The following is a 57671-nucleotide window of genomic DNA, read 5'->3' as shown; positions in this document are numbered from 1 at the left end:
CACTTTTTTACTTTTAAGGAAATTCTATTAATTTATTTCTATTATTTCTCCTTTTGAAATATATATTATCCTCTCACATATATTCGTTATATGGTCTGCTATTCTCTCTAAGTATCTTCCTACAAAGAGTAGTTTTGTGCCTTGATTTGTATAAGCTGTACTCTCATGTATCAGGCTCAATATGTCTCTATATACATCTTTATATAAATCATCTACAAGTTCATCCTCTCTACCCACTTCAAGAGCAATCTCAGCATCTTCTAATTTAAAACTTATTTTTAGGTTTTTCATCATATTAATAATTATTTCTTTAATTTTAGGTATATCTACAAGTTTTTTTATATGCTCTTCTTTTCCTATTTTTATAGCTTCTTTAGATATATTTACACAAAAATCTCCAATACGCTCAAGATCTGTTATTATCTTAGACACAGAAAATATAATTCTAAGATCTTTTGCCATTGGTTGTTGAAGGGCTATAAGTTCTATAGCTTTTTCCTCTATTTCATACATACAATTATCTATCTCATCATCTAATTTTACTATGCTTCTTGCAAGTTCTAAATCTTTGTTAACAAGTGCATCAACAGCTTTTTCTATCAAAATTTCTACTTTATCCATCATAAACAAAACATCTTCTTTTAATTCATTTATATCTGTTCTAAAGTTTTCTCTAACCATAATTTGCCTCCTATCCAAATCTTCCAGTTATATAATCTTCTGTTTTTTTGTATTGAGGATTTGTAAATATCTTATTCGTCTCTCCAAATTCAACAAGTTCACCCATCAAGAAAAATGCTGTATTATCAGATATTCTGGCTGCTTGCTGCATAGAATGAGTAACAATAACTATAGTATAGTCTTTTTTTAATTCTTGTATAAGGTCTTCTACCTTAGATGTTGCTATAGGATCTAGTGCAGATGTTGGCTCGTCCATCAAAATGACTTCAGGCTCCATAGCTATAGCTCTTGCTATACATAATCTTTGCTGTTGACCACCCGATAATCCATACGCAGATTTATCTAATCTATCTTTTACTTCATCCCACAAAGCAGCACCTCGAAGACTTTTTTCTACAACTTCATCTAATTTCTTTTTATCCCTAATACCTTGCTTTTTTAGTCCATATACTATATTTTCATATATAGATTTTGGAAATGGATTAGGTTTTTGAAATACCATTCCCACTCTTTTTCTTAAATCTTCTACTTCAATATTATTTGAATATATATCTTCTCCATCTAGTACAATCTCTCCATCTAATTTTGTTCCCTCTATTAAATCATTCATTCTATTTAATGTTCTTAAGAATGTAGATTTACCACATCCTGATGGTCCTATAAAAGCAGTTACTTTCTTCTCTTCTATATCTAGATTAATGTTTTTTAAAGCTTTGAAACTTCCATAATAAAAATCTAAATCACTTACTTTCATTTTAACTGCCATTTCAATTCCCTCCTAATTCTTTATCCTATCCTGGTACTTATTTCTTAAAAGTATTGCTACTAGATTTATCAATACTAAAACCATCAGTAAAACTAATATTCCTGCTGATGCAACATTTTGAAATTCTGCTTGAGGCTTTGATGCCCAGTTATATATTTGAAGAGGTAGAGTTGTAAATTCATCAAATATCCCCTTTGGAGAGAACCAAATACCAGCTGCTCCTCCAACAACTACAAGGGGAGCTGCCTCTCCTATAGCTCTTGATACAGCAAGTATCGTTCCTGTTAATATACCAGGCATAGCATAGGGAATAATAGCTCCTGTTATTGTATCCCATTTAGTAGCACCTAATGCATACGATGCTTCCTTTAACTCCTTAGGGACTGTTTTTAATGCTTCTTGGGATGAAACTATTATTATAGGAAGTATTAACAAAGCCATAGTTAAAGATGCAGATAAAATACTTCTTCCAAATCCAAAAGTTCTAACAAATAAAGAAAGTCCTAATATTCCATATACAACAGATGGAACTCCTGCTAAGTTACTTATGTTAACTCGTATTATATTTGTAAGTTTATTTTTAGGTGCGTATTCTTCTAAGTATATTGCTGATCCAAGTCCTAGAGGAAACGCAATTAGTAATGTTACTATATTTACCCATAAAGATCCAAGTATTGCGGCTCTTATTCCTGATTTACTTGCAATCCTAGATGTATAATTTAAGAAAAAATCAAGATTTATATGAGAAATTCCTGTTTTGAAAACATCTGAAAAAAGTGCAACTAATATTATTATGCTAAATGATATAGATCCTAATAATATAAGGTGAAATAATTTATTCATTAATTTTCTCTTTTTTAAGTTCATATTATAGTCAGAATTTTTATTTATAATTTCTTTATTTTCTAAATTAATTGCATCCATTAATATTCCTCCCTAAGTTTATTAGCAGCATATCTAGATAACATATTCATAACTAATGTCATAACAAATAAAAGCATAGCAACTGCATATAAAGTTTGAGCTTCTATAGTCCCTTTTGCTATATCTCCTTGACTTACCTGAACTATAAATCCTGTCATAGTCTGAATACTCTCAAGCGGATTTAAAGTAAGCTTTGGAGTTGACCCTGCCGCAAGTGCCACTATCATAGTTTCTCCTACAGCTCTTGATATAGCCAATATAAAAGATGATATTATTCCAGATATAGATGCAGGAATTACTACTCCAAATACAACTTCTAATTTTGTAAGCCCTAGAGCATACGCACCTTCTCTTAAGCTTTTAGGTACTGCCTGCATAGAATCTTCACTTAGTGATAATACCATTGGTATAGTCATTATACCTACAGCTATAGCAGCACTTAGTGCATTATAAATATTTGTTTGAGGTATAATATTCTTAAGTATAGGTGTAATAATATTAAGTGCAAAAAAACCATAAACTATAGAAGGTATTCCTGCTAATATTTCTATTATAGGCTTAATTACTTTTCTAACTTGTTTATTTGAATACTCACTTAAATATATAGCGCTTAAAAGTCCTATCGGTATTGATATTATAGACGAAAATAATACGATTAAAAATGTACCACTAACTAATGGTAGTACTCCAAAGTGCTGAGGCTTTAAAAGAGGAGTCCACTGTTTTCCTGTAAAGAACTCTATAGGTGATACCTCAGTAAAGAACAATGCACTTTCTTTAAACAAAATAAATAATATACTAATAGTTATAAATATTGATACCATTCCAAACCCAGATAAAATATACTTTATTATTTTTTCATTTAATTTTTTCATACTTCATCCTCCAATATTTTTAATGACATACTTAGAATACTATTTATTTGTTATATGAATGTTAAGTGCATATTATCTATTTGTTAACTTAGTTAATTTTATGTAAAATTCGTGTTACTCAAAATAGTCTCATTAGTAAAAAAAGCAAACACCCATATATTATTCTTGAGTGTTTGCTTTTTGTTTATTATTCCTCTATTTGAAAAAGTTGATTATCATACTCAGATTGAGGTAATTTTACGTATCCAACTTCAGTAACTAATTCTTTTCCTTCTCCTAGGTAGTACTTTATAAATTCTTTAACTTCTTCTCTTTTTAAAGCTTCTTTATTAACATATAAGAATAATGGTCTTGATAAAGGTTCATATGTTCCATTTTCTACAGTTTCAGCAGTAGGTGCTACTGGTCCATTTCCAGAATCTATTGGAACTACTTTTAACTTATCTTTATTTTCTATATAATATGCATACCCAAAGAATCCTACTGAATACTTATCTCCTGCTATACCATTTACAAGTACGTTATCATCTTCACTCGCAGTATAATCTACTCTTATAGCTCCACCTTCACCATTTACTTCTTCTGTAAAGTATTCAAATGTTCCTGAATCACTTCCAGGTCCATAAAGCTTTACACGCTCAGCTGGCCACTCAGGTCTTACATCTTTCCACGTCTTAACAGAACTATTAGGTTCCCATATTTTAGTTAACTCTTCTAAAGTTAAGTAATCTACAAAGTCGTTTTCCGGATTTATAACAACAGATAATCCATCATACGCAACTTTAAGTTCTAAGTACTCAATTCCACCCTCTTTAGCCTTATTTATTTCTTTATCTTTTATAGGTCTTGATGCATCGTTTATGTCTGTTTCTTTAACTAAGAACTTTTCGAATCCTCCACCTGTTCCAGAAAAATTAACAGTAACCTTAACTCCTTGATTCATCTTCTGAAATTCTTCTGCTACTGCCTCACTTATAGGATATACTGTACTTGATCCATCTATTGCTACAGATCCACCCAGTCCTTTGTCAGTTTCTTGAGTTTTTCCTCCACATCCGGTTAACATTCCTACCGATAAAACTCCTATTATCCCTAGTGATAATAGCTTTTTCATTTTAGTTTTAATGATTCCCATAAAATATTCTCCTTTCAAATTTCAGAAATTATTTTTTCCACATATTCAGAATACTATTCATTTGTTATATCAATGTTAAATGAGTGTTATAGCTTGGTTAAGTATGTTAATAATATGTAAATACTAGGATTTCAAAAACTTTATTTGCTTATTCATAGATTTAAGTGTACAATATAAGAATGCGATTTTTAAAGAAAGGGAGTTTAAAATGTCGAAAAAACAAGATATTGTAAATATAGCAGTTATTGCCCACGTTGATGCAGGAAAATCTACACTAGTAGATGCATTTTTAAGTCAAAGTGGTGTCTTTAGAGAGAATCAAGAAGTTGTTGATTGTGTAATGGATAGTAATGATTTAGAGCGTGAAAGAGGTATAACTATATACTCTAAAAACTGTTCTATTCAATACAATGGAGTAAAAATAAATATAGTAGATACACCTGGTCACTCAGATTTCTCATCTGAGGTTGAAAGAGTTATAAAAACTGTTGATACAGTTATACTACTTGTAGATTCAAGCGAGGGCCCTATGCCTCAAACTAGATTCGTTCTTCAAAAATCTTTAGAGCTTGGAATTAGACCTATCTTATTCATAAATAAAATAGATAAAAAAGATCAAAGGGCTGAAGACGTTGTAGACATGGTTTTTGATTTATTCGTTGATTTAAATGCTAATGATGAACAATTAGATTTCCCAATTATATACGGTATTGCAAAAGATGGTATTGCAAAGAGAGAATTAGATGATGATAGTACTGATTTATCTCCTTTATTTGAAACTATACTTAACCATGTAGACGTGTATCCTGATTACGATAACGAATCTCTTCAAATGCAAGTATCAGCTCTAGGTTATGATGATTATATCGGAAGACTTGGTATAGGAAGAATTTATAAAGGTACTTTAAAAGAAGGTCAAACAGTTGCTATCACAAGAAGAGATGGTTCTGTTGGTAAGGGTAAAGTAGCTAAAATGTTTGTATATGAAGGTTTAAACCAAATTGCTAAAAAAGAAGCAAAAAGTGGTGACATAGTAGTTATATCTGGTATATCTGATATCTCTATAGGAGAAACTCTTTGTAATGAAGATAATATATTACCTATGGAAATGATAAAAATAGAGGAACCTACACTTTCTATGAACTTCTACGTTAATGATTCTCCATTCGTTGGACAAAGTGGTAAATTCTTAACTACTAGACACTTAAAAGATAGATTAGAAAAAGAGCTTGAAGTAAACGTAGGATTAAGAGTAGATGCGTTAGATACTACTGATGGATACAAAGTATCTGGTAGAGGAGAACTTCACTTATCTATACTTATAGAAAGTATGAGGAGAGAAGGATACGAACTTGCAGTTTCAAAGCCTGAGGTTTTAATGCATAAAGAAGACGGAGTTTTACTTGAGCCAGTTGAAAGAGTTATCTTAAATGTTCCTGATGAATACTCTGGAACTGTAATTTCTAAGCTTAACTTAAGAAAAGGTCTTATGGAAGGTATGGAATCTGAAAACAACTACACAAAACTTGAGTATATAGTTCCTACAAGAGGTCTTATAGGTTATAGAAGTGAATTTATAAACGATACTAGAGGAGAAGGTACTATAGTTCGTTCATTTGCAAGATTTGAAGAGTACAAGGGTGAAATACCTCAAAGATTAAATGGAGTTTTAATATCTCAAGCTAAAGGTGTTGCTATGGCATATTCTTTATTCAACTTAAGTGATAGAGCCACAATGTTTATAAATCCTACCACAGAGGTTTATGAAGGTATGATTATAGGTATGAACTCTAGAAAAGAAGATATGACAGTTAACCCTTGTAAAAACAAGAAATTAACTAATACAAGATCTTCTGGTTCTGATGATGCTGTTAAATTATCTCCACCTAGAACATTCACTCTAGAAGAAGCGTTAGAATTCATAGCTGATGATGAGCTTGTAGAAATCACTCCAGATGCTATAAGACTTAGAAAGAAAGTATTAAATGAAAATGATAGAGTAAAATATAATAAAAATAGAAAATAGAGAATAAGAGGAATTTTCCTCTTATTTTTTTATTTCTGCTTAAACTCAAATTAAGGGTATTAAAATACCACTCATAGATTAAATATTTTTAATAAAACTAAGCATTACACCTTATTCAATATTCTAAAAATTCTAAACTCCCTGTCGGTCAAACAACGAATTTTCTTAACATTTATCTAGTGATTTTTGGATATTACTATATCTATAGATAGGTAATTATTGAACAATATTCCTATAAATTAGATATTTTTATATAGGATTCATTTATTTTTACATTATTATCTAAATTTAATTTCCATACTTCCTTTTTTCCTCCCTATATTAATTCCAAAATAAAAGGATGGGTATAGAAATATAACTTGTTCATTCTTTAACTTTATTTCAATAGCATCACAAATCAACTCTTCTTGTTCTTCTAAATTATAAAATTTAATTATATCTATGCACAACTTTATTCATCTTCAGTTCCTGCTTTCGCTTTAACAAAGTTATCAATTAAAAATGGAATTAGCCTTTCTCTCCATGTTACTATGTCAATATGTCCACTAGACATTCCACCATTAGCATATTCTTCAATATATACCATGTCATCGCTATTAAGTGTTCTACCTATTTTTTCTTCAAACAACGTAATTAGTCTTTCCCTAAATTGCTTGGCTGTAATATTTTTAATATCATAATCCAATTCTTTTTTAAGTTCATCCCATAAATACGGATCTCCACGAATCCCCCATTGTCTTGGTAGAATATCAAACACCTCTGAAACCATCATAAGACACACCTCATCCTTCGATAATATTCCAAATACTACCTATGATTTTACCATATATTTTAAATATATAGGTCAATTAAACATTATACTATCAATTTACTAGTGATTAAAAAAACAAACTCCAAAATAATACACATTACAAATTTTAGCTACTTTTAGTTAACGTTTTATTAAAACGTTGACAAAGTAGCGTTATTTTAATGTGTATTATTTTGTGCTTATGCACAAAAAAATAAAGGGCTTAAGCTCTTTATTTTTTCTATACTAAATGATTATAATTTTTTTGTTCTAGCGAATTTTAGTTTAAAACTTCTTCTACTACTTTTTGATTATAATACATATCTTCATCAAACTCGCCTTCAGTTTTAGCCACAACTATTGTACAAACTGAATCTCCAGTTATATTTATAGCAGTTCTACACATATCCAATACTCTATCTATACCTATTATAAGAGCTATACCTTCAACAGGAAGACCTACTGATTGTAAAACCATAGACAGTGTAATTAGTCCAACTCCAGGTACACCAGCAGTTCCAACTGATGCAAGTGTAGCTGTAGCTATTATTGTTAATAAAGCTTGCATACTTAAATCTATTCCGTATACTTGCGATATGAATATACAGGCAACTCCTTGCATTATAGCTGTTCCATCCATATTTATAGTTGCTCCAAGAGGAAGTGTAAATGATGCAACATTCTTAGATACTCCCATGTTCTCAACAGCTTCTATAGTTACAGGAAGTGTTGCATTACTTGACGCTGTAGAAAAAGCAACTCCAGCTACAGGTAAGAACTTCTTAAAAAATACCACAGGATTTAATCTACCCACAAATGTAAGAACTCCCATATAAGTACATATTGCATGTATAATTAATGCAAATATAACTGCTAACATGTATTTAGCTAAATTTGCCATAGCACCTAATCCAACTCTCGAAAAAGTATTAGCTATAAGAGCAAATACCCCAATAGGTGCAAATTCCATAACAACCATAACCATTTTCATTACTATTTCATTTAAAGCTTCAAATATATCAATTACAGGTTGTGCTTTTTCTCTAACTAAGGCCATACTTACTCCCATTAATAAAGAGAAAACTATTATAGGAAGCATCTGTCCATTTGCCATTGAAGCTATAGGATTTGTAGGCACCATAGATATAATAACATCAACAAGTGATTTTGACTGCCCTATAGTTGGTTCTTGCTTTATTATATTAGACATATCCAGTCCAATACCAGGATTCATAAACTTACCTATAAATAAGGCTATACTTATAGCAACCGCAGTAGTTATCATATAGAAAACAAGAGTTTTAACCCCTACTCTTCCTAATTTTTTAACATCTCCAATTGCAGATGCTCCGCAAATTAAAGATACAAATACAAGTGGTACCACAAGCATTTTTATCGCATTTATAAATACCTTACCACACAATCTGAATATTCCGTCTATTAACAATGCATCTTTTACATATCCTGACGGCATAGAATTTAGTATCAGTCCCATTATTAGTCCTAGCCCTAAAGCTATAAATATTTTCATTGTTAAACTAAGCTTTTTTTTCATATATTCCCCTCCTAATTTTTTATCTTATAATATTATGATATAGGGGGAATACAAAAAAATACTGAAATATTCAAAATAATACTTTTCATTTTTCAGTAAAATGCAATAATTCAATTACATAATTTCATTTTGTATTATTAGACCTTCTATAAACTTTTTAACACTTATCTTTCCACATACGCTACTTTTCCCTCTTATATAGTCCATTTGAGTTTTTACATCTTCAAAATTAAATACCAAATTTGAATATGTCGAAAAATCATTGTTCATATAATCTTCAATTCCCAAACTAGCTATATTATTTAAAGCTTTATTTATAGCTCTTCTTATTCTTTGCTCCATAGCTTTAGGATTATTGCTTAGTTTTTTGCACATCTCACTAACCTTGTAATTTAAATATTTATCACCTTTAGTGATAATATATTCACATATATTTATTATATCTTTACTTCCTATTTCTCCTATTATCCCTAATTTTGAAAGAGAATACTTAATTTTTGCAATTTCTGACTTTTTACTTGCACTCTTATTATCTGATTCTAGATTTTTAAACATTCCCTTTATACTATTTAAGGTAGCATTCATTTCAATTTTTTCTTTTACATTATTTATAACTTTTTCAACCTCTATTATATTTATAGGTTTATTTATAAAAAACTCAATCCCTTTATTATATGCTTTTGCTATCATATCTTTTGATGATACCTGAGATATCATAATAAACCTAATATCACGCTTAATATTTTTAACATTTTTTACAACCTCTATACCATTTTTGCACGGCATTAATAGATCAACGATAACTATATCTGGGTTTTTAACTAATATTTCTTTTATACACTCTTCTCCACTCAGTGAATACCCTATAACTTCCCCTAAATTCTTATACTCTATTATATTTTCTAAAACCTTAACAACACTTATATCATCATCAACTATATAAAATTTCATTCAATCACCTTTCTAGTTGTTCTTTAGGTATTATTATTTCAAATGTAGTACCTATCCGATACTCCGATTTAATACTTATACATCCATTAAAATGTGATTCAACCATTTCTTTCACAATAGTAAGTCCTATACCTCTATTCATATCACCTGTGTCCATATTGAACTTAGTAGAAAAACCAGGATTAAATATATAATTTTTATCAGAATCTTTTATACCTTTACCATTATCTGATACAATAAAAATAAACTTGTCATCCTCACAAAAATAGCTAACATCAATAACCCCATTTTTATCATTTATAGATTCTATAGAGTTGTTTATTAAGTTCCTAAGTATAGATATCAAAATATAATGATCCTTAACCTTTATATCCCGTCCAATATTAAAATTCACTTCTATACTAGAACCAATTGAATCCATATACTTAATAGTACTGTCTTCAAGTATATTAAATATATAAACAAGACTCATTTCCTTATGCTTTGCTTTTATATGAGTAACTTCTTCTATCCCTTTTATAACCCTTATATAATCTTTTTTAATTTCGTGTATATCTTTTGTTATAGAAAGAGATATAGCTTTTATACTATCATCTATATCTAAAGAATCTAGTTTTTCATATAATTCAAACGAATTGCTCATAACCCCTTCTATATTATCCATGTTTTTATTCATAAAATATATCTCTGTTTTTAAACTAGATATTAAAAATAATAATTTTCTATATCTTTCATCATGTTCTTCTTTTTCTATCAAAATATTATATTCTTTTATTATATTTATAAATACAAGCGCAACAGAACTTCTAACTAAACACACCATAATCAGAACTTTTGTATTTTGTATACCGAAATTCATATTATATCTAAATAAACTTTCAACTAAATTCCCAACAAATTCACTCATGCAAAGGGATGTAAACAGAAAGTATATATTCTTCTGATTTCTAATTTTTAACAAATTAAATACCATTCCAAAACTTAAATAAAAAAATATAACTGGATAGTTAACTTTAAATGAATAATAAAAGCTATTTCCTTCAAAATACAATATAATAACCCTCAAAATAAATACTACATTCGCCGTTACAACACTAGTTACTATTATATTTATATTCTTAAAGAATATAAATATAATAGATAAAAATATTATTCCAGCAGATACCCTAAAATCATCATTGAATATATTTATATATATTTGAGATACAAAAGCTATAATCAAACTTATCAGTATATTTTTTTTAAATTCTTTCACTTTAAATCTCCTTAATTAGAAAGTATGCTTTCTAATTGTTTCTCTATAAATAAAGTCTTTTCCTCTATTAAGTCTACAAATATATTTTTATACATTATATTTTTTCCATCTTTATCTGCAAGAAGTTTGATTATAGGTCTATCAAGCATATGCTTATTTTGGTTATATACAATACCCTTAGACCCATCAGAGAGTTTGACTATAGATCCTTCCTTAAACTTTACTATTCTAGATAAAAACAATTTAACTATTTCAAAGTCAAAATCATTATAACCTAAACTATATATGTATTCAGAAGCTTTATATATAGGCATTTTTTCTCTATATACTCTATCTGTTGTCAAGGCATCAAAAACATCTGCTACAGAGCATATTCTAGCCAATTCATATATACTATCTCCTGCCAATTGATTCGGATACCCCTTTCCATTCCACTTTTCATGATGTTGTAAAATAATTTGCTTACTCAAAGCAGATACTTCATCTCCATAATTATCACTTATATATCTGTATCCCATTTCAGGATGTGTCTCAATTTCACTTCTTTCCTTATCCGTTAACTTTCCTGGCTTATTTAAAATATCTGGATTTATGGAAACTTTTCCAATATCATGAAGCAATGCTCCTAAAGCCAATTTATGGAGTTTTATCTTGTCATACTTCATAATAATTCCAGCATAAAGACACGATACCATAACATTTAAACTATGCTCATATAAATAATCATCTGTCACTTTAATCTCATTTATACTGTAGGTTATATCTCTTTTAGATGTTATTATGTCTAACATTTCAGAAACAGTATTGTTTATTATATTCATATTAAGTCCTATATTTTTACCTTTTTTGACCATATTAAACTGATCCTTTATAACACCTTTTACTTCTCTATATTTTTCAGTTGATATTGTATCATTAGGTTCTATACCTTCTGATATTTCATCATTTACATAAACATATTTTATATCTTTTAACTTAAGCTGACTAATATAATTATGGTTTAACTTAACATTTTGTTGAAGTAATACAACTCCATTTGAATTTATACTTTTAGCTACATAATATTCATATTTTTCAACATCTATATAATTAATATTTATAAGCCTCATTGGACCACCTCACACTACAATTATTCTACATATATTAATAAGTCTTATTTTATATGATATCAGAGTCTATTTTTAACTTCAATGAGATATTGTATTTATTTGGCTAAAAAAAGAGAAATCTATCGATTTCTCTTTTTTTTATGAAACTTTATTTAGATTTTTCAAGTTTATATACTAGTTCTTTAAAAGTATCAAGAGCTATTTGTATAGATTTTTCATCTTCCATATCAACACCAGCTTTTTTAAGCTGATTCAAAGGATAATCAGATCCTCCACTTTTTAAGAATTCTAAATATCTATCTAGTGACTCAGAATCCCCACTTAATATATTATAGCTAAGAGTTGCAGCAGCAGAGAATCCTGTGGCATACTTATATACATAAAAATTAGAATAGAAATGAGGAACTCTAGCCCATTCCATTGCAATTTGATCATCAACACATACATCTTTTCCATAGTACTTAACATTCAAATCATAGTATATATTACAAAACTCTTCATTAGTTAGTGCTTCTTGATTTTCAGATTTTTCATGTATAATTTTTTCAAATTCAGCAAACATAGTTTGTCTATATACAGTAGTTCTAAATTGCTCTAAATAATAGTTTAATATATATAATCTTTCATCCTCACTCTTACTATTTTTAAGCATATAATCCATAAGTAGCTGTTCATTTAAAGTAGATGCAACTTCAGCTACAAATATCTTATAATGAGAATATAGATACGGTTGATTTTTTCTTGAGTAATAACTATGCATAGAATGTCCAAGCTCATGAACTAAGGTAAACAAAGAATTTAAATCATCTTTATAATTAAGAAGTATAAATGGATGAGAATCATAACTTCCCCAAGAATAAGCGCCTCCTTTTTTACCTTCATTCTCATAAATATCTATCCAACTTTCATCAAAAGCCTTTTGTATCAATTCTATATATTCATCACCTAATGGTTTTAAAGCTTTTAATATTATTTCTTTAGCTTGTTCATAAGGTATTTTTATATCTAACTTCTCAACTAAAGGAGTATACATATCATACATATGTATTTCATCTAACCCTAAAAATTCTTTCTTCAACTTTAAATATTTGTGCAAAGTATCCATATTTTTAGATATAACCTCTATTAAATTATCATATACACTTGAATTTATATCATCTTCAAATAAAGATGCATGTATAGCAGAATCATAATTTCTTGCCTTTGCATAAAAAATCTCTCTTTTAATACTTCCTTCTAATGTAGCTGCAAATGTGTTTTTATATTTACTATAAGTATCATACATGTTTTCAAATGCATCTTTTCTAACTTTTCTATTTTTACTTTGCAAAAATTTCGAAAAATTCCCATGAGTAAGTCTAACTTTTTCCCCTTTTTCGTCTTCTATTTCAGGAAATTTAATGTCTGCAAAGGATAACATATCAAATGCATTTTCTGCAACATTTGCAACATCAGAACTCATAGCCAAAATTTCTTCTTCTTTTGGCGATAGTGTATATATTTTTTTTCTTAATATTTGGTCTATAAGCTTTTTATATGGCTTTAATTTATTACACTTTAAATATTCATTCATCTTATTTTTATCTATATTTATTATTTCAGGAATCATAAATGATGTAATAGTTCCTATTTGAGTAGATAACATATCGGATTTTCCAGATAGTGACTGTTGTTTAGTATTTGCTGTATCTTCATGCTGCTTCATATGTGCATATACATAAGTGTTTTCAGATAATCGAGATATTTGTTCATACAAACTTAAAGTCTGGTATAAATTATCTTCAGAATCACCTAAAATGCCTTTATACTTTTTCATATTTTCTAAAAGATTCTTAATTTTTTCAAAATCTTTATTTAATTCATCTTCATTTTTGTATATACTTTCCAAGTTCCACTTAAATTCTTCTTTAATTTCATTTCTTTTTTCAGACATATATTCCTCCTTATATATTTAATAGTATAGCAGAATTACTATTATTTATTCATATTCAATCTTTATGACATCTTCTAAATCTAAAATATTTTTTACAACTTCTTTAAAGTGTATCTTACTATTATACACTACTATTATCTTCACATCCCAATACTTATACTCATCGTGAGATATATCTATATTCTTTATAAAAATCTTTCTGCTCTCTATTATATCTATAACATTTGATATTATATTTGAAATATTTTTTATATTAATATATAATGTACTAGTTTTACTAAGCAATATTCTCTTATCTATAAATTTTAACGTATACAATGTCATAATAAGCAAAAAACAAGATACAAACGCTAAATAATAATATCCAAATCCGATAGCTATCCCTATACAAGCAGTCACCCAAATACCAGCTGCAGTAGTAAGACCCCTTATACTATCTGATGTTTTAAGTATTGCTCCAGCTCCTAAAAAACCAATTCCTGATAGAACTTGCGCTGGCATCCTAGCAGGATCTAGATTTACATATTGTACATATTCTTTGAACAACATCAGAGATGTAACAGCAACAACACAAGAACCTATAGAAACTAAAATATGAGTTCTAAACCCAGCCCATTGATGAGATTTCTCTCTTTCAAGACCAACTACGCCTCCTATAAATAGCGCAAATAACAATCTAAATATCATTTCTTTATGAGTCATTAAATCACCTCTTTTTTATTCTATTCTCTATTATATTCATATATCTCAAAAAAAAACAGGCCTCGTATAGGCCTGGGGCGAAAAAAATATTTAGGGAAAGAAAAATATATAAAAAACCTGCCTAAGCGACGTACTAGGACAGAAATAATTATTTTTTCCTGACCCTTCCCTCCGAAGGCTGAAAACTATATACAGGTAGGTCTCCTGACTTATGATTCATCTTAATCCCTATCCTTCCCACAGAATAATCCGCAGTGGTTTTATAGGTTTTATCATCAACTACAGTAGCGGGGGCTGTGACGGATTCTAACCGTTCTTCCCTGTTATCCTTTAAAATAAGGACCTGTATACTTTACTAAGTTTTCTTAATTATAATAACATACAATTTATTATTTTACAATATATGTAAAATGATATTTTTCTATTTTCCCAATATATATATTATTATTGTATAATTTGGTATATAATAATAATATATATATTGCACTTTTAACTAAATATACAACCTTCATAAGCCGATATATTATATATTCACAAATTAATACGAGGTGATTTATGTACATAATACAAAACGATTTTTTTGATGTTTTCGAAGACAATGAAAAACTTTATATAAAAACAAAAAAGCAAGGTTTTGATATTTCAAATTTTTCTGAATTATCAGCCTCATATCCACGAATGAATATAACGTATTTTTTAAATCTTAAAAATGCTTTAGATAATGTTTCAGAAGATAAAGTAGAAATAGGTGTATTAAAACCACAGATAGAATTGAGTATTTCACCTGATAATACTGAAGTTCATTTTAAGTTAAACGTCTCAAATAATGAGCTTAAAAGTAATAGACAACAAATAATTCAATCTATATTATCAGAGCTAGAATCAAATAAGATAGTACACGGAATAATTCATACTGTACTTGATGAAGATATAAAAACACAAAAAAATATATTAATAGCCAAAGCAACACCAGCTGAAAATGGGCATGATGCTATAATAAAGTATCTAGATTTACCAGATAAAAAGCCAACCGTGAGAGAAGATGGTTCAACTAATTATTACGAAATGAATCTGATACATGAAATACATAAAAATGATTATTTAGGTGAAAAAAGTCCTGCAACCAAAGGTATTGATGGTTTAGATGTAAAAGGAAATGTAATACCATCTAAACCAGGAAAAGATAAAAGACTCAGTTTTGATAGAAAAACAGTTGCAGAATTTGAAGAAAATAACAAAATAATATTAAGAGCATTAACAAATGGAGCACTTTCTCACAATCAAGGAAAGGTATCTGTTCTAAAGCACTTAGTAATTCCTGGTGATGTAGGCTATGAAACAGGTAATATAATCTTTGACGGCTCAGTTACAGTCAAAGGTACTGTTTGTGATGATTTCAAAGTTATAGCAACAGAAGACATTTCAATAGATAGTCCAATGGGTATAGGTGCTGCTGAAAAGATAGTATCAACAAATGGATATATATATATAAAAGGTGGCGTTTGCGGAAGAGAAAAAACTTTGATTCATTCTAAAAAAAGTGTTTTTGTTAAATATGCTAATGCATGTACTATAATAGCTGAAGATACTATACATATAGGATTTTATTCCCTAGACAGCACCCTAGAATCTAAAAGTATTCTTTTAAATCCTGAAAAAGGTAGAATAATAGGAGGAACAATTAGTGCCTATGCAAAAATAGTAACAGGTGCTATAGGAAATTCTTCAGAAAGAAAAACAATAGTAAATGTCAAAGGATTCGATAGAAAAAAAGTAAAAAAAGAATTAGATGAAATATTAATAAAATATAAAGCTTGTTTATTAGAGTTAGAAAAAAACAAAAGAGAAATGGAAGTTTTTTCAAACTCTTTCAAAAACCAAGCTGAATTAATGAAAACTCATGAATACCAATATTATAATAATATTCTTGAAAAGCTTACATCAGAATTAGCAGAATTAGAACAAAAACGAAAGTCTCTTTCTGATTATTTAGATTCAAAAGGAGAAGGAGAAATATCTATAGCAAACAATGCTTATCCTCAAACTTTCTTAGAAATAAAAAATCTTCAAAAAATAATTAAAAAAGAAACTTCTGGAACTTTTTATGCACAAGATAATAACCTTCACTCAGAATAAAAATTCGTCTACTCACTAACTCAGTGACTATATAAAAAAAATCAGCTGATGAGATTTCCTAGCTGATTTTTTTCTATATATAATTTTCATATTCGTCTGCATCAATATTAACTCTCTTAGGATACGCTACTCTAATTCCCTTTTCTCTAAATTTAACCAAAATCATTAACCTTGCATTCTTAGCTATATAAAAGTACTTAAAAGAAGCTACAACACCTGTGATAGTGTACTTAGCTCCTACACTACTAGATTCTATATCTGTTATCCCATACACCGAAAAAGGTCTTGAAGGTTCATTCATTATATTTTTAATCAAAAACTCCTTGTATTTTTCATTTAATGCATCACATACCTCATTCAAAGTTTGTATAACTAAATCTGGATCACATTCATAAGCAACTCTTACATGAACTATTACTCTCATTTTTTTTCTGCTATAGTTCATAATAGATTTTATTTCACCATTAGGAATACTTATTCTTCTCAAATTCCAATCCCTTATACTAGTAGTTCTAAGACCTATTTCCTCTACAGTTCCTCTAAAACTTTCATTTATATAAACAAAATCCCCAACCTTTATCTGTTTTTCAAATAATATAAAGAAACCATTAAGTACATCCTTTATAATATTTTGAGATGCAAAACCTGCTATAACACCAAATATACCCGCTCCAGTTAATATAGTAGATTTATTAAAATCAATTATACCAAATTCTTTTAACACTAATACACAAGCTACAGAAAATGATAGATAATAAGATATAGATATAATTATGCTTTTAAATGTATTTTCTCTTTGAATATCAAATTTAGTTATCTCAAATACTTTTTTAGTTATGTATTTTACAGCTCTAACAAACAAATAACTAAATACTATTATTATTATGGAATTTATAACTTTAATCATAATATTCTCCTCAATTCATATCTGTTGATTAACATTTAAATTATCTCCATATATAATAATCTATATACTTTTCTTTAATATAAAAAGAAGCGACATTTATCGCTTCTTCCTTTTTAAAATTTCTGTAATTTTAAATACTCATTAATACATATATCTATTTTATGGCTCGTACTTAATATTTCTTCTTTAAAAATATCTGGATATTCAATATATCTATTTATCTCTTCCCTTAATTCCTCTATATCTCTTTTTAATTCCTCTAATTTTTTTTCCATTCTAATATCACCACTTATTCCAGAATTTTTAAACCCCTTACTTCATGATTTTATCAAAGAAATAGAATATATGTCAATATAGAACATAATAATTATTCATTTTTAGAATAATTTAAAATATAATATACTATTTAATAATTCTATATAATCAATAAGATATATTGTCTATTTGTGAGTCTTCACCCAAAATTTTAATATACATCTTATGAGGAAGACATGCTATTATTTGTCCTCTTCTATTTATAAATCCAGTTTTAACACATACGTCATCATGACAATCAGCTTCTATAATTTCAACTCCTCCATCATGAATATTAACATAATTATATCCTTCTTCCGTTTCAATTTTCATTGTTTTCTTATAATTTTTATCAGTTATAATAATATCTTCATATATCTTATTATCTACAACTACCTGAACTTTTTTATATCCTGTATCATCATGATGAATATTAGTAAAATAAAATGTCGATACACTTAAAATCAAAGTTGATAATAATATTATATAATCTGTTGTTTGAGGTTTTGTTATAATATAATCTCTATTATTGATATTCATAGCTTTATATATATTTTTATTTTTTACAAGATATCTACATACAAAGCCTATAAATAAACCAGTAGGAATAGATGTTAATAACAATATAGGCAAATATATAAATATACCTATATTATGTATGATTATAGATGCCATTATTAATTGCCCTACATTATGAAACATTGCTCCTATTACACTTACTCCTATTAAGCTAGATTCTCTTTTTCTAAGTTTAATGAAAATAGCCATTGATACCAAACTCAATATTCCTCCTACTATACTGTATAAGAAAGCAGAAAAACCGCCTCCAAATATAGAAGATATTATTATTCTAGAAGTCAATATAACAAAAGTATCTTTAAAGCCTAGAAAAAACAAAGATATTAAAGTAATTATATTAGAAAGCCCAAGTTTTGCTCCAGGCGCTATAAATACAAGAGGATTCGATATATACGACTCTATTATATACATCACTAAGCTTTGAGACACCAGTATAGACATAAACACCATTTTTTTAGTTTTATTCATAAACCCCTCCTAATTTCATATATTAGATTTACTCATACATAATTATACTTTAAAACTTTACCTTTATTAATATTTATTTTTCACTTTTTTGATGTTTCAATAAATATTTTTGTGTTATAATTTATTAAATGATTATTATACGAGGAGAGAGTTATGGAATTAGGAGCAAAGATAAAACATTTTAGAAAAAGGAAAGGCTTAACAATAAAAGAATTATCTAATCTTACCAATTTGTCAATAGGCTTCATAAGTAATCTAGAAAGAAATCTAAACAGCCCTTCTGTTAGTAACCTTCAACATATATGCGAAGTATTAGGAATAAACTTAATGGACATCTTACAATCTTCTAGTGAAAAAGATTTTATAGTTAGACAAAACGAAAGAAAGGAAATATTTTCAACTGAAGACAATAATATAAAATTTGAAATGCTAACTAATGGAAATAAACATTTAAATTCAATAGCTATAACAATAGATGGAAATAGCGAATCTAGTGACGTTTCATGGGGACACAACTATGATGAATTAGGTGTAGTTATAAAAGGTTGTCTAGAAATACAAATAGAGAACGAGACTTACTTATTAAACGAGGGCGATAGTATATATATTAGTAAATTTACACCTCATACTTACAAAAACCCATCTACCGAAAAAAATATAACTCATTGGTTTTCTGTAAAAGAATAAAGGCCACTGCCTAGGTAGTGGCCTTTATTCTTTTACTATTTTTTTATTTTTTCCCAATTAGTATTTATTATTACTTTTTCCACTAGTTCCTTACTCATTTCTGGATGAATAGTCTCTTCATGAGATATAGCTATTATAGACATAGCTATTGCAAATTTGACCATTTTTTCCATAGACATATTATTCATATATCCATATCCAAGGCCTGCTACAAAAGCATCTCCAGCTCCAGTGACATTATTAACTTCAACATCATGAGCTTTAATTCTTCCACATTCTGATTTGTTGCAATAATAAATTCCTTCAGCATCAAGACTTATAAATACATTTTCAATTCCAAGAGATAAGAAATAATCTCCTGCTTTTTTTAAATCTTCATCACTTTCTATCTTAAATCCAGCCAAAATCTCCGCTTCATGCCTATTAGGTTTTACTGTATGAAAATTTCCTATTAGGTGTTTTATATTTTCTGCCTTCGCAGCAGATATAGGATCTAATATAAACTTTGTCTTTCCCTTAAATTTATCAAGTATATACTCCAACTTTTTAGGATCATCTGCATCTAAACAAGTATACTCAGAGCCATTTATAATTTCTTCTTTAGAATCAATAAATGTATAATCCATTTTATCTATAACTGTCATATCTGCAACTGCAGATACCATTTCTCCATTTTCATTTAAGATGGCCATATATGTAGGTGTTCCTTCATTTTCAAGTACTAAAGATTCACTCATATCATATCCTATAACTTTTGAATGTTCCATCATACTGCGCCCTTTTGCATCATCTCCTAATATAGATATGAATTTTGTATTTACACCTACTCTAGCCATATTCTCAGCAATATTTCTACATACTCCTCCAAACGATATTTTTATATTCCCAGGTGTAGAATCATATGGCTTATAGCACGAACTACAAAAACCAAATATATCAACAACAGAAGCTCCAAATACTAAAATATATGGTTGATTTTCTTTATTCATTTTCATCTCTCCTTATAATAGTCAACCATATTATTTTATCATATTTTATCGTTTTTTGTATCTTTATTAAGAAATAATGCAAAATTAAAAATCCACCTACTAAATTTTGAATTCAGTTTTTATTGCTTTTGTTGGACATATATTCTTACATTCTCCACACCTAATACATTCAAGACTATTTGGTTTTTTATATATTTCAATATCCATATTGCATTTTTTTGAACATTTCCCACAGCTTGTACATTTTTTATCATCTATTGAATATCTATAAAGACTTATAGGATTAAACATCGCATATATAGCACCTAAGGGGCATAAAACTTTACAAAATGGTCTAAATATAGCAATAGATAAGATTATAGTAAATATCAGTATAATCATCTTCCATTTAAACAATATTCCTAAGCTTTTTTTTAGTGCTGGATTTAGTAGTGTTAGTGGAATTCCACCTTCTAACGTCCCAGCAGGACATATATATTTACAAAATGTAGGATCACCCATACCTAATTCATTCGTAAACAGTATCGGAAGAATTATAACAAATACAATCAATATAAAATATTTTATAAATTTAGTCCATCTCGGTAATTTAAATTTAATTGTTTTTATTTTATATAATAATTCCTGTATAAATCCAAAAGGACATAAGAATCCACAAACTAACCTTCCTATTAAAGTACCTATTAATATTAAAATTCCAAATATATAAAATGAAAAATTGTATTTTACACTTCCAATTACAGCTTGTATAGCTCCGATAGGACAAGACCCTACTGCTCCTGGGCAAGAATAGCAGTTAAGCCCAGGAACACATATTTTTTTAGATGTACCTTTATATATCTTACCTTCTAAAAATCCCTTTAAATTAGCATTTATAATTAAAGTACTAATAAGTTGAATAATTTTTCTTTTCATACTAACCTACTCCAATACATTCTAAACATATCTTAACAGCCTTCATAAAAACTTTTAATACTTCGCCTCTAGAAGCTCCTATTACTGTGAAAATTATTCCCGTAGATAAAAGACCTAATCTTATATATTTTTTCATTGTATGTTTCCTAATTTTCATCAGATAAAATATTTTCTACAATAGTCTTAATACTTTCAAAATTAGTAGCTCCAGGTATAAAAGTATCTAATACCTCACCTTTTGAATTAACAAATATAGTAGCTGGTATATAATCAAAATTATACACTACCTCTTTTTCTAAATTTTCATCTGGAATTATATTAGTATAATTTGCTTTCTTAGTACTTAATATTTTTTTTGCAGCTTCTATATCTTTATCACCTACTACTCCAATTACTTTAACTTTTTTATCCTTAACTTCATCTTGAAGCTTTTGTAATTCTGGTATTTCTTCTATACATGGAGGGCATTCTGTTCCCCAAATATTTATAACTGTTAAATCATTCTCTTTAAAAATTTCATTCGTTATTTCATTTCCTTCTAAATCCTTAGCTGAGAAATTACTTATCACTTTTTTACTTAAAGGATTTTTTCCAAATTCATCAATACTCTCGTCAATATTTGTTGGTCCACATCCACTTAATCCACCTATTAATAAAATACATAATACTAATATTATTAATTTTTTCATAAAATCATACCCTCTCTTAATTTAATTAGTTATTACTTGATGTTTATATATATTATAACTTTAAATCTGTATTCTTTGTATACTCTGTGTGAAAATCGAATGAATTAATAAATTCCAAACATCATTGCAAGTATGAAATATTTAACAATATTATCATTTAAAAGCTTTGTTTTTACCTTTGCAGCAATAGCTAGTTTTTCTAAATTCTCTTTTATCACTTAATTCATCTCCTCAAATTGATATTTCCTATTAAAAAATCCCTTATTACAGGGATTTTTTAGTCTTTGATTTAACTTAAACTAGATATTGTTATCTTTTGATTTTTTCATTAAATTTAAACATTATTTTTAAAGCATCTCTATAAATGCACCTATACGAGTACTTATCTGACCTATATCAGTTTGAGAATAATCTGTTTCTAAAGCCATATAAGGTATTTTTTTATCGTCATTTATAAATTTCTTAATATTATAGGTCTCCACATTGTATGTATGGCAAGCTTGAAGAACTACTTCAATTACACCATCAACTTTATATTCATCCACAAGTCTTGATAATAAATCTAATCTGTCATCATTAGGAGTCATACAAGAGCACGGAATATTTAAATAATGCTTCGTTAGAGCCTCTATAGGATCAATAGTTTCATCTACTAAATTTTCAATAGATTTAGCTCCTCCACAGTTTTCAAAACATACAACTACTCCATTGTTTTCTTCTACTGTTTTAATTATTTTTTCAGCAACTCCGCCAATTGGACATCCTGTTATTAGTATTCTCTTTAAGTCTTTTGATACTCTATTATTTTCATCTTTATAATCACTTTTAATTTTATCTATTAACTTTCTTAGCTCTTTTACATCCTCTTTTTTATTTAGTTTAAAGTTAGCACCCTCTAGTACTTTCATAAGGTCAAATCCTTTTATAGCTGGAGGACATAATGAGCTTAATTGATATAATTCTTTTAATAGTTTTCTTTCTTCATTACAAACTCTTATATTTTCTCTTAATTTATCTTCTGTAATTTCAACTTCAAACTCCGACTCTAATCTTTCCTTTAAATTAGTTAATTCTTTATGCCATGAATTTATAGAATCCTCTGTTTTATAGTTTTGTGGAAGATACATAATATGCATAGGCTTTATTTTGCCTAAAAGTTCGTACATTTTTTTCTTTCCATCACACGTAGTCTCTCCAACTAGTAAATCAGAGAAATAAAAATACGGACATTTATCTGTTATACTAAATCCATAGCTTGATTTAATTAAAGGACATAGATTTCTAGGAAGATGCTTTTCAGCATCTTTAATAGGCTCCTCACTAGTTCCACACAAAGATACTGGTATAGCACCAGATGCCATAATTATTTCTTTAGGAGTATATGCACAGTATACTCCTACTATTTTATTTCCATCTTCTTTTAATTTTTTTATTTTTAAAAAACCATCTCTTCTAGCTTCACTAAATTCATCAAATATTTGAGGTAAATCCTTCATAATATTCTCCTCCCCATACAAATTAAGTTTGGTTTATAAAGTTATAACTTGATCAACTCCAGCTGAATTTAATGATGCATATAACACAGGGAAGCATCCTATTGATGCACCATCAACCAGTTTATCTTGTATCTCTCTTTCTATAGCACATTTATCACAAGCTAAAAGAATCATTCCTGTTTTTTCATGTAAATCATGTAACCTTCTAGCTATATCAGTTTCCTCCATTAATAAATATGTGTTATCAAATACGAAAAACATTCCAACTACCTCAGCACCATGTATACCTTCCTCAAGTTGTGGAATAATCATATCCCTTAATATAGTTCTTGAATTTTCAGAACTTATAACGTATGCTATTTTCATAATATTATCCTCCCCAATTTAAATTATTCAACATTAAATATCATATAAGCTACATCTAAAGCTTCACGTGCACTTAAACAAAAGATATCGTCCTCTGATAGGTTCATGTTATTTACCCACTCATCATAATGATTCTTCGTACAGAAGAAATTCATTATATTTCAACAGTTACCTGACCAGTTTTGATTTTTATTTAAATCTACATGAAGTACATGTGTACTATCAGGAATTAAATTTGTAATCTCTCCATTATTAATCTCTACAAATATTTCTTCTCCACATAAGCTACACTTAGATTCTATTTTTACATCCTGCTTAAATGTGAAAGAACTTCCCATAGCATCAACAGCACACATAGCATTGAATACACTTTCATCTTCAAGTTTTACCTTATGGTTAGTTTCAAATGCAGATACAGGATATATAAAATTTGCATTATTGTTTTCATCAACTACTAAAGCTCTTTTTTGAATTAAATTTTTTACAACTTTATTTAAATCATATTTACTAATATTCACTCTATCTTGTATTTCTTCATAAGAATCATCCAAATTGTAAGCCTTGTTGTTACCTATAATATATTTCATCATATTAATTCTAATGTCATTTTCCTCTTTAGTAAGTCTTGAGTATATACTTTCTATAATAAGTCTTTCTACAGGATAGTATTTAAATGACATCTCACGTATATTCTCCATCTTATTTTCACTTCCATTCTGTCAACTATTTATTATTGCATCTTTTGAGTATATCAGTAAGCTTTGTTTTATATTCTAGATAAGACTGAGAATCTCTATTTCTAGGTCTCTCAATGTCAATATGCATATCCTCTAATATTTTTCCCTTATCTGTTCCCATTACAATCACTCTATCACTCAAATAAACGGCTTCATCTACATCATGAGTAACCATCATAACAGTAGTCTTATCTTTTAACCATAAGCTTTCTAATTCTTCCTGAAGGTTTTGTCTCATCTGAAAATCTATTGCCCCTAACGGTTCATCCATAAGTAAAACTTCAGGACTGCACGCAAGTGCTCTAATTACTGCACATCTTTGCTTCATTCCTCCTGAAATTTGATGAGGGTACAATTTATCTTTGCCAGTTAATTGAGCCATTTCTAATAATTCATTAAGTCTTTTTTCCCTTTGTTCCTTAGGAATTTTTTGTTGCTTCATAGGATATCTAATATTATCTCCTACATTCATCCAAGGAAATAGTGCATAATTTTGAAATACAAAAGCTCTATCAGGTCCTGGTTTACTTACTATTTCAGAATTTACTGTAATTTCTCCACTATCACAGGTCTGAAAACCTGCTACTATGGTAAGCAATGTAGTTTTTCCACATCCTGAGGGTCCAAGAATTGATACGAACTGTCCTTTTTCAATATCCATACTTATATCCTTAAGTACGTGATGGTATTTATTATCATTATTAAAAATCTTATTTACATTATTAATCTTAAGTTTCATTACTCAGCAACCCTCCATCGAGTTAAAGATTTATTGATAAATTGAATTATTTTATCAATTCCAAACCCTACTAAAGCTGCAAAAAACATTAAAGCAACCAACATTTCTGTTTGCATTCTAGTTTGGGCTTGTACCATAGAGTAACCAAGACCGGCACTCGTAGCTATAAACTCGGCTCAGATTACAGACATCCATCCACTACTTATTGCAATTCTAGCTCCTGTTAATATATAAGGTATAGATGCTGGAACTATAACATGTATAAAAATGCTAAGTCTACTTGCTCCCATACTTGCGGCAGCATTATAATAATCTTTTGATATATTTCTTACCCCTTGTATTGTATTTAGTATTATAGGAAATACTCCTGAAAATGCAATCAAAAATATAGTAGGTCCATCACCTATTCCAAACCATACAATAGTTAGGGGTACCCATGCCATGATAGGAACTTGTCTTATAGAATCTATAAAGCTTCCCAAAAGCTTTTGAGCAGATTTTGAAAATCCCATCAAAAATCCTAATGGAAGTCCAAATATCATAGCATATAAGAATCCTTTTAATACACGTTGTAATGTAATTAAAATATTTATAACTGTTTCTTTATCTGTAATACAATATATAAAAGCTTTTAAAGTCTCCATTGGATAAGGCATCAAAAGTGCATTATCAAAATGCATAGCGCTCATCTGCCATATCCCTAATACAATGGATGTCATTATAAATTTATGTACAAAATCCTTAATCTTTTGATTCTTTGAGTTTTGATATTTTATTCTTGAATTATAGGCTCTAGCTTCACATTCAACTTTTTCCAATCTTGAACCTCCTCATCTGAAATAGTTGTACCTATATAATTACTAAGCTGTTTCTTTAATAATTCTTCATCCTTCAATTCTATTATTGATTCATTATAATGCTTTATAAATTTCTTATACGAATCTTCTTTTTCAAAGCCTTTATTCACTATCATTACATATGTAATATAGTCTTTATTATAATTAGATATTTCTTTTTTTCCTTTTAACTTCCAAGCTTTTAAAGAATCTAAAATAATAGCATCTACTGTATTATTTTCAAGTGCATATCCTAAGGCAGTAGCTGTCATGGGATATATCTGATAGCTACTGCCAAATTTAGCTTTTACTAATTCTTTTTGATATTTTCTATTTTGTGCTATACCTATTTTTTTAGGGAGTTTATTATCTTTTAATATGAATACATACGAGTTTTTTACACAACTTCCAACTATCTTGAATTCGTAATTATTTTTTACAAACTCCTTAGCAGCATCTTCACATATAATAGCTATATCCATTTGATTTGAACTCAATGCCCATTGAGTAGAGCTGCCTCAGCAATCTCTTATGGAAATTGATTCAAAGTTATTTTCTAAGGATACATTTAATTCTTTTTCTTTTATCATATAATCTATCACAAAACCTGAAATATCATCAGATACTCCTATTTTTATATTTTCACTTTTTTGTTCTGTAGGTAGATATATATATAATAAAACTAAAATAGCTATACTTGAAAATAAAGTTAATATTTTTTTATTTATCAACTTCAAATGCTTTTTCTTTCCAATCTTCATAACTCATTCCAACAGGGAATACTGGATCTACTTTTTCTTTTATAAATTGATCAAAATCATCTGCTCCTGAATTTTCTAAATAACTTTCATCTACTATGTCCTCGTATTTTAAAGACTCATCTACAAATCCATATTCTTTTTTCCATTTCATTTCACGCTTTATTTCTTCAGGATCTATTTTCCAAGTAAGCGTTCTTCCTTCTTTAACAGTTTTTTTGTATATAGTCATTAAAGCAACTTCTTCTGGAACATCATAATTATTTGCAAATATTTTAGCTGATTTTACAGGATTAGTGTATATATACTGCATAGCTTTCGTGTGAGCTAAAACTAGTTTTTCAGCAAGCTCTTTATGCTCTTTTACAAAGTTTTTATTTAATGAAAATGTACAGCAAACTCCCCATTCATCTTCTAACTTTGAATTAACAGCTAATATATGTCCTGTTTTTTCATATTCAGCCATAGATCCCCAAGGGTCACAGCAAGTATATCCATCTATTTGTCCTGTTTTTAAAGCAAGGTATGCATCTTTATCAGATCCAAAGCCAACACATTCATAATTACTACCTTCAACAGGTATATTTAATTCTTTAGCAAATTGTATCCAAGCTTCATGATTTTCTTCTGGTTTAGTTCCTATACCAAGCTTTTTGCCTATTAAATCACTAGGTTCTTTTATATCATCTGATACTACTAGATAATATGCTCCACCTTTATGATTATTAGCTCCAACTAATATAGGTGCTCCCTTTTTAGAAGATGACATAAGTCCATTAATTCCTATGTATCCAGCATCCATTTGGCCTGCTGCCATAGCTTGTGGAACCTTACCATTACCTGTAACATCTACATTAAGACCAAGTTCATCAAATATTCCAGCATCCTTTGCTATAGGTCCTGCTGTCATATGATCACAATTATAATATCCAAGACTTATCTTATAATCATCTTCTTTCTTTGAACTTTCTTTAGTACTTCCACATCCCGCCAAAGAAAAAGCAAGCATGCTTGTTAATAATAATGATATTAGCTTTTTGTTAAATTTTCTCATTTTCTGTCTCCTTTTTATTATGTATTAAAATTTTTAATTAACAACAATCTTCCATATCTTGACCAAATAAATTTATAATCTTCATATCTACAACCCTAAAAATTGCATATCCGACAGCTCCATTTTTAGATCCAGACACTATTATCTCAATTTGGTCTTTATCATCTATATTTTTAAATTTTATAGTTTGATTTTCACGTGGTGCGTCCACTTCATCTGTAAATTCATATTTTCCATCTTTATCTATTACAATTTTCATCTTGTTTTTATTTCTAGAAACATTGTATATAACAACTAAATCCTTAGTATTATTATTATCAATATCTTCATAAGCACATTTTATAACCTTATTATCTGGATTTAATTGTTCAAAATAATTAAGCAGAGGATTATCTTCTTTAACTCCTATATCACTTTCTTTTATCTCAGAGCATCCACCTAAAATCATTAAAGTCATAATTATAAATACTATATTTAAAATAATTTTTTTAGTCATAATAAGTAAGTTCCTCCAACTCTATAGTTCAACTTTTTGTTTTGAAAATATTTTATTTAAATTTGGAAGTATAGACTTTATAAAAAATAAAAATATAATAAATGAGCATAAATACTTCAATGGTTGTGGTGCTGAAAATATAAGCTTATTAGCTACACTTATAGAATTACTTACTCTATCAAAATTTAAAATAGGACTAAAATTTGGCATTAAAACCAAATTAGTTATATATCCAATTATTAATGAAAATAAAACCGTAGTAGAAGTATATATAACCACTGTTCTCTTACCTATAATATTATAGATACTTATAAGTTCTGGAAGATTAGTAGCCGTTCCAGCTATCAAGAACGTAATTGCAACTCCTGGAGCCGCTCCACTTGCAACAAGTGCTGCTATAAATGGTATATGACCTACAGCACAGACATACATACAGCTTGCTAAAACTGTAATACTACCTAAAGATATAACACTTGGATTTCCTAAATACATCTGAATATATTGTTGTGGTAGTAAAGTCAATAATATGCCTGCAATAAACATACCAGGTATAACATATTTACTAACAGATAAAGCTAAATCATTCATAGACCATCTAAGTCCAGATATAAACTTTTGTTTTAAAGTTCTATCATCTTCTAAATTCAAGGTTTTATTATTTATATTTTCTTCAACACCGTATGCTTTTATTTCGTCTCCTCCAAATATGTTTGCTACTATTCCAACAACTAATGGAAGCAAAAAACCTGTAATCAAGTAAATAATACTTATCTTCCATCCTAAAAGACCAAAACACATTACCATAGCAATAGGATTTATAATAGGAGTTGCACACATAAAAGCAAGTGTTGGTCCTAAATATGCTCCAGAATAATAAAGACTTAACCCTAATGGAATTACCCCACAACTACATATAGGAAGAAACATGCCTGATAATGTACTTTTAAATAAAGATGATATTTTCTTATTTCCAAGCATTTTCTGCAATCTATCTGGAGATAATACATCATGCATTATTCCAGCTAATATAAAACTTGCAACCAACCATACAGAGGCTCCATTTAATATATTAATCCCAGACATAATACTATTTTTTATGTAATCAATTATAATCATTTAAGCTTTTCCACTTCCTCTTTTACTGCATTTAAAATATTTTTTTCTGATAAGTCATTTATCCTAACTTTTTCATTAATAATAACTGTACTCTTTGTAATCATTCCGTATTTTTTAATATAGTCAAAGTCTTTTCCTACGTTATATACTTTTACTTTTACATTTTCAAACTTATCACTCAAAGCTTTAACAAAGCCTTCATACTTATTACATCATGCACACGCATTTATGAATTCTACAAAAACGGACATTTTTCTCCTCCTTTTCACATTTAATTCACTGCATATTTTACCATATATGCATTTATTTTTATACTTTTCCAATCTATTATAAATTTTTTCTATAATACCGTTTTTAATTATAATTTTTTTTAATCAAAAAAATCTGCTAACATTTAGTTAACAGACTTTAATTTAATTATTCCGTATCATAAGTTAAAAAAATATTAATACACTTCTTCTATTTTATATTTCAATAAAACTTGGTATTCTATTTTTAAATTGTGTAATTTTCTTTACTCCTATACTCTTAAGTATTCTTTCTGTTTTATCAAAATCTTTGCATATATCATCAGCTTTATGTGCATCCGACCCTATAGTTATAACCTTACCTCCCATTTCAATATACCTTCTTACTATATCTATCTTAGGATGTGTTGCGTTTAGATTATATCTAAAGCCTGCGGTATTGACTTCAATACCTTTTCCTTTTTTAATAATCAAAGCCAAAATTTCATCTATAATTTCTCCAAAATCTTTATATTTTAACTCTTTATTATCGAAATTTCCATATCTAACTATATAATCTAAATGTCCATAAATATCATAATTATCGTAAGTTTCTACACAGTTCTTTATATTTTCAAAATATCTCATATAACTCTGTATCTGAGTTTTTCCTTTAAAAAAGTCACCATTATATAAATCTAGTCCTTCACATGAATGCATAGAGCATATCACAAAATCAAAAGGATACGATTTTATAAATTTATCTAACTTATTATTTAAATGAGGTTGATATCCTATTTCTACACCCATTAAAATTTCAATTTCTTTATATTTATCTCTTAAATATTTAATTTCTTTCATATATTCAATATAATTAATTTCTTCCCTAAAAAGTTCATCGGGGCTATCGTAATCCACATGGTCTGTGAAGATAATTTTCTTTAAACCTAACTCAATAGCTTTTATAACAATATCCTCCATTTTAGCTTTACAATCAGGTGAATAATCTGTATGAATATGGCTATCTATTATAAATTTCATCACTTTTTTCTCTTTTCAAGTTCATTTTTTATATCCTGAATAGTAACTTGTTCATTTACCATAAGCACTAACATATGGTATATCAAATCACTTAATTCAGAAACTAATTCTTCCTTATTTTTATTCTTAGCCCCTATTATAACTTCACTAGCTTCTTCTCCGACCTTTTTCAATATTTTATCTAATCCTTTTTCAAATAAATAATTAGTATAAGAGCCTTCCTTAGGATTACTTTTTCTTTCTTTTATAAGCAAATATAAATTTTCTAAAATATCATCTTCACTTTCATCTTTCATAACTTCATTAAAAAAGCATGTATAACTCCCAGTATGACATGCTACTCCTATTTGTTCTACACAAATAAGAATAGTATCCTTATCACAATCATAATAAAATCCTTTTAGTTTTTGTATGTTTCCTGATGTCTCTCCTTTTTTCCAAAGTTTTTGTCTGCTTCTACTATAATAGCAACCAACTTTTTCATTTAAAGTTTTTCTAATAGATTCCTCATTCATATAGGCAAGCATTAAGACCTTATTAGTATTTACATCTTGCACTACTACGGGAACTAATCCTTTTTCATCAAATTTTATTTCTTTTACTAAATTATCAATATTCATAAGTATCCCTCCTAAATTCTAATTTCTACCCCTTCATCCTTTAAGTATTTCTTAAGGTCTTTTATTTTAATTTCTCCAAAGTGAAATACAGAAGCTGCTAATATTCCATCAATATTTGCATATTCTACAGCATCATAAAAGTCCTTCATACTACCTGCTCCTCCTGATGCAATTACAGGTACGTTTACTACACTAGTAATTTTTTTTAAAAGCTCAATATCATATCCATTTTTCATCCCGTCTTCATCTATACTATTTACAACTATTTCTCCTACTCCAAGTTCGACTCCTTTTACAGCCCATTTTATTGCATCTAAATCTGTCTTTTCTCTTCCACCCTTTATATATACACTCCAAGAACCTTTTTCATTTTTCTTAACATCCATAGATAAAACAACGCATTGTGCACCAAACTTTAAAGAGGCCTCTTTGATTAAAGCTGGATTTTTAACAGCAGAAGAATTAATAGATACTTTATCTGCTCCTCTTCTTAAAATATCTGTAAAATCATTAATTGAAGATACTCCTCCACCTACACAAAATGGAATATTTATATTCTTAGCAACCTTTGATACAAATTCTAGAGATGTTTTTCTTTCTTCATTGGATGCTGTTATATCATAAAATACAAGCTCATCAGCTCCACAAGCACTATAGTATTTACCTAGAATTTCCGGACTATCTACATCTATTATATTTTTAAATTTTTTTCCTTTAACCACTCTTCCATTTCTTACATCTAAGCAAGGTATTATTCTTCTTGTGAGCATTTTAATGCCTCCTTAAATTCCATTTTATTATCATAAAGAGCTTTTCCTGTTATAACTCCATATATATTCATATTCTTAAGTTTTTTTATGTCATCAATTGAACTTATACCTCCAGAAGCTATTATATTCAAAGATGTTCTTTCAGATAATAATTTATATATTTCAAAATTAGGACCTTCAAGCATTCCATCTTTAGATATATCAGTATATACTATTGTTTTCACACCTATTTCTTCGAGTTCTTTACATAAATCTATAGAATCTACATCACTTACTACTTCCCATCCTCTAAGAGCTACTTTACCATTTTTAGCATCTATAGAAACTACTATTTTTTCTTTATACTTAGAAACTAATTTTTTCAGAAGTTCTTTATTTTCAACTGCAATAGTTCCAACTATTACCCTTTCTACTCCAATGTCAATTAAGTTTTTAACCTTTTCTTCACTTCTTACTCCTCCACCTATTTGTACTGGTATTCCTATATTTTTAGATATTTTTTCTATAGACTTTTTGTTAATAACTTCTTCATTTCTAGCACCATCTAAATCGACTAAATGTAAAAATGAAGCTCCCTCACTTTTCCACTTAACTGCCATATCAAATGGATCATTAGAATATATATTAATTTTATTAAAATCTCCTTGAAATAGTCTTACACATTTATTATCCTTTATATCTATTGCTGGAAAAATTATCATTTTATCATCTCCCCATATGCTTTTAGTATATTAGCCCCCACTTTAGAGCTTTTTTCTGGATGAAATTGAATACCATAAATATTATTTTTTCTGACGATAGAAGGAATAGTTTTTTCATAGTCTGTATACACCACAAGTTCTTCATTTGAAGAATTCGCATAATAAGAATGTACAAAATACACATAATCATCTTCATTTATATATTTCAATATTTCATCTTTTTTATTAAACTTAATATTATTCCAACCCATATGAGGAACTTTTAAATCTATATCCAGTTTTTCTATATTTCCTTTTATAAGACCTAGACCCTCATATTCTCCATTTTCATAGCTTTTTTCATAAAGAAGCTGCATTCCTAAGCATATCCCTATTAAAAACTTTCCTTTATTTACATGTTCTTTTATTACTGGTATTAACTTCATATCCTTAAGTGAATTTATAGCATCTCTAAATGCTCCAACTCCATGCAAAATAATTGAGTTAGCATTATTTATTTCATTTATATCATTTGAAATTTTTGTTTCTACTCCTACCATTTCAAATGCTCTAGATACAGACTCTAAATTTCCAAGTCCATAATCAATTATTATATTCAACTATAAAACCCCCTTTGATGATGATACTTTATCTGAAAGTATTTGCACCCCTTCATTTAATGCTCTTGAAAATGCCTTAAATACTGCTTCTATCTTATGATGGTCATTTTCTCCATATAAAACATCTATATGAAGCGTTACTTTAGCTTCATTTACAAAAGCCTTAAAAAATTCTTTAAAGTTCTGAGTATCCATACTGCCCAGTTTTTCTCTTTTAAAATCAATATCAAATACTAAATAAGGTCGGTTACTTATATCTAAAGCTATTCGACACAAGCTTTCGTCCATTGGAATATAAAGATTTGAATATCTTTTTATTCCTTTTTTATTACCTAAAGCCTTAATAAAAGCTTCTCCTAATGTTATCCCTATATCCTCTACTGTGTGGTGATCGTCTACATATGTATCTCCTATGCTTTTTACTTTCAAATCAAAACTGCCATGAAAAGCCATCAAAGTAAGCATATGATCTAAAAAGCCTATACCTGTATCAATTTCACTTTTTCCACTTCCATCTAAATCTATTTCTACTAAAACTTCAGTTTCAAGAGTTTTTCTTTGTACTTTAGCTTTTCTCATTTTCAATTATCTCCTTTAATATTTTGATAAACATTCTATTCTCATTTTTATTTCCTACACTAACTCTATAATAGCCTTCAAGTTCATCAGAAAATTTTCTTATTAGTATTCCATAATCTATAAACTTTTCATATAAGTTCTTTATATCTGTTTTAAAAAATATAAAGTTTGCATAAGATTTATAAACTTTTATTTTCATTTCATTTAATTCTTTATATAAAAATTCCCTTTCTTTTTTTACTGCTTCAATATACTCGAAAATTTCATCTTTATTTTCAAGAGCCTTTACTCCTATATATTGAGAAATAGAGTTTAAATTATAAGGTGATTTTACCTTATTTATAATATTTATTATTTTTTGATTAGATATCATATATCCAAGCCTTATACCTGCAAGCCCTAATGCCTTTGACAATGTTCTTAAAACTATTAAATTCTCATAATTTGAAATTTCATCAACCATTGATCCATCTGCAAATTCCATATAGGCTTCATCTACAACTACTAATCCATTTGTATTTTCCAAAAGCTTTTTAATATCGTTTTTAATTATTAAGTTTCCTGTTGGATTATTTGGATTACATATGAATATTACCTTAGGATTTAGTTCATTTGATTTTTCAATCAATTTATCTATATCTACTCTAAAATCTTCATTACTTTGAATTCCTATAAATTGAGCTGAATATATTTGACTAAATACTGAGTACATACTAAATGTAGGAATAGGACTTAAGATAGTTTCTCCCTTATCTACAAAACTCTTTATCACAAGTTCTATCATCTCGCTAGAACCATTTCCAGCTATAATATTTGAAATATTAATATTTAGATATTTCTTTATTTCTTGTTTTAAAAGATATGCATCATTATCTGGATAAAAATTTAGGTTAAAGTCTTCATTGAACTTGATTCCCTCTTTGTATATGTCTTGTAATAAAATATTTTTACCTTCATTAGCATCAAGTTTTATTTTAAACTCATTATTATTCGTCTTATATTCCTTTAAATTTTTTATACTTTCTTTTACTAATTCCATATTAATACCCCCTATTCAAATCTTACTTTTATGGAATTGGCATGTGCCGTTAACCCCTCATCCTCTGCAATTCTTATAATAGAATCTTTTGACTTCATTAAAGCTTCTTTGCTGTAATATATTAATGAAGTTTTCTTTAAAAAATCCTCAACTCCTAAAGGTGATGCAAATTTAGAAGTTGAACTAGTAGGCAACGTATGATTTGGCCCTGCAAAATAATCTCCTAGTGGTTCTGGAGAGAATTCTCCAAGAAATATTGCTCCAGCATTTTTCACTTGTTTATATAAGTCAAAAGGATTTTTTGTAAGTATTTCTAAATGTTCTGGTGCTACTTCATTAGCTATTTTTATTGATTCGTTCATAGAGCTTGTTATTATTATTGATCCATAATTTTCAAGAGATTTTTTTATTATTTCTTTTCTTTGAAGCATTTCAAATTGTATTTTTAATTCTTCTTCCACTTTTTTTGCAAGCTTTTGTGAATCTGTAACAAGTATTGATGCTGCCATTTCATCATGCTCTGCTTGAGATATTAAATCAGCAGCTATATATTTTGGATTTGCATATTCATCTGCAATTATTAAAATTTCACTAGGTCCTGCAATCATGTCTATTCCTACATATCCTGAAACTTTCTTTTTAGCCATAGCAACATATATATTCCCAGGCCCAACTATCTTAGATACCTTGGGTATACTTTCTGTTCCAAAAGTAAGTGCCCCTATTCCCTGTGCTCCTCCTACCTTGTATATCTTATCTACTCCAGCTATAGAAGCTGCTACAAGAACAGAATCTTTTATCTTTCCTTCTTTATTAGGAGGAGTTATCATAACTATTTCCTTAACTCCAGCTATTTTTGCAGGTACTGCATTCATTAAAACAGTAGATGGATATGCTGCACTTCCACCAGGAACATATATACCAACTTTTTCTATAGGTCTTATAATTTGACCTAAAATTATATCTTCTCCATCATGTAATGTATAAGATGCTTTCAACTGCTTGGTGTGATATTTTTCAATATTTTCTTTAGCCCTTAAAAGATCATTTTTCAAATTATCATCTATATTTTTAAATGCATTATCTATTTCTTCTTGAGATACTAAAAAATTATCTATTTCTACTTTGTCAAACTTCAATGTATATTCTTTCAAAGCTTCATCTTTTCTTTCTCTAATATTAAATAAAATTTCATCAACTACTTTATTTACTTCTTCAAATTCAAATTGACTTCTATCTAAAAGCTTTTTTAAAAACCCGCTATCTTTTATTGAATCTATTATTCGTATCATATTATCCCTCCATATTTTCGTTTAATGATTTAATAATATTTTGAATTCTATCAAACTTAAATCTATAACTTACTCTATTAGATATTAACCTTGCACTTATATTAAACATATCTTCTATTACCTCAAGTCCATTAGCTTTTAAAGTATTTCCTGTTTCAACTAAATCAACAATCACATCAGAAAGTCCTACTAAAGGTGCTAATTCTACAGAACCATTAAGCTTTATTATCTCGATTTTTTGCTGTCTTTCGTTAAAGTATTTTTTAGCTATTTCAAGGTATTTAGTTGCAACCTTTAAAATATCATCTTTTATATATATCTTTTCTCCTTTTATACCAGCTATTGAAAATTTACATTTACCAAATCCCAAATCAAAAATTTCATATACATTTGTATCACTTTCTAAAATTGTATCTTTCCCCACTATTCCTAAATCCGTAACTCCTTTTTCTACATATGTAACCACATCAGATGCTTTAACATATATATAATTAATTTTATTTATATCATCTTTAAAAATAAGCTTTCTAGAATCTAAATCTATACAATCCCCTAACCCTATTTTTTTAAATACATTATCAGCTTGTTTTCCTATTCTTCCTTTTGAAAGAGCTATAGTTATATAATCCAATTTCCATCACCTTTCTTATTGAGAACTTTAATTAATTCATCTATATCTATTGAGAACCCTATTGCTGAAACTTTTTCACCAAATAACTCTGTTAAAGAATCATATCTTCCTCCACTTATAATTTCTCTATATGAATTTTCATAATAACCTTTAAATACTATCCCTTCGTAATAATCTAACTCTGCAACCATAGATAAATCAAAATGTATATTTTTTAAATATCCATACTCTCTAATAAATTCATTCAAATCTTTAAGATCCTCTATAGATTTTTTCATTTCATCACTCATATAAAATTTTTCAGCTTTTTTTATAATTTCTTCTATATTTCCCTGGAAATCTAAAATATTAGATAACAACTCGCATATTTCTTTTTTTATATTTAAATTTCCGACATAATCTATTAGTTCGATCTTATTTTTTTTATAAATTAGACTTTTTAATTCTTTTTCAACACTTTCTTCTAAATCAATCACTCTTAATATTTCATCAACATACTTGCTGTTTCCAATTTCTAAAATAAAGCTGTTGTTATATTTTTTTAAAACCTTTAGAGCTATCCCAATCAAATCTCTATCTGCTTTCATAGACGATTCTCCTATATATTCAATTCCCATTTGTCTAAATTCCTTAATATTTAAACCAGCTTTATTTCTAAAAATTGTAGAATTATAAAACAACTTAAGCTTCAAATCGTCTTCCCATCTTGGAATCAAATTTTTTATTATGTTCATTGTAATATCTGGTCTTAAAATTAATATATTTGAATTTCCATTCAAAACCTTTACCATAGATTCTTTTTTTATTCTCTTGTTAACAAACATAAAGTTATCATAGTCTTCAAAAATCGAAGGTTCTATATTAATGCATCCATCATCTATAAACATATCTTCTATTTCTCTTGTTATCTTATATCTCTTATTTAAATAATCTATTTCATCTTTAATTTTTAAAAATTCCATTAAATCTCCTACCTTTCCTTAATATACAAAAAAGCCATATAGGTATATACCTACATGGCTTTTTAATATTATAAACACTTATATTAAACCATCATAGATACAAATCCTATATTTTTTGCAAAATAACTAGGACTTGTATCTATGAACTATTTTTAGCTCATTATTACAAATCCTTAAATCTATGATGATGTCTTAAGTTTAAATTCGATTTTACTAAAACTAAATTTTTCATATCAAGCACCTCTCCTCAATTTCACTTTATCACTTCAATTCATTAAACCGCTAAATTGTTATTCATATTGCAACACCTTAATAAATTTTATGCAACTACTTTTCATCCTATAAATCAAATTCTTTTGCTATTACAGTTATTGCCTTTCCTTTCTCTCTTGAATCTATAGTGTAGGATATACTTATCTCAGAAGTTGTAACTTGCTTAAATTCAATATCATTATCTGCAAATATTTTAAATACCTTAGCTGCAACTCCTGATTGATTCATCATACCTATTCCAACAACAGATATCTTAGTTATATTGGATTCCACATGTATTTCTATATCTTTTATTTCATTTTTCAATTTATTTACTACACTATGAACAATCCCTATATCATCTCTAAATGTGGTAAAAGAAACATTTATATATCCATCCCTAGGTGCTGTTTGACTTATCATATCTATATTAACATTATTTTGTGATAACTTATCAAATATAGTTGCTATATTCTTAGAATTATATAAAACATTGTTCATAGTAACCATCAAAACATCATCAGTACTCGTAAGACCTGTTATTACTTTTTGCTCCATATTTTCATCATACTCCTTTATATAAGTTCCTTTTATATCTCCTTTATTTAATGCAACATAAATAGGTATATTATATTTAAAACCTATTTCAACTGCTCTTGTTTCCATTACTCCTGCTCCTAAGCTTGATAGCTCCATCATTTCCTCATAGCTTATATAGTCTAATTTTTTAGCCTTAGAATATACTCTAGGATCAACACTATAAATACCCTCTACATCAGTATATATCTCACAAGTACAATTAAGCTTTGCAGCTAAAGCAACTGCTGTAGTATCCGATCCTCCTCTTCCTAAAGTTGTTATATCACCATTCTCATTTATACCTTGAAAACCTGCTACAACAACTACTTTTCCTTCACTCAAATGATTTTTAATAATATCAATATTAATTTCCGCAACACGATTTTTAGTGTGAAATCCTTCTGTTTTTATTCCTGCTTGAAAACCCGTTAAAGATATTGAATCGTATCCTTGTTCCTTAAATATCATTGATAATAATGAGATAGAAACTTGTTCTCCTGTAGACATAAGCATATCTAACTCTCTTTTACATGGATTTTGTGAAATTTCTTTAGCCATTTCAACTAATCTATCAGTGCTTTTTCCCATAGCAGAAACTACAACTACCACATCATTTCCTTTATCTCTTTGCTTTATTACTTTTTTTGCAATATCTTTCATTTTATCTATACTTCCTACAGAAGTTCCTCCGTATTTTTGAACTATTGTAGCCATACTAACTGCCCCCTTTAGTTTTAAAATTGTATATCATTTCTAATAAGATCTTCATACGTTTCTCTTTTAACTACAAGTCTTGACTTTCCATCTTTAACAAACACTACTGCTGGCTTTAAAAGCCTATTATAATTACTTGACATACTGTAATTATATGCACCAGTGCTTAAAACAGCTAGTACATCATTTCTTTCAACTTTTGGAAGTTCAATATTTTTTATTATAATATCTCCAGACTCACAGCACTTTCCTGCAATAGTATATATTTCGTCATATTCAAAATTCATTTTATTAGCAACAACAGCTTCATACTTAGCATCATATAATGCTGTTCTTGGATTATCAGTCATACCTCCATCAACAAACATATATTGTTTACCTCCATATGTTTGTTTAGTCCCCCCTATTTTATAAAGTGTAGTTCCTGCATTAGCTACTATAGATCTTCCTGGTTCTATCATCAATTTTGGCATGCTCATATTCATATTTTCGATTCTATCTTTTATTAATATAAGTAGATTATTAAGACATTTTTTTATATCTATTTGATCATCTTCATGCGAATAACGAACTCCAAATCCTCCACCTAAATTTAATTCTTCAGTAACAAAGTCACACTTATTTTCTATTTCTTTCATAAACTCAATCATAACTAAAGCACTTGAATGGAACGAATTTTCTTCAAAAATTTGAGATCCTATATGACAATGAAATCCCTTTAAATTTACTCTATTACTCATTTGAAATTTATTTATTATAAACTGAATATCGTCACTAAATATTGATTCACCAAACTTTGAATCATTTTTAGAAGTCTGAATATATTTATGTGTATGTGCCTCTATACCTGGATTCACTCTTAATAAAACATCTATATCTTTATCCAATTCTTCACATAAATTATCTAATAACTCTAGTTCTTGTCTATTATCTATAATTATTCTACCTACACCTGATTCAATTGCAAAAATCAGTTCATCTTCTGTTTTATTGTTCCCATGCATATAAATCTTACTTGGAGGAAAATTTGCTTTTAGTGCTGTATATAATTCTCCTCCTGAAACAACATCTAAAGATAGGCCCTCCTCTTTTATAATTTTACATATGGCTAAATTCAAAAATGCTTTAGAAGCGTATATTACCTCAGTATCAATTCCTTTTGCTGAAAAATTTTCATTAAATAATTTGCAATTATTTCTAATTAGTTCCTCATCCATTACATATAATGGAGTTTTATACTCTTTAGCTAAACTAACAACATCACAACTACCTATTTCAAAATTCCCTCTATTATTTATATTCATAGTTCCAAATAATTTCATCATAATTCACCTCTTCTTGTATATTTTAATATTTCCAATTTTCCATTAAAAAAACAGTCATGAGCAAAAGGTACTCATGACTGTTTTATACAAAATTAAAATATATTTTATACAAAAACAATAATTCCTTTTGCCCCAATATGATAAGTACTCCTTTAGAAAATTGGGCTATTTTCTAAAGACAGTACTATGCTTATTAAACATAGCCCCAATACACAAAATTTATGTATTTCGGCGGTTGGCCCTTTCCAATATACTGTACTCTTTACAACCGCGGCCTCTATATCATATTGTTTATATTATTTTTTTGAAAGTTTTCTATATTTTCTGATTAATCACTTTTAAAGATTTTAACAGATATTCTGACAAGAGTCAACAATATTTTGAATATTAACCCAAGAATATGTCCATAGCACTTATTCTATCAAATGCCTCTTTCAATCTATCAATATTCTGAGTAACAGCAATTCTTATATACCCACTTCCACTTTCTCCAAAGGCTTCACCAGGAATAGTTAGAACATGTGCTTCATTTAAAATTCTATCTACTACTTCCTTTGATGTAAGACCTGTCTTTTTTATATTTACAAACAAATATATGCTTCCTTTTGGCTTTATTACAGATATATTTGGAATACTTTTTATTCTATCATATGCATAATAAATTCTATTTTTATACTCATCTTTTATAGGTGGCTGAACTTGATTTCTCATACTAAGAGCGTGAATCGCTGCTCGTTGTGATATTGACGGAGCTGTAAATACACTATTTTCATTTATACTTCTTATAGTTTGTATAACATAGCTAGGTGCTAGAATATATCCTATTCTCCAACCAGTCATAGCATAATCCTTTGAAAAGCTTCCTATAGTTATTGTTCTTTCTCTCATTTTTTCTAAAGTTGTTATAGGTATAAACTCGTCTTCATACATAAATAGTGTGTATATATCATCTGCAATAACTACTATATCTTTTTCTATACAGACATTAGCTATTTCCTGTAATATCTCTTTATCAAAGCACGCCCCAGTTGGATTATTTGGAGTATTAAGTATTATTGCTTTTGTGTTATGGGTCATAGATTCTTTTAATTTATCTATGTTTATTTTAAATTCATCTTCCTCATACGTTTTTAAGAATACAGGTTTTCCTCTTGTTATCTCAACTTGTTCTTTGTATGGAGTAAAATATGGTTCATGTATTATAACTTCATCTCCATCATCTAATAAAGCTTCAAGTACCAAATACATTGCATGGCACCCACTAGTTGTTATCATGCATTCTTTTGTGTCTAAACTATACGAATATTTATCTTTATAGTAATCACATATTTTCTCTCTAAGTTCTAAATATCCCAAAGAATTAGTATAGTGTGTATGACCATTTCTAGCATCTTCAAATGCTTTGTCTATTATTCTAATATCTGTATTAATGTCATGATCTCCAAGACTTAAGTCTATCAAATCTTCATACTTTCTTGTATGATTCATACTCTCTGCCATTGGTGTAATTGCTTTATTTAAGTATCTTTTAGATATATACTTCATCGTATCACCTCTTAATACTTATTTAATATATTCATCATAAGTTCCTCGTCTATGTTTCCACCAGATATAACTAAGACCGCATTTTTCCCCTTTATTATATCTGGATTTTGGAGTATTGCACCAACACATATAGCACTCGATGGCTCTGCAATTATTTTTTCTTTTTTAATCATATGAGATGTTCCTTTTTTTATAAATTCTTCATCTACCTCTATTATTTCATCTATACATTCTCTTCCCATTTTATATGCGATTTCTCCAACACCTCCAATTAAAGCTTCACATACAGAATCTTCACTTGGATAGGTTTCATAAAAAGTATTATTCTCTAAAGCTTTAACCATAGCAGGGCATGATTTTGTCTGGAGTCCAATAATCTTAACATTTGGATTAATATGCTTTGCTGCAACACTTATACCTGTTATAAGACCTCCCCCTCCTATTGGAACTAGTATTGTATCTATATTTTTATTTTGTTCAAATATTTCAATACCTATAGTTCCCTGTCCAGAGTAAACAACTTCATCTCTTGAGAATGCATCTATATAGACCATATCATTCTCATTTATGTAGTTCATGGCATACTCATAAGCATCATCAAAAGTATCTCCAAGAATCTTAACACTTGCTCCAAAATAATTTATTTTATCTATTTTAGCCTTTGGAGTATTTTTAGGAACAAATACTAAAGAATTTTTGATTCCTATAATACCACATGAATAGCTAAGTGCTATAGCATGATTTCCAGATGATACAGCCACTACACCCTTTTCCTTTTGATAGTCAGTTAAAGATGTAAGTTTACTCATAACACCTCTTATTTTAAAACTTCTTACACTCTTTTGTAGTGATTCTAATTTTAAATAGCAATTAGTGTTTTCATCACTTAAATATATAGACTTTTCTAAAGGAGTAATATACACCTTGTCCTTGATTCTATCTCTACTATTTACTATATCTTCATAACTAAACATTAGACTTTCCTATCTTTAACTCTTTCAAAAACTCAGATATTTTCTTAAGTCCAACCTTTATAATTTCAGGGTTATTCGCAAATCCAAGTCTTACATACCCCTCCATATCAAGTGCACTTCCTGGAACTAACATTACACTTTTTTCTTTCAATAATCTAAGACAAAACTCTTCTGATTTCATATCAAAATCGTACTTTAAAAAAGCAGTAGTCCCAGCTTTTGGCTTTATGTACTCTATAAGGTGTTCATTTTTTACCCATTCATCTACAAGTTGTGCATTACCTCTAACTATATCTAAATTTCTCTTGATTATTTTTTCCTTGTTCTCAAGTGCTACAACTGAGAGTCTATCATCAATCATTCCACAACTTATAATATTATAGTCTCTTCTTTTATTAACCTTTTTTATAAAATCTTTAGGCCCAACTACCCATCCAATTCTAAGCCCTGCTAAAGAGAATGTTTTAGACATACTTCCAGTAGATATTCCCTTTTCATATAAATCAAATATAGATTTTGTGAAATTTTCTCCATTATGATTCAGCCCTCTATATACCTCATCACAAAGAATATAAGCATCACATTCTTTAGCTATATCTACTATTTCATTTAAAAATTCCTCATCCATTAAAGCTCCAGTTGGATTATTAGGATTATTTATGCATATAAGCTTAGTCTTATCATCTATGTATGATTTTAACTCTTCTAAATCAGGTAAAAATTCATTCTCAGGTCTTAACTTCAGTATTTTAACATTAGCACCAATTGATTCTGGAATAGAATAATGCTGCTGATAAGTAGGTAACACAGATATAACAGTATCTCCAGCATCAACTAAAGTTTCAATACTTAATGAGTTTGCACCTATTGCTCCATGAGTTACAGTTATATTTTCTATATCCACTTTTTCATAAAGAGTTGATATCTCATTTCTAAGTTTAACTGATCCCTCAATTTCACCATAAGTTAATTTCATATTATATATCTCATCTAATATTTTTTCTCTATTATCAGTATAATTTAGAAGTTGATTTACAGTTAATGATTCAACACAAGTCTCTGCTAAATTATAATCGCAATCATTCTCATAAAGACCCATCCAAATTTCAACACCAAAATCTTTAATCTTCATTGTAATCCCCCCTTATAAATCTACCTCTACACCTAAGTTTTTCTCTTTCGCAGCATCTAAAACAATTTTAGATGCCATAAGGTCTTGAAGTGCTATACCTGTAGTATCATAAACAGTTATATCCTCATCACTCAGTCTTCCCTTTTCTCTACCTATTATTACATCCCCAATTTCACAAATTATGTCCTCTTTACTTATTGTTTTGTTTTTAATTCCTATCTCAATCTCTCCTACATCAAGAGCTTGATTCATTTCATCTACATAAACTCTAGCACAAGCTAGTATATTTTCATCTATTTCCTGCTTTCCATTCATATCAGACCCTACGCAGCTAAAATGAGTTCCTTTTTTAACCCATTCCTTCATAATAAGTGGTTTTCTAGATGGTGTTGCAGTTATTATTACATCACTTAACTCAACAGATGACTTTAAATCATCCACTCCTTCAAAGTTTACATCAAACTTCTTAGAAATATCATTGTATAAATCTGTATTTTCATACTTAGACAAAAACTTATCTGTTAATATATCCTTCATAGAGTTGGCAAGCTTCATTGCATTATTTGAATCAATAGGATCATATATTCTAACATTCTTTATATTTGGCATACTTATCAATGTTGCAGCTATTTGGAAACTAGCCTGATGTCCAGCCCCTACCATTAATAAATCAGTACAATTTTCTCTTGCCAGATACTTAGCCCCTATAGCTCCAGCAGCTCCCGTTCTCATTCCAGTTATATACTCAGCATTTAATATTCCTATAGGCATTCCAGTTTTGCTATCAAATACCATAGTAGTTCCAATTAGCATAGGTAACTTCTTATCTTCATTGTCCTTAAACCAAGAAACTAACTTAAGCCCAAATATATCCTCTCCCTTGAGATGTCCTGATTTGATATCCATATCAGCAACTCCTCTTTCAAATTCATGAAATACCATATCAAATACCTCAGTTTTTTGTTTTGCCTTTAATCTATACACCTCTTCAATAGCCTCAATAACCTGCTTCATATCAATGACTTGCTTTATAACCTCTTCATTTAAAACTCTAACCTTAAACATCTAAACTCCCCCTCGTATTTTTGTACTAAAAAAGAGAAAAACTTAATTTATTTTTCTCTTTTTTATCTATCTTCAAGTATTCAATTTTTAAACACACTTTACCTTTGTAATTTTTCACAAGAAGAGAGTAGATTTTTGTGATTTTTACAAACCTTTTATATATCAGTTCCTAGTACTTTATATATCTTTATAGCAATGGATAATTGTTCATTAAAACTTCCCTCTAAATTCTCCATTTCTAGTATTTCCTTTATCTTATTTATTCTATACCTTATAGTATTTCCATGCTGAAACATAGAATCGGCCGTTTTCTTTATATTGCAATCATACTCTATATATTTTATTGCAGTATCTAGAATACTAGAATTAAATCTTTCATCATAATTTTTCAAAGGCATTATTATACCTTTATAAAAATTTTCTGCCCATACAGTATCTACAAAAGGCATTATCATCTTATATATTCCAATATCTTTATAATAAATTTGTTCATCTGATTCAACCATATTATACTTCATACAGTATATACTTTCTTTTATGGCAATATTCATATCTTTTAAAGAATGATTATTACTAATTGCTATATAATAATCATTCTTATTTAAATTAATAGAATCTAAATATTCATATAAGCTAGTTTTAATATTTTTTTTGTAGCTATAAATAACAAGTATCCCCATCTTATATTTTAAAATAGACACTCCTACATCTATATTATTAAATCTTTTAATATCCCCTATTATATCTATAATATTTTCTTCACTTAAATACTTTTTGGATATACAATATGATACAGCTATATTTTCATTGAAATAACTATTGATTTCCAGAGTCAGTTGTCTTATGATACCATTGCTTAAATCAGAATTTATTATTACATCAATCTTACTTTCAAATAATCTATGGTTGTCTTTGTTTCTTATACAGTTCATAATGTCAGTTATTACATTCTCAAACATAATATCTTTGTCGAATATGAATATTGGTAATGAATTTTCATTAGCATAATCCTTTATTTCATCAGGCAAATTATCATAATATATATTTTTTATAGCAAGAGCTCCAACAGAATTTTCAACCAATAAATCTATAGATTTCTTGACAAGGCTTATATCATCTTTGGCAAAGAAAAAACTAGTAATAACAAAATCACCTCTATTAAATAGATCTTTAAAATCATCCATAACCTCATATTCTAATATTCCAACCTTATCTATATTATTATCAAGACCACGTTCTCCAGTTATGATTTTAAATTTTTTTAAGTTATCAAGTTTAATTATTTCTCTAACCTTAACTCCCATATATTTGCTCCTTTTTCAGCTAATATTATATACTAAAAAATTCGTCTACTTAATATAAAGCATCTCTACATGCTCAATTCCATCTTCCAAATAAACATCAGATACTTCTTTAAATCCTAAACTTTTGTAAAAATTAACCAAATATTTTTGTGCAGATATTCTTATAGACTTCTCATTTAATTTTCTCTCTATAAAATCAATTGCTATTAACATCATTTCTCTAGCTAGTCCTTTTTTTCTTTTATTCTTAGATACTAAAACTCTACCTATAGATACTTCATAATAAGCTATTTCTTTAGGTATTATTCTTAGATAGCACAATATTTCTTCATTATCCTCTAAAAATAAATGGTATGATATTTCATCATTTCCATCACAATCTTGATAAGGGCATTTCTGCTCTAATATAAAAACTTCATTTCTTACTTGTAAAATTTTATACAATTCTTTTATATTTAATTCTTCAAATTTTTTTAATACCCAGTTCATAAACTTTCCTCCTCAAAAAAAATTCGTCTACTCGCTAACGCGATGACTCATAGTTCCAACAAGTCTAACGACTCTATTGCTTAAAAATAGTCTCAAGTATAGCTCTTTCATCAATATTATCCACAAATCAAAAATGATATAGTTTTCTTAAGCATAAAAAATTTTTAATACCTTAATATATAATTAAACTGCTTCTTAATTTAAATATTAACAGACATATTTTTTTCATCCAATAGAACTAAATGTTCATCTTTAATATACTATATTTTTATCAAAAAGGGAATAATATGTATATTATATATTAACAAAAGAAGGTGATTAAATGAAAAATATAGGTTTAATTCTTCCAGGAGGAGGAATGAAAGGAGTTTATACATCAGGTGTTATAGATTTTTTTATAGAAAAGAAAATAAAATTCCCTTATACCATAGGTGTATCTGCTGGGGCCTGTAATGGATCTGCTTATATATCTAACCAACACGGTTTTGGAAAAGTTTTTTATACTAAGTATTTAAATGATAAAAGATATATAAACTTGAGAAATTTTTTTAAACATAATAAATCAGTTCTTGGAATGGATTTTATATTCGATGAAATTCCGAACAAACTAGAACTATTTGATTTTGATTCTTTTAATAAGGCTCCAGAAAAATTAATTATAACTGCTACTAACTGCATGAACGGTAAAACTGTATATATTGATAGGCACAATTGCGATGATTTATTAAAAGCTATAAGAGCTTCTTGTAGTTTACCTTTTGTAAGTCCTATTGTAGATTATTGCGACATGCAGCTTTTAGATGGCGGTCTTTCTGATCCAATACCTATAAAAAAATCTCAGAATGATGGAAATAATAAAAATATAGTAATTCTTACAAGTAAAGAAGAATCAAGTAAAAAACCTAGATATCTAAAAAAACTAGCTAAAAAATTTTATACAGACAACACTACTTTAATACAAGCTATAGATAATTGTTACGATATATACAACGATTCATTAAAATATATTAATGAACAACAAAAGGATGGTAAAGCCTTTGTTATATCTCCAAGCCAATCTATCAAATTGAATACACTAGATAAAAATCATAAAAATATAAACAATTTATATGAACTAGGATACAAAGATGCTTTAAACTCTTATGGCAATATGGTGAACTATATTAAAAATTAAAAGGACTACAAATGTAATGTAGTCCCCTCTCTTATCTTCATTCAGTACTATCATAAATATCACTATTTCTAAAATATACATATAGTTTGCTGTTTAAAGGATTTTTATTTATATTTTCTTTTACAGGAGTTACAATATAAAAATCTATATTCATAGCATTAATCTCTTTAATTCTATTTTGAGACCATTGATCATTTTTTAAAAGATCAAATGAAAACCCTTCCCACATTATCCCATCTATATATTTTTGCGAATAATTTTTTGCAGTTTCAAATCCCCAATTTTGAACAATTTCTAAGTTTTTATAATTATTTTTTATTCTTGATAAAAACTGCTCATAGTTCTCTCTCATAGTTTTTTTATCAAGTTGACTCCAATTAGAATCATCTATATCTCCAACTGTATCAAAAAAAACTCCATCTAAGTTTTTATTAATAATTTGTAAATACAATTGTTCTAATAAGAAATTTTGATAACCTTTTTTTCGTATATCCATATACCAAGATTCCCATTTATCAATTCTAATTTTTTTGTTTTCTGGTTTATAAAACCAAGACTGATTAAGTACTGGAAAATCTATATCATTTTCATTTTGTTCAACAACTGATATATATCCTAAAACTTTTACTCCTAGATTTTTCAAGGTAATAACTTGAGTTTTTGTTATATTCTTAGGTTCTATTATTACAACTGAATACTTTGATAATTCTTTCATTTTATTATCATTTATATTTCCATAGTATATTATGAAATTTTGTATATTATTTTTAACTTCTACAGTATTATTATATTTTTTCATACTATAGTTAGTCCCAGAAGCTTCATTAATGGGGATAATAAAAGTTCCAATTAAAGCTATAACTATTATAAATATAATTGTATATACATATTCCATATCTTTCACCTTTTTTTATATTTATTTTCAAAATTATTAGACAAAAAATTCATGTAATCGGCAATATTTACAAATATACCTTTTTCCTTTGCAATAAATACTGGCTGTTTTCCAAAGGTATAATAATTTATATCTTTTAAAAATCTTACCATTATTACAATGGCTACAGCTAAGGTTATAAAGGAGCCTACAAAATATCCAAATCCATAAAACTCAATACCTCTTGGTATAAAATATAAAGTAAATACTCCATTTAATAACATAAACAAAGATGCTATAATTAACGCAAATTTTCTTGATTCAAAATAAAGTAAAATAAGAATTATTATTAATATGAAAATATTACATAAAGCCCCAAGAGCAGCTATTCTAAATATGTCTCTTATTATTATAGGAATCTCTAAGTATGAAAATATTTTACCAGATATGATTATTAGTGTTAATGAAATTATTGTTTGAGTTTCCATCGTATATACAACTTGCTTGTATACAGATTTTTGCATTTGTTTTCTCGCTACTTCTATGTCATCATACGTTCCACTTCCCATTGAAAAAGTATAATACTTTTTATACATATCATAAAATTCAGTTTCAATAGATACCATAAAAAGAATCATTGTAGGTATAACAGTTAAGTATGCTAAAAATACAGCATTATCATAAAGAGGTGCATATTTATATGTTTCATATATATCTACTCCTAGTGGAGAATACCACATTAAAATATCATCAATCCATAATCCCAATGTATAAAAAAGACCTATATAAAATAAATTATAAAATTTGCTTAAGTATCTAATAAAATCATACTCCTTATTATTACTAACATAAAAGGTTGAGAAAAAACTATATAATAAAATTGAATAAGTAACTATTATCCCAATTAAATATGCTAAAAGTAATCCACTTGCAATAGGATATTCTTTAAATTGTAGAGGATAATTAACAAATATAAATGATAATATAACTGAAATTATGCCTCCAATTATATAAGCATATGAAATTATAGAATAATTTTTTATTGCACTTAAATAAACCATTATAATCCATATCAATGATATAAATACAAATAAAGAAAGTCCCATAAATCTATAATATAAAGGTAATTGATTTTTATAGTAATAAATAAATCCTACAATATAAGTTATTATAAATACTAACCTACTAAGTCCTATGAATGATGATTTTATATAATTATAATCCTTAATATATAGTTTATCGGATATATACCTAGTAATTAATAGTTGCCACGGTGCAGTTATTATTTGAGAAAATACAAAACTATAAACTATAGTCCCCATAAATAAATCTTTTTGAGATATATCATTAAAATAATACTCAGCCATAAAAAGAAGTATATTAACAGTCAAAACCGCTGCTATCCAAGGTCCAGCTGCAACTATTGATGAATACATGTACGCCTTTAACCTTGTAGTAAAAAATTCTTCTTTAAACAATTTTTTTAAAGTAAATCCTATTCCTGCCATAAAATCACCTTAAACTTTCATATACTTCATTATATTTTTCTATAAACATTTTATTTGTATAATATTTTTCAACTCTTTTTCTCCCATTTTGGGACATCTGTATTCTTAAATTTTTATCTTTTATTAATTTAATTATGGCATTTGCTGTATTTCTTGGAGAAACAGGAGTAGTTATTATTCCCGATAATCCTATATCATCATCTTTTTTTCCTTCTAATAGTTCTCTACACGCTCCAACATCAGTGGCTACAAATGGAATCTCACATGCCATACCTTCAAGTATAACTAAAGGCTGACCTTCTGATATTGATGTTAAAACCAGTAAATCTAATTTTTTTAAATATTTTTTTATATCTACTTTTCCTGTAAACTCTATATTATCTTCAAGACTTAAGTTTTTAACTAATTTTAAGCATTCTTCATAATACTCTATATCTTCATCATATGGTCCTATTAAATATAATTTAACTTTAGGCAATATAGATTTAACCACTTTGAAAGCTCTTATTAAAGTTTTCACATCTTTTATAGGCACTATTCTTAAAATCGCGCCTATATTAAATCCTTGATGAGCTTCATGTTCTGCTTTAAATTTATTTAAATTTACACCATTAGGTATTACTATTGTTTTTTCTTTATTACTTCCAAGCTCAAGCTGTATACTTCTATTTCTTTCAAATAAAGATACAACTATATCTGCACTTTTATATGCACCTATTGATATATAATAAAAAAAATCTATCCATGTCTTCTTATATATTCCTGTAACCCACTTAGCTCTTATTATTTCTTCTTCTCTTTCTCTTGCATAAATTCCGTGCTCTGTTAGAATAAATGGTTTATTATTTTTAAATTTACATAATAACCCTAAAAAACCTGCATATCCAGTAGATACCGAATGGTATATATCAGCTTTTGGAAGTTCACTTTGAACTATATTTATAAAAGGTATAACCATAGACCTTATAGTCCAAAAAAACTGATTAAATTCTTCATTACTGTAATTATCTTTATAAAATTTTAATATCATATTCCAAAAAAATCTGCTTTGCAAAAATTCTATACAATCACCAAACTTATTTTTATTTGACATTATACTTATAATTAAATTCCAATCTACATTTTTATCAAATGTAAAAAATTTTTCTATCTCTATTAATTCTTTTTTATTAAGTTTTGGTTCTTTGATTTTTTTATTTGGCTCTAAATAAATATAATCATTCATATATATAGTTTTAATTTCAACAACATTAGATGGTATCTTATATTTATACTCTAAATTACTTTCTCTAGATGGCATTATTGAAACTATTTTAAAGGTTTTATCATTCATCTCATATACTAGTTGATTAATCCAAGAAGAAACTCCTCCAGATATATAAGGATATGAACCTTCTGATAAAATACAAATTTCCATACTATCTTCCTCTTTCTATTTCCAATAATCAACAATAGGTTTATACTTATTGGGAATATCCAAATCTAAATCAATAATCTTTTTAGCTATATTAGAAACTTCTTTATAATTCCCCATTATAAAAAATACCTTCATATAATAAATATAGTGTTCACATTCTTCTATATAATTTCCGTATAATCTTTTTAATATTTTGATAGATTCTTGTGGTTTGCCTAGACACATATATACATCAGCTATATCTAATAAAAGTCTATATTCTTCACCGAATTTATCTAAATATTCAATCAATATATCTAAATATTGTTGTAATAAAATATTTTTAAGCTGTTTACTAAGTAGTCCTGAGTTTAAATATTTATCATATACCTCTATTAGTTTTTTTAATGTCTCCTTCTCTCTTTTTTTATCATAAGAATCTATTAAATAATTTATTTCATGTTCATACTCTTGTTCTAATAAATTTAATGTTGAAGACGCATAATGAACAACCTCTGGATCCTTGTCTTTTAAAGCAGTTTTAAGTATTTTAACTTTCAAATCAATATCTTCTTCAATAAGATTTACGATAATATCTTTTTTCTTTTCATTAGATGAATATTTTAAAATATCTAACGCCGAGGTCATATTAATTTCTTTTTCAAAGTCGAATTTGTTTTTTATAATAATTTGATTCATATATTTTATATATTTTTCATAATCCTCTATTATATTATTTTTAGATTTATTTAAAAATAATAACAAATCTAAAATTGATAAAACTACCAATCCAATTATAGAAAAGAACATACCTAAATACAGTGGCAGTCCTTTATCATTTTTTATTAATATATTATTTATAAAATATATAGCTAATATAATAACTATATGTATACACAAAAACATACTTAAGCTTAAATAATCATAACTATATGTTAAAATATATATAGTTATTTCTAAAATAACTCCTATAAAATAACTAATGGAATTAAAAAAACTCATAAATATCACCTATTTTAATTTTATTTCAATTTTAGGTTCGTTTGCCTCTATCAAGTAAAGGCCTGTATCTTTGTCTATTAATGTGAATTTACCTCCATCAATTCTTGATATCTTATCTTCTTTTATTCTTAAATAATGATATGCAGGAGGTATTAGATTTTCATGATAAATATTTATAACACTATCTTTTTTAGTTATATAAACTTTTAACTCTTCCTTTTTAATATATTCTGTGTATGCTTCTATATTAGTAATCGGTCTTAAAAAAGAGAATCTGTCATATATATCTGAAAATATATTGCTCAAATCTTTTTTCATTTCATTCCATGTTCTTCCCTTTGATTTTTCTTTATCTAATACATCATCAGGATGAATAAAATGATTAACTATTCCGTAGTGTGCTATCCCATTATAAATATCCCACATAAGTTCAGGGCTATAATCCTGACCAGAGCTTAATCTTGGAAAATCATATATTCCTAAAACATCTGGATCTTTTCCAAACTCTTGATATAACACTCCATTTTCAGATTCCCCTGTATAAAGCCCTGCAAAAACCTTCAATTCTTTAAATACTTTTTTAACTGCATTTTTTCCATCCTTTGATATAATATTTGAAGGAGGAACATAGGTATATATTTTTATGTTTCCATACATATTTTCTATACTATTCTTTAATATTTTTAATGATTCTTCCATAGTCTCTTGAGATTCCCACTCATTATATCCATAATCTTCAAAGTTCATTTGTCCCTTTAAAGCTAATGAATTATGATTATATCCATGTACTCCAATTTCTCCTTGAACTTCTGAGAGTCTTCTTCCAAAATATTTTATATCTTCAAGCTGTAATTTATTTAATTCATTCAAAGGTTTTTTAGTTTTATCACTATATGTTCCTATTATAAGTCCTGTATACTTTATATTATACTTTTGTGCAAAATTATACATATCTGACCACCATATATTTTTATAAAAAGAATTATTGTCCATATTGTATTGAGAGTATATAACTTCATCCTTTCCTTGCTTTATAGGCGAAGGAAAATCATCAATATCAACCATTTTGGCATTCAATATAGTTGATAAAAAATAATCTCCTATATATGAAATATACTGTAGCATTAACCCCCTATTTACTTTATCCATTAAAAGTGTAGAGTTTACATAGAGGATTCTCCCTTTGCCATACTTATTAGTCCATATAATAGGCTTATTTTCAGATGTTGCAAGTACATCTGCATCCTGCTTTAATATAACATCTAAGGATGAATGTACTACTTTTTTACTTTTTATCTCTAGTTCATCAAGTCCTGGAAATATCTCTCTTTCAAATTTGAATCCATATAAAGACTTTTTCAAAAACCCTTTATTTTCTTTTACTCCGACTATATCATTAAACTCATTGAAAAATGCTCTAACTAAAAATACAGTATGACCTCCATTTTTAATATAGTGTTTTATTATATTGGGATTTTTAATTTCATAAAGCCTTTCACTTCCTATTACTAACAAATCATCTGTTTTTAATTTTTCTATTTCTTTTTCAACTTCTTCTGCTTCAATATCTATTAACTTATAATTTAACTTTGCCATATTAAATGTATAATATATATTATTGTATATATCACTAGATCCTTTGTCTTTATTAGAATACAGCACAAGTATCTTTTGGTAATTCTTTGGAATAGATGAAGAGATATAATTTAATTTACCTTCTTTATATTTTTGGTTAACATCAAATGTTTTTTCAAATATGCCATACCTAACTAGTTGTATATTAATTGCACATATTAGTATTAAAGCTAGTATATAAATAATGCTTTTTTTTACATTCATCATATTATCCTTTCAATCTCATAATCAAATCCCCGTAGTATTCTTTTTTCAATATTCTCCCACACACTTTGAGGAGTCACAGGTAGTAAAACATAAATTATATTGTTTTTTTCATCATAAGCTATAATATCAACAGTTCTAATTAATTTATTTAATTTATTATCCAAATGCTCTATACTTATATCTTTATTTTTAAATTTTAAAAGACCATACTCTAAATTATATCTTTCTTTTCTCTCTTTTTCCTCTTCAAGTCTTTCTTTAAAAAATTCATATTTCATTATATTAGTATCTTTATAGTATTTCTTCTTATTAAGTTCTAACTCTACTTCTATTGCTTGAACTAATGCTTTATTTATCCAATCTACAATTACTTTAAATAAATTAAATGAATACTCTGTAACCATCTCAAAATCCATTTTTTCTATATTTATAACTGCTATGACTCTATGATCTTTTATAATAGGTCCAGACAACAGTGGAAATTCATTTTGACACTTCCCATTTCTTTTTATAGGAATTTTTTTATTTATAAGTTTTCTAAAGCAAAACTTATTGAATATGTTTATAGAATTAGGTATTGTCTTACCTTCTCCTTTTTTCAACTTTAACCTTAGATATTTATTATCTTCACTTACAGTATATATAGACATTGTTTTAGCTTTTAAAAATTTAGATAATATATGCATTATTTCTGTATATATTTCTTCTGAATCTAATGTTTCTAAAGATGATGCTATTTCATATAAGGATACTATACTATATTCAGCTCCAACTATTTGTTTTCTTAATTCTTCTTTTATAAATCTTAATTTTTCATATCCCTTCATTAAATTCTCATATTTTTCACTCAAAATATCATATTCTAATTTTGAATTACTAATACTAAGATCATAATTATCTTTAAATCGTCCAAAAACTATAGCTGAAAGAAAGAACATAAGTAAAAATTTATAATATGAATAGTCTATAAAAAATAGAAATAAATCTCTTCCCAAAATCCAATATGAATAAATAAATGTTATAGATGCTATTGTTGCACTTAAAACACCTAGATAATTTCCATATCTAAGAGACATAGTAACTACTACTATCACCAGAGGATGTATGTTCATATTTATAAAATTATCTTTTGTTGGGTTTATATAAAAAAATATAAAGAATATAATGTAATTTAGTACAATATTTTCAATAAGACAAAATTTTAATTTTTTTTTCAATATAATTCCTCCTATGTAATTTAGTTTCTTTATATGTTTATACAATATATACATATTATAGAACTTAGCTTTTTAAATACTATTAGTATTGCCTATTTTTTTTAACCAATGCTAATTAATTAGCATTCAATTTTTATTTCAGATTGACTAATTTCACTCAATGTATTGATTTCACTGCCTTTGTATGAAATTTGTTTTCACTGAATTCTTTAATAAGTTAGCAAGTTTATTATTATGTTATATGTTTGAATATGGGATTGATTCGGTTTTTGGGTATAAAAAAGAGCATCTACTCTATTATTAAAGTAAATGCTCTCTTTTGTATTTTTTAACAATCACCTAAACAAGCTTAGTAATATACTTACTGAGCATTTACGCATTTACAGTAATTGTATATTCTTGCTTTTCTACTCCATTTTCAGCAATTACTAAAACTACCATCGTATTAGTCACAGCATCCGTTACTGTTGCTTCAGTTGTTTGACCTGTTGCTGTTAACACTTTAATTTCTGCATTATTATCTGATGCTAACGCAGTTTTTAATGCCGATACTGTTGTTCCGTTTGCTACTTTCATTGTATGATTATCATTCTTTACTTCTGTTACAACTGCATCTTTTCCTGTTGCAACTTTAATATCTGTATTATCACTTAATACTGCATTTACAGTAATTGTATATTCTTGCTTTTCTACTCCATTTTCAGCAGTTACTAAAACTACCATCGTATTAGTCACAGCATCCGTTACTGTTGCTTCAGTTGTTTGACCTGTTGCTGTTAACACTTTAATTTCTGCATTATTATCTGATGCTAACGCAGCTTTTAATGCCGATACTATTGTTCCATTTGCTACTT

General features: G+C 27.7%; 58 protein-coding genes, 1 pseudogene and 2 riboswitches. Of the genes and pseudogenes, 4 read left to right on the top strand and 55 right to left on the bottom strand.

Translation table 11 applies throughout. The features are described from left to right. Positions 1-27: 27 nt before the first annotated feature. From phoU to N4A48_RS06065, 5 genes are all read right to left on the bottom strand, one after another. Entirely contained in the window at positions 28-681 is a 654-nt protein-coding gene (phoU, locus tag N4A48_RS06085) for a phosphate signaling complex protein PhoU (RefSeq protein ID WP_293664954.1), read from the bottom strand. A gap of 10 nt (positions 682-691) precedes the next feature. Next, positions 692-1447: a phosphate ABC transporter ATP-binding protein PstB gene (gene pstB, locus N4A48_RS06080; RefSeq protein WP_293664953.1), complete on the bottom strand. Its 756-nt coding sequence runs from the start codon at positions 1445-1447 to the stop codon at positions 692-694. Positions 1448-1459: 12 nt separating this feature from the next. Beyond that, positions 1460-2371 carry a phosphate ABC transporter permease PstA gene (gene pstA / locus N4A48_RS06075; RefSeq protein ID WP_293664952.1) on the bottom strand — a complete coding sequence of 304 codons (912 nt, stop codon included), beginning with the start codon at positions 2369-2371 and terminating at the stop codon, positions 1460-1462. Continuing rightward, on the bottom strand, positions 2371-3246 hold the full coding sequence (gene pstC / locus N4A48_RS06070; RefSeq protein WP_293664951.1) for a phosphate ABC transporter permease subunit PstC: 876 nt from the start codon (positions 3244-3246) through the stop codon (positions 2371-2373). Before pstC ends, pstA begins: the two co-directional genes overlap by 1 nt. Positions 3247-3433: 187 nt before the next feature. Beyond that, a complete protein-coding gene (locus N4A48_RS06065; protein ID WP_293664950.1) occupies positions 3434-4381 on the bottom strand; it encodes a PstS family phosphate ABC transporter substrate-binding protein in 948 nt (315 codons plus the stop codon). 208 nt (positions 4382-4589) lie between these two features. Between N4A48_RS06065 and typA the strand changes: the two genes are divergently transcribed. Further along, a complete protein-coding gene (gene typA / locus N4A48_RS06060; protein WP_293664949.1) occupies positions 4590-6407 on the top strand; it encodes a translational GTPase TypA in 1818 nt (605 codons plus the stop codon). Between the two features lie 278 nt (positions 6408-6685). Here typA and N4A48_RS06055 read toward each other — a convergent pair whose 3' ends face one another. From N4A48_RS06055 to N4A48_RS06020, 8 genes are all read right to left on the bottom strand, one after another. Then, positions 6686-6856, bottom strand: a complete 171-nt coding sequence (locus N4A48_RS06055; protein ID WP_293664948.1) for a hypothetical protein — start codon at positions 6854-6856, stop codon at positions 6686-6688. Between the two features lie 2 nt (positions 6857-6858). After that, positions 6859-7176 (bottom strand): hypothetical protein, encoded by a 318-nt coding sequence (locus N4A48_RS06050; RefSeq protein WP_293664947.1) that lies wholly within the window; start codon positions 7174-7176, stop codon positions 6859-6861. A gap of 301 nt (positions 7177-7477) precedes the next feature. Continuing rightward, positions 7478-8752 carry a dicarboxylate/amino acid:cation symporter gene (locus tag N4A48_RS06045; protein WP_293664946.1) on the bottom strand — a complete coding sequence of 425 codons (1275 nt, stop codon included), beginning with the start codon at positions 8750-8752 and terminating at the stop codon, positions 7478-7480. Positions 8753-8866: 114 nt separating this feature from the next. Beyond that, positions 8867-9703 carry a response regulator gene (locus N4A48_RS06040; RefSeq protein ID WP_293664944.1) on the bottom strand — a complete coding sequence of 279 codons (837 nt, stop codon included), beginning with the start codon at positions 9701-9703 and terminating at the stop codon, positions 8867-8869. Positions 9704-9707: 4 nt separating this feature from the next. Beyond that, positions 9708-10958 (bottom strand): sensor histidine kinase, encoded by a 1251-nt coding sequence (locus N4A48_RS06035; protein WP_293664943.1) that lies wholly within the window; start codon positions 10956-10958, stop codon positions 9708-9710. An 11-nt stretch (positions 10959-10969) separates the two neighbouring features. Then, positions 10970-12067, bottom strand: a complete 1098-nt coding sequence (locus N4A48_RS06030; RefSeq protein WP_293664942.1) for an HD-GYP domain-containing protein — start codon at positions 12065-12067, stop codon at positions 10970-10972. Between the two features lie 148 nt (positions 12068-12215). Next, positions 12216-14000: an oligoendopeptidase F gene (gene pepF / locus N4A48_RS06025; RefSeq protein ID WP_293664941.1), complete on the bottom strand. Its 1785-nt coding sequence runs from the start codon at positions 13998-14000 to the stop codon at positions 12216-12218. Positions 14001-14045: 45 nt separating this feature from the next. Next, positions 14046-14702, bottom strand: coding sequence for an MgtC/SapB family protein (locus N4A48_RS06020; protein WP_293664940.1), 657 nt, complete (start codon positions 14700-14702; stop codon positions 14046-14048). A gap of 177 nt (positions 14703-14879) precedes the next feature. Next, a riboswitch (cobalamin riboswitch) is annotated at positions 14880-15064 on the bottom strand. A gap of 193 nt (positions 15065-15257) precedes the next feature. On the opposite strand from N4A48_RS06020, the gene N4A48_RS06015 reads away from it, so the two are divergent. Beyond that, complete coding sequence (locus N4A48_RS06015; RefSeq protein WP_293664939.1) at positions 15258-16838, top strand: DUF342 domain-containing protein; 1581 nt, start codon at positions 15258-15260, stop codon at positions 16836-16838. Between the two features lie 73 nt (positions 16839-16911). Here N4A48_RS06015 and N4A48_RS06010 read toward each other — a convergent pair whose 3' ends face one another. The 3 genes from N4A48_RS06010 to N4A48_RS14965 all read right to left on the bottom strand — a co-directional run bounded on the left by N4A48_RS06010 (position 16912) and on the right by N4A48_RS14965 (position 19086). After that, positions 16912-17745 (bottom strand): mechanosensitive ion channel family protein, encoded by an 834-nt coding sequence (locus N4A48_RS06010; protein WP_293664938.1) that lies wholly within the window; start codon positions 17743-17745, stop codon positions 16912-16914. Positions 17746-17858: 113 nt separating this feature from the next. Then, positions 17859-18020, bottom strand: coding sequence for an aspartyl-phosphate phosphatase Spo0E family protein (locus N4A48_RS06005; protein WP_293664937.1), 162 nt, complete (start codon positions 18018-18020; stop codon positions 17859-17861). 148 nt (positions 18021-18168) lie between these two features. Beyond that, positions 18169-19086, bottom strand: coding sequence for a Gx transporter family protein (locus N4A48_RS14965; RefSeq protein WP_330665060.1), 918 nt, complete (start codon positions 19084-19086; stop codon positions 18169-18171). 153 nt (positions 19087-19239) lie between these two features. Between N4A48_RS14965 and N4A48_RS05990 the strand changes: the two genes are divergently transcribed. Continuing rightward, on the top strand, positions 19240-19773 hold the full coding sequence (locus tag N4A48_RS05990) for a helix-turn-helix domain-containing protein (RefSeq protein WP_293664936.1): 534 nt from the start codon (positions 19240-19242) through the stop codon (positions 19771-19773). Positions 19774-19808: 35 nt separating this feature from the next. On the opposite strand, the gene N4A48_RS05985 is transcribed toward N4A48_RS05990, so the two are convergent. From N4A48_RS05985 to N4A48_RS05825, 32 genes and pseudogenes are all read right to left on the bottom strand, one after another. Further along, positions 19809-20762, bottom strand: coding sequence for a carbohydrate kinase family protein (locus tag N4A48_RS05985; RefSeq protein WP_293664934.1), 954 nt, complete (start codon positions 20760-20762; stop codon positions 19809-19811). A gap of 99 nt (positions 20763-20861) precedes the next feature. Next, complete coding sequence (locus tag N4A48_RS05980; protein WP_293664933.1) at positions 20862-21677, bottom strand: 4Fe-4S binding protein; 816 nt, start codon at positions 21675-21677, stop codon at positions 20862-20864. Position 21678: 1 nt separating this feature from the next. Further along, positions 21679-21813: a CD1871A family CXXC motif-containing protein gene (locus tag N4A48_RS05975; RefSeq protein ID WP_293664932.1), complete on the bottom strand. Its 135-nt coding sequence runs from the start codon at positions 21811-21813 to the stop codon at positions 21679-21681. 10 nt (positions 21814-21823) lie between these two features. After that, positions 21824-22366: a TlpA family protein disulfide reductase gene (locus N4A48_RS05970; RefSeq protein WP_293664931.1), complete on the bottom strand. Its 543-nt coding sequence runs from the start codon at positions 22364-22366 to the stop codon at positions 21824-21826. Between the two features lie 347 nt (positions 22367-22713). Further along, positions 22714-23862, bottom strand: a complete 1149-nt coding sequence (locus tag N4A48_RS05965; protein ID WP_293664930.1) for a double-cubane-cluster-containing anaerobic reductase — start codon at positions 23860-23862, stop codon at positions 22714-22716. 33 nt (positions 23863-23895) lie between these two features. After that, positions 23896-24228 carry a DsrE-related protein SaoD gene (gene saoD, locus N4A48_RS05960; protein WP_293664929.1) on the bottom strand — a complete coding sequence of 111 codons (333 nt, stop codon included), beginning with the start codon at positions 24226-24228 and terminating at the stop codon, positions 23896-23898. Positions 24229-24251: 23 nt separating this feature from the next. Continuing rightward, positions 24252-24926, bottom strand: a complete 675-nt coding sequence (gene saoL, locus N4A48_RS05955) for a MerB-like organometallic lyase SaoL (protein ID WP_293664928.1) — start codon at positions 24924-24926, stop codon at positions 24252-24254. 25 nt (positions 24927-24951) lie between these two features. Next, a complete protein-coding gene (gene saoA / locus N4A48_RS05950) occupies positions 24952-25704 on the bottom strand; it encodes an ABC transporter ATP-binding protein SaoA (protein WP_293664927.1) in 753 nt (250 codons plus the stop codon). Further along, positions 25704-26522, bottom strand: coding sequence for an ABC transporter permease subunit SaoP (saoP, locus tag N4A48_RS05945; RefSeq protein WP_293664926.1), 819 nt, complete (start codon positions 26520-26522; stop codon positions 25704-25706). The genes saoA and saoP overlap by 1 nt, the downstream gene beginning before the upstream one ends. Then, the gene (saoB, locus tag N4A48_RS05940) at positions 26477-27301 is read right to left on the bottom strand and encodes an ABC transporter substrate-binding (seleno)protein SaoB (protein ID WP_443081746.1); all 825 of its coding nucleotides are present in this window, start codon (positions 27299-27301) and stop codon (positions 26477-26479) included. The genes saoP and saoB overlap by 46 nt, the downstream gene beginning before the upstream one ends. Then, positions 27261-28352: an ABC transporter substrate-binding subunit SaoX gene (gene saoX / locus N4A48_RS05930; protein ID WP_293664922.1), complete on the bottom strand. Its 1092-nt coding sequence runs from the start codon at positions 28350-28352 to the stop codon at positions 27261-27263. The genes saoB and saoX overlap by 41 nt, the downstream gene beginning before the upstream one ends. A gap of 37 nt (positions 28353-28389) precedes the next feature. After that, positions 28390-28848 carry a Cys-Cys-COOH (seleno)protein SaoC gene (gene saoC, locus N4A48_RS05925; RefSeq protein ID WP_293664921.1) on the bottom strand — a complete coding sequence of 153 codons (459 nt, stop codon included), beginning with the start codon at positions 28846-28848 and terminating at the stop codon, positions 28390-28392. Positions 28849-28869: 21 nt separating this feature from the next. Further along, the gene (gene saoE / locus N4A48_RS05920; RefSeq protein WP_330665059.1) at positions 28870-29964 is read right to left on the bottom strand and encodes an efflux transporter SaoE; all 1095 of its coding nucleotides are present in this window, start codon (positions 29962-29964) and stop codon (positions 28870-28872) included. Continuing rightward, positions 29951-30215, bottom strand: a pseudogene (gene saoT / locus N4A48_RS05915) (thioredoxin-like (seleno)protein SaoT). The gene saoE and the pseudogene saoT overlap by 14 nt, the downstream one beginning before the upstream one ends. 213 nt (positions 30216-30428) lie before the next feature. After that, entirely contained in the window at positions 30429-31232 is an 804-nt protein-coding gene (locus N4A48_RS05910) for a histidinol-phosphatase HisJ family protein (protein WP_293664919.1), read from the bottom strand. Further along, positions 31232-31852, bottom strand: coding sequence for a bifunctional phosphoribosyl-AMP cyclohydrolase/phosphoribosyl-ATP diphosphatase HisIE (gene hisIE / locus N4A48_RS05905; protein WP_293664918.1), 621 nt, complete (start codon positions 31850-31852; stop codon positions 31232-31234). Before hisIE ends, N4A48_RS05910 begins: the two co-directional genes overlap by 1 nt. 11 nt (positions 31853-31863) lie before the next feature. Beyond that, the gene (gene hisF / locus N4A48_RS05900) at positions 31864-32622 is read right to left on the bottom strand and encodes an imidazole glycerol phosphate synthase subunit HisF (protein WP_293664917.1); all 759 of its coding nucleotides are present in this window, start codon (positions 32620-32622) and stop codon (positions 31864-31866) included. Further along, complete coding sequence (hisA, locus tag N4A48_RS05895; RefSeq protein WP_293664915.1) at positions 32604-33323, bottom strand: 1-(5-phosphoribosyl)-5-[(5-phosphoribosylamino)methylideneamino]imidazole-4-carboxamide isomerase; 720 nt, start codon at positions 33321-33323, stop codon at positions 32604-32606. The genes hisF and hisA overlap by 19 nt, the downstream gene beginning before the upstream one ends. Next, positions 33320-33922: an imidazole glycerol phosphate synthase subunit HisH gene (gene hisH, locus N4A48_RS05890; protein ID WP_293664914.1), complete on the bottom strand. Its 603-nt coding sequence runs from the start codon at positions 33920-33922 to the stop codon at positions 33320-33322. Before hisH ends, hisA begins: the two co-directional genes overlap by 4 nt. Beyond that, positions 33923-34501: an imidazoleglycerol-phosphate dehydratase HisB gene (hisB, locus tag N4A48_RS05885; RefSeq protein ID WP_293664913.1), complete on the bottom strand. Its 579-nt coding sequence runs from the start codon at positions 34499-34501 to the stop codon at positions 33923-33925. Then, positions 34488-35540: a histidinol-phosphate transaminase gene (gene hisC / locus N4A48_RS05880; protein WP_293664912.1), complete on the bottom strand. Its 1053-nt coding sequence runs from the start codon at positions 35538-35540 to the stop codon at positions 34488-34490. The genes hisB and hisC overlap by 14 nt, the downstream gene beginning before the upstream one ends. An 11-nt stretch (positions 35541-35551) precedes the next feature. After that, the gene (gene hisD, locus N4A48_RS05875; protein WP_293664911.1) at positions 35552-36832 is read right to left on the bottom strand and encodes a histidinol dehydrogenase; all 1281 of its coding nucleotides are present in this window, start codon (positions 36830-36832) and stop codon (positions 35552-35554) included. 1 nt (position 36833) lies between these two features. Then, a complete protein-coding gene (gene hisG, locus N4A48_RS05870) occupies positions 36834-37463 on the bottom strand; it encodes an ATP phosphoribosyltransferase (protein ID WP_293664910.1) in 630 nt (209 codons plus the stop codon). Continuing rightward, a complete protein-coding gene (locus N4A48_RS05865) occupies positions 37451-38425 on the bottom strand; it encodes an ATP phosphoribosyltransferase regulatory subunit (RefSeq protein ID WP_293664909.1) in 975 nt (324 codons plus the stop codon). The genes hisG and N4A48_RS05865 overlap by 13 nt, the downstream gene beginning before the upstream one ends. Positions 38426-38764: 339 nt before the next feature. Continuing rightward, positions 38765-39970 carry an aspartate kinase gene (locus tag N4A48_RS05860; RefSeq protein ID WP_293664908.1) on the bottom strand — a complete coding sequence of 402 codons (1206 nt, stop codon included), beginning with the start codon at positions 39968-39970 and terminating at the stop codon, positions 38765-38767. Positions 39971-39990: 20 nt separating this feature from the next. Next, on the bottom strand, positions 39991-41295 hold the full coding sequence (gene lysA / locus N4A48_RS05855) for a diaminopimelate decarboxylase (protein WP_330665058.1): 1305 nt from the start codon (positions 41293-41295) through the stop codon (positions 39991-39993). A gap of 135 nt (positions 41296-41430) precedes the next feature. Beyond that, positions 41431-41583: riboswitch (Lysine riboswitch) on the bottom strand. A 99-nt stretch (positions 41584-41682) separates the two neighbouring features. Next, positions 41683-42840, bottom strand: coding sequence for a pyridoxal phosphate-dependent aminotransferase (locus tag N4A48_RS05850; RefSeq protein WP_293664907.1), 1158 nt, complete (start codon positions 42838-42840; stop codon positions 41683-41685). An 11-nt stretch (positions 42841-42851) separates the two neighbouring features. Continuing rightward, positions 42852-43814: a threonine ammonia-lyase gene (locus N4A48_RS05845; RefSeq protein WP_293664906.1), complete on the bottom strand. Its 963-nt coding sequence runs from the start codon at positions 43812-43814 to the stop codon at positions 42852-42854. After that, on the bottom strand, positions 43807-44946 hold the full coding sequence (locus N4A48_RS05840; RefSeq protein WP_293664904.1) for an aminotransferase: 1140 nt from the start codon (positions 44944-44946) through the stop codon (positions 43807-43809). The genes N4A48_RS05845 and N4A48_RS05840 overlap by 8 nt, the downstream gene beginning before the upstream one ends. A gap of 12 nt (positions 44947-44958) precedes the next feature. Further along, positions 44959-46011 (bottom strand): ornithine cyclodeaminase family protein, encoded by a 1053-nt coding sequence (locus tag N4A48_RS05835; RefSeq protein ID WP_293664903.1) that lies wholly within the window; start codon positions 46009-46011, stop codon positions 44959-44961. Positions 46012-46166: 155 nt separating this feature from the next. Beyond that, a complete protein-coding gene (locus tag N4A48_RS05830; RefSeq protein WP_293664902.1) occupies positions 46167-47315 on the bottom strand; it encodes a PucR family transcriptional regulator in 1149 nt (382 codons plus the stop codon). A gap of 45 nt (positions 47316-47360) precedes the next feature. Continuing rightward, positions 47361-47804 (bottom strand): GNAT family N-acetyltransferase, encoded by a 444-nt coding sequence (locus N4A48_RS05825; protein ID WP_293664901.1) that lies wholly within the window; start codon positions 47802-47804, stop codon positions 47361-47363. A 322-nt stretch (positions 47805-48126) separates the two neighbouring features. Here N4A48_RS05825 and N4A48_RS05820 point away from each other — a divergent pair, with 322 nt between their 5' ends. After that, positions 48127-48978 (top strand): patatin-like phospholipase family protein, encoded by an 852-nt coding sequence (locus tag N4A48_RS05820; protein ID WP_293664900.1) that lies wholly within the window; start codon positions 48127-48129, stop codon positions 48976-48978. A gap of 37 nt (positions 48979-49015) precedes the next feature. On the opposite strand, the gene N4A48_RS05815 is transcribed toward N4A48_RS05820, so the two are convergent. The 7 genes from N4A48_RS05815 to N4A48_RS05785 form a co-directional block, all read right to left on the bottom strand. Next, on the bottom strand, positions 49016-49873 hold the full coding sequence (locus tag N4A48_RS05815; protein WP_293664899.1) for an endo alpha-1,4 polygalactosaminidase: 858 nt from the start codon (positions 49871-49873) through the stop codon (positions 49016-49018). 5 nt (positions 49874-49878) lie between these two features. Next, positions 49879-51360 carry an exopolysaccharide Pel transporter PelG gene (gene pelG / locus N4A48_RS05810; protein WP_293664898.1) on the bottom strand — a complete coding sequence of 494 codons (1482 nt, stop codon included), beginning with the start codon at positions 51358-51360 and terminating at the stop codon, positions 49879-49881. Positions 51361-51364: 4 nt separating this feature from the next. Then, positions 51365-52777 (bottom strand): GT4 family glycosyltransferase PelF, encoded by a 1413-nt coding sequence (pelF, locus tag N4A48_RS05805; RefSeq protein WP_293664897.1) that lies wholly within the window; start codon positions 52775-52777, stop codon positions 51365-51367. A gap of 15 nt (positions 52778-52792) precedes the next feature. Continuing rightward, on the bottom strand, positions 52793-53758 hold the full coding sequence (locus N4A48_RS05800; RefSeq protein ID WP_293664896.1) for a hypothetical protein: 966 nt from the start codon (positions 53756-53758) through the stop codon (positions 52793-52795). Positions 53759-53767: 9 nt separating this feature from the next. Next, positions 53768-55597, bottom strand: a complete 1830-nt coding sequence (locus tag N4A48_RS05795; protein WP_293664894.1) for a DUF2194 domain-containing protein — start codon at positions 55595-55597, stop codon at positions 53768-53770. Beyond that, positions 55597-56817, bottom strand: coding sequence for a hypothetical protein (locus N4A48_RS05790; RefSeq protein WP_293664893.1), 1221 nt, complete (start codon positions 56815-56817; stop codon positions 55597-55599). The genes N4A48_RS05795 and N4A48_RS05790 overlap by 1 nt, the downstream gene beginning before the upstream one ends. A gap of 372 nt (positions 56818-57189) precedes the next feature. Next, positions 57190-57671: hypothetical protein (locus N4A48_RS05785; protein WP_293664892.1), on the bottom strand; the 482-nt coding region annotated here is incomplete at its 5' end.

It is taken from the genome of Tepidibacter sp. (assembly GCF_025210165.1).
Lineage (GTDB): Bacteria > Bacillota > Clostridia > Peptostreptococcales > Peptostreptococcaceae > Tepidibacter_A.
Note: the sequence above shows the minus strand (reverse complement) of the source record. Positions and strands in the feature narration are given on the sequence as shown.

What these genes read in the sequence shown, in the direction of transcription:
- phoU (WP_293664954.1), bottom strand. Translation starts at nt 681, where the DNA reads ATGGTTAGAGAAAACTTTAGAACAGATATAAATGAATTAAAAGAAGAT.
- pstB (WP_293664953.1), bottom strand. Translation starts at nt 1,447, where the DNA reads ATGGCAGTTAAAATGAAAGTAAGTGATTTAGATTTTTATTATGGAAGT.
- pstA (WP_293664952.1), bottom strand. Translation starts at nt 2,371, where the DNA reads ATGGATGCAATTAATTTAGAAAATAAAGAAATTATAAATAAAAATTCT.
- pstC (WP_293664951.1), bottom strand. Translation starts at nt 3,246, where the DNA reads ATGAAAAAATTAAATGAAAAAATAATAAAGTATATTTTATCTGGGTTT.
- N4A48_RS06065 (WP_293664950.1), bottom strand. Translation starts at nt 4,381, where the DNA reads ATGGGAATCATTAAAACTAAAATGAAAAAGCTATTATCACTAGGGATA.
- typA (WP_293664949.1), top strand. Translation starts at nt 4,590, where the DNA reads ATGTCGAAAAAACAAGATATTGTAAATATAGCAGTTATTGCCCACGTT.
- N4A48_RS06050 (WP_293664947.1), bottom strand. Translation starts at nt 7,176, where the DNA reads ATGGTTTCAGAGGTGTTTGATATTCTACCAAGACAATGGGGGATTCGT.
- N4A48_RS06045 (WP_293664946.1), bottom strand. Translation starts at nt 8,752, where the DNA reads ATGAAAAAAAAGCTTAGTTTAACAATGAAAATATTTATAGCTTTAGGG.
- N4A48_RS06040 (WP_293664944.1), bottom strand. Translation starts at nt 9,703, where the DNA reads ATGAAATTTTATATAGTTGATGATGATATAAGTGTTGTTAAGGTTTTA.
- N4A48_RS06030 (WP_293664942.1), bottom strand. Translation starts at nt 12,067, where the DNA reads ATGAGGCTTATAAATATTAATTATATAGATGTTGAAAAATATGAATAT.
- pepF (WP_293664941.1), bottom strand. Translation starts at nt 14,000, where the DNA reads ATGTCTGAAAAAAGAAATGAAATTAAAGAAGAATTTAAGTGGAACTTG.
- N4A48_RS06020 (WP_293664940.1), bottom strand. Translation starts at nt 14,702, where the DNA reads ATGACTCATAAAGAAATGATATTTAGATTGTTATTTGCGCTATTTATA.
- N4A48_RS06015 (WP_293664939.1), top strand. Translation starts at nt 15,258, where the DNA reads ATGTACATAATACAAAACGATTTTTTTGATGTTTTCGAAGACAATGAA.
- N4A48_RS06010 (WP_293664938.1), bottom strand. Translation starts at nt 17,745, where the DNA reads ATGATTAAAGTTATAAATTCCATAATAATAATAGTATTTAGTTATTTG.
- N4A48_RS06005 (WP_293664937.1), bottom strand. Translation starts at nt 18,020, where the DNA reads ATGGAAAAAAAATTAGAGGAATTAAAAAGAGATATAGAGGAATTAAGG.
- N4A48_RS14965 (WP_330665060.1), bottom strand. Translation starts at nt 19,086, where the DNA reads ATGAATAAAACTAAAAAAATGGTGTTTATGTCTATACTGGTGTCTCAA.
- N4A48_RS05990 (WP_293664936.1), top strand. Translation starts at nt 19,240, where the DNA reads ATGGAATTAGGAGCAAAGATAAAACATTTTAGAAAAAGGAAAGGCTTA.
- N4A48_RS05985 (WP_293664934.1), bottom strand. Translation starts at nt 20,762, where the DNA reads ATGAATAAAGAAAATCAACCATATATTTTAGTATTTGGAGCTTCTGTT.
- N4A48_RS05980 (WP_293664933.1), bottom strand. Translation starts at nt 21,677, where the DNA reads ATGAAAAGAAAAATTATTCAACTTATTAGTACTTTAATTATAAATGCT.
- N4A48_RS05975 (WP_293664932.1), bottom strand. Translation starts at nt 21,813, where the DNA reads ATGAAAAAATATATAAGATTAGGTCTTTTATCTACGGGAATAATTTTC.
- N4A48_RS05970 (WP_293664931.1), bottom strand. Translation starts at nt 22,366, where the DNA reads ATGAAAAAATTAATAATATTAGTATTATGTATTTTATTAATAGGTGGA.
- N4A48_RS05965 (WP_293664930.1), bottom strand. Translation starts at nt 23,862, where the DNA reads ATGAAGGATTTACCTCAAATATTTGATGAATTTAGTGAAGCTAGAAGA.
- saoD (WP_293664929.1), bottom strand. Translation starts at nt 24,228, where the DNA reads ATGAAAATAGCATACGTTATAAGTTCTGAAAATTCAAGAACTATATTA.
- saoA (WP_293664927.1), bottom strand. Translation starts at nt 25,704, where the DNA reads ATGAAACTTAAGATTAATAATGTAAATAAGATTTTTAATAATGATAAT.
- saoX (WP_293664922.1), bottom strand. Translation starts at nt 28,352, where the DNA reads ATGAGAAAATTTAACAAAAAGCTAATATCATTATTATTAACAAGCATG.
- saoC (WP_293664921.1), bottom strand. Translation starts at nt 28,848, where the DNA reads ATGACTAAAAAAATTATTTTAAATATAGTATTTATAATTATGACTTTA.
- saoE (WP_330665059.1), bottom strand. Translation starts at nt 29,964, where the DNA reads ATGATTATAATTGATTACATAAAAAATAGTATTATGTCTGGGATTAAT.
- N4A48_RS05910 (WP_293664919.1), bottom strand. Translation starts at nt 31,232, where the DNA reads ATGAAATTTATAATAGATAGCCATATTCATACAGATTATTCACCTGAT.
- hisIE (WP_293664918.1), bottom strand. Translation starts at nt 31,852, where the DNA reads ATGAATATTGATAATTTAGTAAAAGAAATAAAATTTGATGAAAAAGGA.
- hisF (WP_293664917.1), bottom strand. Translation starts at nt 32,622, where the DNA reads ATGCTCACAAGAAGAATAATACCTTGCTTAGATGTAAGAAATGGAAGA.
- hisA (WP_293664915.1), bottom strand. Translation starts at nt 33,323, where the DNA reads ATGATAATTTTTCCAGCAATAGATATAAAGGATAATAAATGTGTAAGA.
- hisB (WP_293664913.1), bottom strand. Translation starts at nt 34,501, where the DNA reads ATGAGAAAAGCTAAAGTACAAAGAAAAACTCTTGAAACTGAAGTTTTA.
- hisC (WP_293664912.1), bottom strand. Translation starts at nt 35,540, where the DNA reads ATGGAATTAGTAAAAGAAAGTATAAAAAATTTAAAGGAATATAAGACG.
- hisD (WP_293664911.1), bottom strand. Translation starts at nt 36,832, where the DNA reads ATGATACGAATAATAGATTCAATAAAAGATAGCGGGTTTTTAAAAAAG.
- N4A48_RS05865 (WP_293664909.1), bottom strand. Translation starts at nt 38,425, where the DNA reads ATGGAATTTTTAAAAATTAAAGATGAAATAGATTATTTAAATAAGAGA.
- N4A48_RS05860 (WP_293664908.1), bottom strand. Translation starts at nt 39,970, where the DNA reads ATGGCTACAATAGTTCAAAAATACGGAGGAACTTCTGTAGGAAGTATA.
- lysA (WP_330665058.1), bottom strand. Translation starts at nt 41,295, where the DNA reads ATGATGAAATTATTTGGAACTATGAATATAAATAATAGAGGGAATTTT.
- N4A48_RS05850 (WP_293664907.1), bottom strand. Translation starts at nt 42,840, where the DNA reads ATGAAGTATATATCTAAAAGATACTTAAATAAAGCAATTACACCAATG.
- N4A48_RS05845 (WP_293664906.1), bottom strand. Translation starts at nt 43,814, where the DNA reads ATGTTTAGTTATGAAGATATAGTAAATAGTAGAGATAGAATCAAGGAC.
- N4A48_RS05840 (WP_293664904.1), bottom strand. Translation starts at nt 44,946, where the DNA reads ATGAAGATTAAAGATTTTGGTGTTGAAATTTGGATGGGTCTTTATGAG.
- N4A48_RS05835 (WP_293664903.1), bottom strand. Translation starts at nt 46,011, where the DNA reads ATGTTTAAGGTTAGAGTTTTAAATGAAGAGGTTATAAAGCAAGTCATT.
- N4A48_RS05830 (WP_293664902.1), bottom strand. Translation starts at nt 47,315, where the DNA reads ATGGGAGTTAAGGTTAGAGAAATAATTAAACTTGATAACTTAAAAAAA.
- N4A48_RS05825 (WP_293664901.1), bottom strand. Translation starts at nt 47,804, where the DNA reads ATGAACTGGGTATTAAAAAAATTTGAAGAATTAAATATAAAAGAATTG.
- N4A48_RS05820 (WP_293664900.1), top strand. Translation starts at nt 48,127, where the DNA reads ATGAAAAATATAGGTTTAATTCTTCCAGGAGGAGGAATGAAAGGAGTT.
- N4A48_RS05815 (WP_293664899.1), bottom strand. Translation starts at nt 49,873, where the DNA reads ATGGAATATGTATATACAATTATATTTATAATAGTTATAGCTTTAATT.
- pelG (WP_293664898.1), bottom strand. Translation starts at nt 51,360, where the DNA reads ATGGCAGGAATAGGATTTACTTTAAAAAAATTGTTTAAAGAAGAATTT.
- pelF (WP_293664897.1), bottom strand. Translation starts at nt 52,777, where the DNA reads ATGGAAATTTGTATTTTATCAGAAGGTTCATATCCTTATATATCTGGA.
- N4A48_RS05800 (WP_293664896.1), bottom strand. Translation starts at nt 53,758, where the DNA reads ATGAGTTTTTTTAATTCCATTAGTTATTTTATAGGAGTTATTTTAGAA.
- N4A48_RS05795 (WP_293664894.1), bottom strand. Translation starts at nt 55,597, where the DNA reads ATGAATGTAAAAAAAAGCATTATTTATATACTAGCTTTAATACTAATA.